This is a genomic window from Stenotrophomonas lacuserhaii (assembly GCF_039674585.1).
Lineage (GTDB): Bacteria > Pseudomonadota > Gammaproteobacteria > Xanthomonadales > Xanthomonadaceae > Stenotrophomonas > Stenotrophomonas pennii_A.
The window spans coordinates 1-54703 of record NZ_JBDJNU010000019.1; the positions used below are offsets into that span (position 1 = coordinate 1).

58 protein-coding genes and 2 tRNA genes (1 of these 60 cut by a window edge) are annotated in these 54703 nt (G+C 66.8%); 28 read left to right on the plus strand and 32 right to left on the minus strand.

Annotated features, from left to right (window positions below; all coding sequences use genetic code 11):
* Window positions 1-227: 227 nt before the first annotated feature.
* The 4 genes from ABE522_RS09235 (at window position 228) to ABE522_RS09250 (ending at window position 3342) form a co-directional block, all read left to right on the plus strand.
* The gene (locus ABE522_RS09235) at window positions 228-2114 is read left to right on the plus strand and encodes an MFS transporter (protein ID WP_346591450.1); all 1887 of its coding nucleotides are present in this window, start codon (window positions 228-230) and stop codon (window positions 2112-2114) included.
* Window positions 2115-2267: 153 nt separating this feature from the next.
* A complete protein-coding gene (locus ABE522_RS09240; RefSeq protein WP_042614298.1) occupies window positions 2268-2558 on the plus strand; it encodes a CD225/dispanin family protein in 291 nt (96 codons plus the stop codon).
* Window positions 2559-2591: 33 nt separating this feature from the next.
* Window positions 2592-2870, plus strand: coding sequence for a CD225/dispanin family protein (locus ABE522_RS09245; RefSeq protein ID WP_101099327.1), 279 nt, complete (start codon window positions 2592-2594; stop codon window positions 2868-2870).
* A gap of 46 nt (window positions 2871-2916) precedes the next feature.
* Window positions 2917-3342, plus strand: coding sequence for a DUF2752 domain-containing protein (locus tag ABE522_RS09250; protein WP_346591451.1), 426 nt, complete (start codon window positions 2917-2919; stop codon window positions 3340-3342).
* Window positions 3343-3390: 48 nt separating this feature from the next.
* Here ABE522_RS09250 and ampE read toward each other — a convergent pair whose 3' ends face one another.
* The 5 genes from ampE to ABE522_RS09275 form a co-directional block, all read right to left on the minus strand.
* A complete protein-coding gene (gene ampE / locus ABE522_RS09255; protein ID WP_346591452.1) occupies window positions 3391-4278 on the minus strand; it encodes a regulatory signaling modulator protein AmpE in 888 nt (295 codons plus the stop codon).
* On the minus strand, window positions 4278-5189 hold the full coding sequence (nudC, locus tag ABE522_RS09260; protein WP_346591453.1) for an NAD(+) diphosphatase: 912 nt from the start codon (window positions 5187-5189) through the stop codon (window positions 4278-4280). The genes ampE and nudC overlap by 1 nt, the downstream gene beginning before the upstream one ends.
* Window positions 5190-5259: 70 nt before the next feature.
* Window positions 5260-5649, minus strand: coding sequence for an iron-sulfur cluster insertion protein ErpA (gene erpA, locus ABE522_RS09265; protein ID WP_042614293.1), 390 nt, complete (start codon window positions 5647-5649; stop codon window positions 5260-5262).
* 31 nt (window positions 5650-5680) lie between these two features.
* Window positions 5681-6151 (minus strand): bactofilin family protein, encoded by a 471-nt coding sequence (locus tag ABE522_RS09270; protein ID WP_346591454.1) that lies wholly within the window; start codon window positions 6149-6151, stop codon window positions 5681-5683.
* Window positions 6152-6155: 4 nt separating this feature from the next.
* Window positions 6156-6899 (minus strand): DUF6776 family protein, encoded by a 744-nt coding sequence (locus ABE522_RS09275; RefSeq protein ID WP_346591455.1) that lies wholly within the window; start codon window positions 6897-6899, stop codon window positions 6156-6158.
* 219 nt (window positions 6900-7118) lie between these two features.
* Here ABE522_RS09275 and ABE522_RS09280 point away from each other — a divergent pair, with 219 nt between their 5' ends.
* From ABE522_RS09280 to ABE522_RS09290, 3 genes are read left to right on the plus strand one after another with little or no spacing between them, the layout of a single operon-like run.
* Window positions 7119-7733 carry a DUF4126 domain-containing protein gene (locus tag ABE522_RS09280; RefSeq protein ID WP_346591456.1) on the plus strand — a complete coding sequence of 205 codons (615 nt, stop codon included), beginning with the start codon at window positions 7119-7121 and terminating at the stop codon, window positions 7731-7733.
* Window positions 7723-9624, plus strand: coding sequence for an EAL domain-containing protein (locus ABE522_RS09285; protein WP_406846331.1), 1902 nt, complete (start codon window positions 7723-7725; stop codon window positions 9622-9624). The genes ABE522_RS09280 and ABE522_RS09285 overlap by 11 nt, the downstream gene beginning before the upstream one ends.
* Before the next feature lie 58 nt (window positions 9625-9682).
* Window positions 9683-11869 carry an ATP-binding protein gene (locus tag ABE522_RS09290; RefSeq protein WP_406846332.1) on the plus strand — a complete coding sequence of 729 codons (2187 nt, stop codon included), beginning with the start codon at window positions 9683-9685 and terminating at the stop codon, window positions 11867-11869.
* Window positions 11870-11940: 71 nt separating this feature from the next.
* On the opposite strand, the gene bfr is transcribed toward ABE522_RS09290, so the two are convergent.
* The 3 genes from bfr to ABE522_RS09305 all read right to left on the minus strand — a co-directional run bounded on the left by bfr (window position 11941) and on the right by ABE522_RS09305 (window position 13458).
* Entirely contained in the window at window positions 11941-12411 is a 471-nt protein-coding gene (bfr, locus tag ABE522_RS09295; RefSeq protein ID WP_346591458.1) for a bacterioferritin, read from the minus strand.
* Window positions 12412-12518: 107 nt separating this feature from the next.
* Window positions 12519-12728, minus strand: coding sequence for a (2Fe-2S)-binding protein (locus ABE522_RS09300; RefSeq protein ID WP_346591498.1), 210 nt, complete (start codon window positions 12726-12728; stop codon window positions 12519-12521).
* 115 nt (window positions 12729-12843) lie between these two features.
* Window positions 12844-13458, minus strand: a complete 615-nt coding sequence (locus ABE522_RS09305; protein ID WP_312684978.1) for an RNA pyrophosphohydrolase — start codon at window positions 13456-13458, stop codon at window positions 12844-12846.
* A 120-nt stretch (window positions 13459-13578) separates the two neighbouring features.
* On the opposite strand from ABE522_RS09305, the gene ABE522_RS09310 reads away from it, so the two are divergent.
* Together ABE522_RS09310 and ABE522_RS09315 are read left to right on the plus strand one after the other, a co-directional pair.
* Window positions 13579-13655: transfer RNA gene (locus ABE522_RS09310), tRNA-Met, on the plus strand.
* A gap of 51 nt (window positions 13656-13706) precedes the next feature.
* Window positions 13707-13781, plus strand: a tRNA-Gln gene (locus ABE522_RS09315).
* Window positions 13782-14180: 399 nt separating this feature from the next.
* Here ABE522_RS09315 and rpsI read toward each other — a convergent pair.
* Together rpsI and rplM are read right to left on the minus strand one after the other, a co-directional pair.
* Window positions 14181-14573 (minus strand): 30S ribosomal protein S9, encoded by a 393-nt coding sequence (gene rpsI, locus ABE522_RS09320; protein ID WP_042614287.1) that lies wholly within the window; start codon window positions 14571-14573, stop codon window positions 14181-14183.
* A gap of 2 nt (window positions 14574-14575) precedes the next feature.
* Window positions 14576-15004, minus strand: coding sequence for a 50S ribosomal protein L13 (rplM, locus tag ABE522_RS09325; RefSeq protein WP_042614286.1), 429 nt, complete (start codon window positions 15002-15004; stop codon window positions 14576-14578).
* A gap of 196 nt (window positions 15005-15200) precedes the next feature.
* Between rplM and coq7 the strand changes: the two genes are divergently transcribed.
* Entirely contained in the window at window positions 15201-15845 is a 645-nt protein-coding gene (gene coq7 / locus ABE522_RS09330; protein ID WP_346591459.1) for a 2-polyprenyl-3-methyl-6-methoxy-1,4-benzoquinone monooxygenase, read from the plus strand.
* A 30-nt stretch (window positions 15846-15875) separates the two neighbouring features.
* Here the strand turns inward: coq7 and sugE are convergent, their stop codons facing one another.
* Together sugE and speD are read right to left on the minus strand one after the other, a co-directional pair.
* On the minus strand, window positions 15876-16196 hold the full coding sequence (gene sugE, locus ABE522_RS09335) for a quaternary ammonium compound efflux SMR transporter SugE (protein WP_042614284.1): 321 nt from the start codon (window positions 16194-16196) through the stop codon (window positions 15876-15878).
* A gap of 162 nt (window positions 16197-16358) precedes the next feature.
* Window positions 16359-17153 carry an adenosylmethionine decarboxylase gene (gene speD, locus ABE522_RS09340; protein ID WP_042614283.1) on the minus strand — a complete coding sequence of 265 codons (795 nt, stop codon included), beginning with the start codon at window positions 17151-17153 and terminating at the stop codon, window positions 16359-16361.
* A 149-nt stretch (window positions 17154-17302) separates the two neighbouring features.
* Here speD and crp point away from each other — a divergent pair, with 149 nt between their 5' ends.
* Window positions 17303-17992 (plus strand): cAMP-activated global transcriptional regulator CRP, encoded by a 690-nt coding sequence (crp, locus tag ABE522_RS09345; protein WP_309682825.1) that lies wholly within the window; start codon window positions 17303-17305, stop codon window positions 17990-17992.
* 165 nt (window positions 17993-18157) lie between these two features.
* Window positions 18158-18919: a sulfite exporter TauE/SafE family protein gene (locus tag ABE522_RS09350; RefSeq protein WP_346591460.1), complete on the plus strand. Its 762-nt coding sequence runs from the start codon at window positions 18158-18160 to the stop codon at window positions 18917-18919.
* Window positions 18920-19094: 175 nt separating this feature from the next.
* Here the strand turns inward: ABE522_RS09350 and ABE522_RS09355 are convergent, their stop codons facing one another.
* The 10 genes from ABE522_RS09355 to ABE522_RS09400 all read right to left on the minus strand — a co-directional run bounded on the left by ABE522_RS09355 (window position 19095) and on the right by ABE522_RS09400 (window position 27551).
* On the minus strand, window positions 19095-19811 hold the full coding sequence (locus tag ABE522_RS09355) for a haloacid dehalogenase-like hydrolase (protein WP_346591461.1): 717 nt from the start codon (window positions 19809-19811) through the stop codon (window positions 19095-19097).
* Window positions 19808-20602, minus strand: coding sequence for an indole-3-glycerol phosphate synthase TrpC (gene trpC, locus ABE522_RS09360; protein ID WP_346591462.1), 795 nt, complete (start codon window positions 20600-20602; stop codon window positions 19808-19810). Before trpC ends, ABE522_RS09355 begins: the two co-directional genes overlap by 4 nt.
* Window positions 20603-20658: 56 nt before the next feature.
* Window positions 20659-21690 carry an anthranilate phosphoribosyltransferase gene (gene trpD, locus ABE522_RS09365; RefSeq protein WP_346591463.1) on the minus strand — a complete coding sequence of 344 codons (1032 nt, stop codon included), beginning with the start codon at window positions 21688-21690 and terminating at the stop codon, window positions 20659-20661.
* 29 nt (window positions 21691-21719) lie between these two features.
* The gene (locus ABE522_RS09370) at window positions 21720-22298 is read right to left on the minus strand and encodes an anthranilate synthase component II (protein ID WP_346591464.1); all 579 of its coding nucleotides are present in this window, start codon (window positions 22296-22298) and stop codon (window positions 21720-21722) included.
* 65 nt (window positions 22299-22363) lie between these two features.
* Window positions 22364-23854, minus strand: coding sequence for an anthranilate synthase component I (trpE, locus tag ABE522_RS09375; protein ID WP_346591465.1), 1491 nt, complete (start codon window positions 23852-23854; stop codon window positions 22364-22366).
* Between the two features lie 512 nt (window positions 23855-24366).
* Window positions 24367-24687: a hypothetical protein gene (locus tag ABE522_RS09380; protein WP_346591466.1), complete on the minus strand. Its 321-nt coding sequence runs from the start codon at window positions 24685-24687 to the stop codon at window positions 24367-24369.
* Between the two features lie 195 nt (window positions 24688-24882).
* Window positions 24883-25812 carry a lipid kinase YegS gene (gene yegS, locus ABE522_RS09385; protein ID WP_346591467.1) on the minus strand — a complete coding sequence of 310 codons (930 nt, stop codon included), beginning with the start codon at window positions 25810-25812 and terminating at the stop codon, window positions 24883-24885.
* 182 nt (window positions 25813-25994) lie between these two features.
* On the minus strand, window positions 25995-26468 hold the full coding sequence (locus ABE522_RS09390; RefSeq protein ID WP_346591468.1) for a GNAT family N-acetyltransferase: 474 nt from the start codon (window positions 26466-26468) through the stop codon (window positions 25995-25997).
* Window positions 26469-26492: 24 nt separating this feature from the next.
* Window positions 26493-27182, minus strand: coding sequence for a ribulose-phosphate 3-epimerase (gene rpe / locus ABE522_RS09395; RefSeq protein WP_101099309.1), 690 nt, complete (start codon window positions 27180-27182; stop codon window positions 26493-26495).
* Between the two features lie 39 nt (window positions 27183-27221).
* Window positions 27222-27551: a J domain-containing protein gene (locus ABE522_RS09400; RefSeq protein ID WP_101099308.1), complete on the minus strand. Its 330-nt coding sequence runs from the start codon at window positions 27549-27551 to the stop codon at window positions 27222-27224.
* Window positions 27552-27693: 142 nt separating this feature from the next.
* Between ABE522_RS09400 and ABE522_RS09405 the strand changes: the two genes are divergently transcribed.
* The 8 genes from ABE522_RS09405 to ABE522_RS09440 all read left to right on the plus strand — a co-directional run bounded on the left by ABE522_RS09405 (window position 27694) and on the right by ABE522_RS09440 (window position 35452).
* Complete coding sequence (locus ABE522_RS09405) at window positions 27694-28620, plus strand: phosphoribosylaminoimidazolesuccinocarboxamide synthase (RefSeq protein WP_346591469.1); 927 nt, start codon at window positions 27694-27696, stop codon at window positions 28618-28620.
* Between the two features lie 70 nt (window positions 28621-28690).
* Complete coding sequence (locus ABE522_RS09410; RefSeq protein ID WP_346591470.1) at window positions 28691-29173, plus strand: Mpo1 family 2-hydroxy fatty acid dioxygenase; 483 nt, start codon at window positions 28691-28693, stop codon at window positions 29171-29173.
* Window positions 29174-29514: 341 nt separating this feature from the next.
* Window positions 29515-32343 (plus strand): monovalent cation/H+ antiporter subunit A, encoded by a 2829-nt coding sequence (locus ABE522_RS09415; RefSeq protein WP_346591471.1) that lies wholly within the window; start codon window positions 29515-29517, stop codon window positions 32341-32343.
* Window positions 32343-32720: a Na+/H+ antiporter subunit C gene (locus ABE522_RS09420; RefSeq protein ID WP_346591472.1), complete on the plus strand. Its 378-nt coding sequence runs from the start codon at window positions 32343-32345 to the stop codon at window positions 32718-32720. Before ABE522_RS09415 ends, ABE522_RS09420 begins: the two co-directional genes overlap by 1 nt.
* On the plus strand, window positions 32717-34252 hold the full coding sequence (locus tag ABE522_RS09425) for a monovalent cation/H+ antiporter subunit D (protein ID WP_346591473.1): 1536 nt from the start codon (window positions 32717-32719) through the stop codon (window positions 34250-34252). Before ABE522_RS09420 ends, ABE522_RS09425 begins: the two co-directional genes overlap by 4 nt.
* Window positions 34249-34755 carry a Na+/H+ antiporter subunit E gene (locus ABE522_RS09430; protein ID WP_346591474.1) on the plus strand — a complete coding sequence of 169 codons (507 nt, stop codon included), beginning with the start codon at window positions 34249-34251 and terminating at the stop codon, window positions 34753-34755. Before ABE522_RS09425 ends, ABE522_RS09430 begins: the two co-directional genes overlap by 4 nt.
* Window positions 34752-35036 carry a K+/H+ antiporter subunit F gene (locus ABE522_RS09435; RefSeq protein ID WP_042614266.1) on the plus strand — a complete coding sequence of 95 codons (285 nt, stop codon included), beginning with the start codon at window positions 34752-34754 and terminating at the stop codon, window positions 35034-35036. Before ABE522_RS09430 ends, ABE522_RS09435 begins: the two co-directional genes overlap by 4 nt.
* The gene (locus tag ABE522_RS09440; protein WP_346591475.1) at window positions 35033-35452 is read left to right on the plus strand and encodes a Na+/H+ antiporter subunit G; all 420 of its coding nucleotides are present in this window, start codon (window positions 35033-35035) and stop codon (window positions 35450-35452) included. The genes ABE522_RS09435 and ABE522_RS09440 overlap by 4 nt, the downstream gene beginning before the upstream one ends.
* Before the next feature lie 72 nt (window positions 35453-35524).
* On the opposite strand, the gene ABE522_RS09445 is transcribed toward ABE522_RS09440, so the two are convergent.
* Together ABE522_RS09445 and ABE522_RS09450 are read right to left on the minus strand one after the other, a co-directional pair.
* Window positions 35525-36481, minus strand: coding sequence for a sodium:calcium antiporter (locus ABE522_RS09445; RefSeq protein ID WP_346591476.1), 957 nt, complete (start codon window positions 36479-36481; stop codon window positions 35525-35527).
* Between the two features lie 145 nt (window positions 36482-36626).
* Window positions 36627-37250 carry a hypothetical protein gene (locus tag ABE522_RS09450; protein ID WP_346591477.1) on the minus strand — a complete coding sequence of 208 codons (624 nt, stop codon included), beginning with the start codon at window positions 37248-37250 and terminating at the stop codon, window positions 36627-36629.
* Between the two features lie 125 nt (window positions 37251-37375).
* On the opposite strand from ABE522_RS09450, the gene ABE522_RS09455 reads away from it, so the two are divergent.
* On the plus strand, window positions 37376-37957 hold the full coding sequence (locus ABE522_RS09455) for a hypothetical protein (protein WP_346591478.1): 582 nt from the start codon (window positions 37376-37378) through the stop codon (window positions 37955-37957).
* 20 nt (window positions 37958-37977) lie between these two features.
* On the opposite strand, the gene hmgA is transcribed toward ABE522_RS09455, so the two are convergent.
* Together hmgA and hppD are read right to left on the minus strand one after the other, a co-directional pair.
* On the minus strand, window positions 37978-39276 hold the full coding sequence (hmgA, locus tag ABE522_RS09460) for a homogentisate 1,2-dioxygenase (RefSeq protein WP_346591479.1): 1299 nt from the start codon (window positions 39274-39276) through the stop codon (window positions 37978-37980).
* 63 nt (window positions 39277-39339) lie between these two features.
* Entirely contained in the window at window positions 39340-40452 is a 1113-nt protein-coding gene (hppD, locus tag ABE522_RS09465; RefSeq protein WP_346591480.1) for a 4-hydroxyphenylpyruvate dioxygenase, read from the minus strand.
* A gap of 126 nt (window positions 40453-40578) precedes the next feature.
* On the opposite strand from hppD, the gene ABE522_RS09470 reads away from it, so the two are divergent.
* The gene (locus ABE522_RS09470; RefSeq protein ID WP_346591481.1) at window positions 40579-41067 is read left to right on the plus strand and encodes a MarR family winged helix-turn-helix transcriptional regulator; all 489 of its coding nucleotides are present in this window, start codon (window positions 40579-40581) and stop codon (window positions 41065-41067) included.
* Here ABE522_RS09470 and ABE522_RS09475 read toward each other — a convergent pair.
* The 4 genes from ABE522_RS09475 to ABE522_RS09490 all read right to left on the minus strand — a co-directional run bounded on the left by ABE522_RS09475 (window position 41064) and on the right by ABE522_RS09490 (window position 45394).
* Window positions 41064-42167 carry a hypothetical protein gene (locus ABE522_RS09475; protein ID WP_346591482.1) on the minus strand — a complete coding sequence of 368 codons (1104 nt, stop codon included), beginning with the start codon at window positions 42165-42167 and terminating at the stop codon, window positions 41064-41066. The genes ABE522_RS09470 and ABE522_RS09475 overlap by 4 nt on opposite strands.
* A 101-nt stretch (window positions 42168-42268) precedes the next feature.
* Window positions 42269-42862 carry a thioredoxin family protein gene (locus ABE522_RS09480; protein ID WP_346591483.1) on the minus strand — a complete coding sequence of 198 codons (594 nt, stop codon included), beginning with the start codon at window positions 42860-42862 and terminating at the stop codon, window positions 42269-42271.
* 12 nt (window positions 42863-42874) lie between these two features.
* Window positions 42875-44374 (minus strand): peptide MFS transporter, encoded by a 1500-nt coding sequence (locus ABE522_RS09485; RefSeq protein ID WP_346591484.1) that lies wholly within the window; start codon window positions 44372-44374, stop codon window positions 42875-42877.
* A gap of 165 nt (window positions 44375-44539) precedes the next feature.
* Window positions 44540-45394 (minus strand): tryptophan 2,3-dioxygenase, encoded by an 855-nt coding sequence (locus tag ABE522_RS09490; protein WP_182656250.1) that lies wholly within the window; start codon window positions 45392-45394, stop codon window positions 44540-44542.
* A 367-nt stretch (window positions 45395-45761) separates the two neighbouring features.
* On the opposite strand from ABE522_RS09490, the gene pdhA reads away from it, so the two are divergent.
* Genes pdhA through ABE522_RS09510 form a run of 4 tightly spaced genes read left to right on the plus strand, consistent with a single transcriptional unit; the run spans window position 45762 to window position 49650 of the window.
* Complete coding sequence (gene pdhA / locus ABE522_RS09495; RefSeq protein WP_042615244.1) at window positions 45762-46844, plus strand: pyruvate dehydrogenase (acetyl-transferring) E1 component subunit alpha; 1083 nt, start codon at window positions 45762-45764, stop codon at window positions 46842-46844.
* On the plus strand, window positions 46837-47904 hold the full coding sequence (locus ABE522_RS09500) for an alpha-ketoacid dehydrogenase subunit beta (RefSeq protein ID WP_101099354.1): 1068 nt from the start codon (window positions 46837-46839) through the stop codon (window positions 47902-47904). The genes pdhA and ABE522_RS09500 overlap by 8 nt, the downstream gene beginning before the upstream one ends.
* Before the next feature lies 1 nt (window position 47905).
* Window positions 47906-48259, plus strand: a complete 354-nt coding sequence (locus ABE522_RS09505) for an SH3 domain-containing protein (protein WP_042615246.1) — start codon at window positions 47906-47908, stop codon at window positions 48257-48259.
* Window positions 48256-49650 (plus strand): dihydrolipoamide acetyltransferase family protein, encoded by a 1395-nt coding sequence (locus ABE522_RS09510; protein ID WP_346591485.1) that lies wholly within the window; start codon window positions 48256-48258, stop codon window positions 49648-49650. Before ABE522_RS09505 ends, ABE522_RS09510 begins: the two co-directional genes overlap by 4 nt.
* A 90-nt stretch (window positions 49651-49740) precedes the next feature.
* Here the strand turns inward: ABE522_RS09510 and ABE522_RS09515 are convergent, their stop codons facing one another.
* Window positions 49741-50373: a Rossmann-fold NAD(P)-binding domain-containing protein gene (locus ABE522_RS09515; protein WP_346591486.1), complete on the minus strand. Its 633-nt coding sequence runs from the start codon at window positions 50371-50373 to the stop codon at window positions 49741-49743.
* Between the two features lie 112 nt (window positions 50374-50485).
* Between ABE522_RS09515 and ABE522_RS09520 the strand changes: the two genes are divergently transcribed.
* Complete coding sequence (locus tag ABE522_RS09520; protein ID WP_346591487.1) at window positions 50486-52024, plus strand: GGDEF domain-containing protein; 1539 nt, start codon at window positions 50486-50488, stop codon at window positions 52022-52024.
* Window positions 52025-52133: 109 nt separating this feature from the next.
* Here ABE522_RS09520 and ABE522_RS09525 read toward each other — a convergent pair whose 3' ends face one another.
* On the minus strand, window positions 52134-53075 hold the full coding sequence (locus ABE522_RS09525; RefSeq protein WP_346591488.1) for a DUF808 domain-containing protein: 942 nt from the start codon (window positions 53073-53075) through the stop codon (window positions 52134-52136).
* 140 nt (window positions 53076-53215) lie between these two features.
* Here ABE522_RS09525 and ABE522_RS09530 point away from each other — a divergent pair, with 140 nt between their 5' ends.
* On the plus strand, window positions 53216-54703 hold the 5' portion of the coding sequence (locus ABE522_RS09530; RefSeq protein WP_406846330.1) for an ABC1 kinase family protein. Its footprint extends 201 nt past the window's final position; the window shows 1488 of its 1689 coding nt (coding positions 1-1488); it begins with the start codon at window positions 53216-53218; the stop codon falls past the right edge of the window.

Below are 54703 nucleotides of genomic sequence, written 5' to 3' on the forward strand. Positions count from 1 at the left end.
GGGTGGCTGTGCAGGACCGTCTTTTCGCATGGATGCGAAAAGCGAGCCTACACGGACGTACTTGCGGCGTGTCCTGCACAGCCACCCCGCCCCACCAACACGCCGCCCTGCAGCTCTTGACGTTGAACTTGAACTTGAACTTGAACTTGACCTTGCCTGAAGCCTGCCGCAGGCAAACACCCTCACACGCGCGAATGCTAGGCTTCGCCGGTCCGAAGGGAGTTTCCATGTCAGGCCACAGCCAGTTCGCCCTGCTCCGCCAGCGCCGCTTCCTGCCGTTCTTCATCGTGCAGTCGCTCGGCGCGTTCAATGACAACGTGTACCGCCAGGCCATCATCGGCCTGCTGTACTACCTCAGCGTGCCCAAGGAAGAACTCACGCTGTACACCACGCTGGCGCCGGCGATCTTCATCCTGCCGTATTTCCTGTTCTCCGCACTGGCCGGGCAGATCGCCGAAAAGCTGGAGAAATCACGCCTGATCGTGATCACCACCACCATGGAGATCGTGATCATGACGCTGGCCGCGGCCGGCTTCCTCACCCAGAACATGACGCTGCTGCTGGTCGCGCTGTTCTGCACCGGACTCCAGTCCACCCTGTTCGGGCCGGTGAAGTACTCGGTACTGCCCTCGATACTGAAGCCGGAAGAACTGACCGGTGGCAACGGCCTGGTGGAGATGGGCACCTCGATGTCCATCCTCAGCGGCATGATCGTCGGTGGTCTGATCTTCACCCTGGCCGGCAGCCAGGGACCGATCGTCGCCGGGACCGCGGTCATCGCCCTGGCGGTGCTCGGCAATGTCTGCGCGCGGATGATCCCGAAGGTCGATGCCGGCGCGCCGGACCTGAAGATCAACTGGAATCCCCTGCCCGAATCCCTGGCCGTGCTGCGCATGGCGAAGAAGCAGAAAGCGGTGCGCAACGCGATTCTCGGCGTGTCGTGGTTCTGGTTCGTCGGTACCGTGCTGACCTCGCAGCTGCCGACCTACGCGATCACCAACCTGGGCGGCGAGCCCACCCTTTACATCTTCGCACTGGCGCTGTTTTCGGTCGGAACCGGGGTCGGCTCGCTGCTGTGCGAGAAACTCTCGGGCCGTACGGTGGAAATCGGCCTGGTGCCGCTGGGCGCGTTCGGCATGACCGCCTTCCTGCTCGACCTGTACTTCGCCCGCGCCGGTGAAGCCACCGCGCAGGGGTTGTCGGTGACGGCATTCGTGCAGCAGGCCGGCAGCCTGCGCATCATCATCGACCTGCTCGGGATCGGCCTGTTCACCGGCTTCTTCGTGGTGCCGCTGTTCGCGCTGATCCAGAGCCGCACGCCGAAGTCGGAGATGTCGCGCGTGTTCGCCGCGCTGAACATCCAGAACTCCGGCTTCATCGTGGCCGCCGCCGGCGTCGGGCTGGCCGCGCACGCGGCCGGGGTCACCATCCCGCAGCTGTTCCTGGGCCTGGCCATCGCCAATGCCCTCGTGGCGATCTACATCTTCACCATCGTGCCCGAATTCCTGATGCGCTTCCTCAGCTGGCTGATGGTGCGCGCGCTGTATCGGCTGCGCCCGCACGGCATCGAAGCCAACGTGCCCGACGAAGGGCCGGCGCTGATCGTCTGCAACCATGTCAGCTACCTGGACGCACTGATCCTGTCGGCCAGCATTCCGCGCCCGGTGCGCTTCGTCATGTATTACCGCATCTTCAACATTCCGGTGATGAGCTGGATCTTCCGCACCGCCAAGACCATCCCGATCGCCGGTGCCAAGGAAGACCGTGCCCTGATGCTGCGCGCCTTCGACGAGATCGACGCGGCGCTGGCCGAAGGCGAGCTGGTGTGCATCTTCCCGGAAGGTGCGCTGACCCGCGACGGGCAGATGGGTGCCTTCAAGAGCGGCGTGGAGAAGATTCTGGAACGGCGCCCGGTACCGGTGGTCCCGATGGCCCTGCGCGGCATGTGGACCAGCATGTGGAGCCGGCGCGACAGTCGCCTCGGCCGCATGCGCGTGCCGCGCCGCTTCCGCGCCACCATCGAAGTGGTGGCCGCTCCGCCGGTAGAGGGCAGCGCCACCACCGCCGAGCTGCTGGAGGCCCGCGTGCGCACGTTGCGCGGCGACCACGCCTGAGCCGGCGACTCCGTTTCGCAACGCTGTAAGCGTTTCCAGAATTCGTGCCGAAAACGCATACAGATGCCGCGTGTTGCTGTAGATTACCCAGCCACAGGGGGGCGCACCGGCACGCCACGCAATCGCCGGCCACCAAGGAATGGAGTCTCGTACTTGAATCACCCACCGCCAATCGGCACCTCGTCGGTCTACATCCCCAACCATCTGGTCTGGGCGATCCTGTCGACGTTGTTCTGCTGCCTGCCGCTGGGTGTGGTGTCGATCGTCTATGCCGCCCAGGTTGATGGCCGCCGCGCTGCCGGTGACCTGGTGGGTGCGCACGAGGCGTCGCGCAAGGCGGGGTGGTGGGCAGTGGCTTCGGCTGCTGCGCTGCCGGTCCTGTTGCTGTTGTGGTTCGGGCTGTTCGGCGGCATCGCCGCGCTGGGCGCTCTCTCCGGTAACTGAGTCACCACCACCCACCCGCAAGGAGCTTATGCAATGAATGCCACCACCCCGCAGATCCCGAACCACCTCGTGTGGGCCATCCTGAGCACGCTGTTCTGCTGCCTGCCGCTGGGCATCGTGTCGATCGTGTTCGCCGCGCAGGTCAACGGCAAGGTCGCTGCCGGCGATATCGCCGGTGCCCGCGAGGCCTCGGACAAAGCCAAGAAGTTCGCCATGTGGGCGGCAATCGCCGGCGTCGTGGTCATGGTGCTGTACGCGATCTTCGTCGTTGCCCTTGGTGGCATGGGCGCGCTGAGCAACAGCGGCTACTGAGTTGCCTGACGGGATCCGGCACCGCGCCGGGTCCCGTTTCTACCCCATGCCGCTGCCCGCCATTCCGTCTTCGCTGCAACGCTGGTTGCCCCTGGCGGGCGTGGCCACGCTCGCGGTGGGGGCCACGCTGGTCCTGCATAACGTTGATCCCTACGCGGCCGGCAATCCGTTGCCGTCGTGCCCGTTGTATGCGCTGACCGGGCTGTACTGCCCCGGCTGCGGCAGCACGCGCTGCCTTTATTCCCTCGTGCATTTCGACCTGCCCGGCGCGATGGCGATGAACCCGCTGCTGGTGCTCAGCCTGCCGTTCCTGCTGCTGATGCTGCTCAACGGCGCCGGCATCCGCCCCCGCCTGCTCGATCCGCTGATGCGGCTGTTGGCCATGCCGATGTTCTGGTTGATCGTGCTGGTGGGCTATGCGGTGCTGCGCAACCTGCCGTGGGCACCGTTCACCGGATTGGCACCGGGCTGATTCCCCCGGTGGGTGGCGACCGTTGGTCGTCACGCCCTTGCCGCGGCGCTAGGTCACCCAGCCGGCGATCACCAGCAGCGCCAGGAGCGCCAGCCACAGCAGCAGCATGCGCCAGACCAGGCTCATCGCATCGCGCAGTTCGGGCAGGCGCTGCCACACCGGCAGCAGGCCGGCATCGGTGTAGTCGTGCGCTTCTTCACGCAGTTCGGCGTTGACACTGGCCCGTGCCACCGCGCCGAGGAAGCCGATGTCCTGACGCCAGCGTTCGCCATGGGCATGCCGCCAGGCCTTCCATGCCGTATCGAAGTTGCCCACCAGTGCCATCGACAGCGCCATCAACTGCGCCACCGGCCATTCCACCCAGCCCAACGCACGCTGCGCAGCGGAAAGTGTTTCCGGCGCCACCAGCGCGCGCATCGGACTGATCGACATCAAGGCCAGCAACCGGTAGCCCAGCGCACCGGCCGGGCCCAGCAGCAGGAACCAGAACAGCACCGCGAACCAGCGCCGCAGCGCGTTGTAGACGGTGACATCGACCAGCGAGGGCAGGTCATCGCGCAGGCTGCCACCGGCCGCCTGCAGGGTATGCAGCGCGGCGTGGCGCGACGCCGGCTCGTCGGCATCGATGACCGCTTCGACATCACGGTCCAGGTCGCGTGGACCCCAGCACCACGCCAGCGCGGCAATCCCCAGCAGCAGCGAAGGCAGCCCGAACAGCGTCCCGCGCAGCAACCACGCCAGCAGGCCCAGCAGCAGCACCGGCGGCAGGACCGCCAGCACCACCCCGAGCGGCCCGCGCGCGGACGGCCCCGCACGCAGGTCCAGCCAACCCAGCCAGCGTCGGAAGCCATCGAAACGACGCAGCGTGGCGGCAGCGGTCGGCGCAACGTGGCCAAGCGCCAGGGCAACCAGCACGGCGACCAGCGTGGTGAACATCAGGCGCTCCCAGGCTGCTGCCGGTACCAGTGCTCGATCAGGCTGCGGGAGATGGAAATCGGCGGCGACAGGCGGATGCCTTCGCCATCGTCATGCAGGTCGCGTGCGATGGCCGCTCCCACCTCTTCGGCGGTGAACCAGCGCGCATCCTCCAGCTCACCGTCCACTTCCGGTTCGCCGTCGTCGGCCTGGGCGCTGAAACCCACCATCAGGGCACCGGGGAACGGCCATGGTTGGGTGCCGAGGTACTGGCAGGCGCGGACGCGTACCTTGCTCTCCTCGAACACTTCGCGCACCACGGTCTGCTCGAGCATTTCGCCGGGTTCGACAAAGCCGGCCAGCACCGAATAGCGACGCGCTGCCCAGCTGGCCTGGCGGCCCAGCAGCAGGCGCCCGCGGTTTTCCACCGCCACTATCACCGCCGGATCCACTCGCGGATAATGTTCCACCGCGCACTGCTGGCAACGACCGACGAAGCCGCCGCGTTCGAAACGCACCTCACCACCACATACGCCGCAGAAGCGGTTGCGCGAGTGCCAGTACGACATGCCGCGGGCATAGCTGAAGGCGCTGGCATCGGCCACCGACCACGACAGCGCGGCCTGGCGCAGGTCCATGCGGCCGGGGGCGGTGACGTCCAGTGCGCCGGATTCAACGGAAAACCAGGCTTGTTGGCCGCGCAGGCCGAGGAACACGGCCGTGCCGGGTCCCCCGCCAACGTCGGCGCCGGTCAACGGCAGCGGTTGCTCATCCGGGCCGGTGAAGGCAGTGCCGTCACGGTCCAGCACCAGCAGGCGGGCATCCGGCCACAGACGCGCAAGGGCATCGGCGTCGGCACGCAGGGCATCGGCGCGCTCGAGCGGCTCGCCAACGAAAGAAAAGCCGGACAGCGGCGAAAGAGGGGTAGGCATGCGGCAAGCCTGCCCGCAAGGGCGGTTGCTGGCAAGCCTCGGCAGCACGCGAAGTGCTGCCGCAAGCCGTTTACATGCTGAAACTGCTGCCGCAGCCGCAGGTGGTCTTGGCGTTCGGATTGCGGATCACGAACTGCGCGCCGGTCAGGCTTTCGGTGTAATCCACCTCAGCGCCCATCAGGTACTGCAGGCTGAGCGGGTCCACCAGCAGGGTGACCCCGCTGGTCTGCACGGCCAGATCGTCCTCGGCGCGGTTCTCGTCGAATTCGAAGCCGTACTGGAAGCCGGAACAGCCGCCGCCCTCGATGTAGACGCGCAGCGCCAGTTCGGCGTTGCCTTCATCCTGGATCAGCTCGCGCACCTTCGCCGCAGCGGACTCGGTGAAGTTCAACGGGCGGTCAAGGGACTGGTAGCCCGGCGCCGCTTCGGCGGTACCGGGTAGTGAAATCAGCGTGCTCATGCGGTCAGCATGGGGCCGCCCGCGCCGGCTTTCAAGCCATCGCCTCGGCCAGCTTGCGCCGCGCGGCGGTATCACCCTTGCCGGTGCTGGCCTCATCGGCGGCGCCTTCCGGCGGCGGAAGCGCGGCCATCGGGGCACTGGCGTGGATCAGCCGGCCATTCAGCTGCGCGCCGGCGGCCATTTCAACCACCTGGTAATGGATGTTGCCGTTCACGCGGGCGCTGGGGGTCAGTTCAACCCGCTCGCTGGCGTGTACGTCGCCATCCATCCGACCGCTGATGACCACCACCTGGGCGCGGATTTCGCCTTCCACCACGCCATTGTCGGCCAGGGTGATGTTCGCGGTGCTGGCACCTTCCTGGGCAATCACCTTGCCATGGACGCGGCCTTCGACGTAAAGACCACCACTGAATTCGACGTCGCCGCGGATCACCACCTGGCTGCCGATCAACGCATCGACCACCAGCTGTCCGTCACGGCTGGACTTGCTGCTTCCAAACATCTGCCTACTCCCCGTTCGCGGCCGGTGCGCCGGCCTGTTTCCAGTCAAATACCTGTGTGGAACCCCCCGTTCCACTGCCCAGTGTGACCTTAACCCGTTGCGGGGTGAAGTCCGCCGGCAGGATGATGCTGCCGCCCAGCTGCTGGAAGTATCGGAAGGAGTACTCCTGGCCGGGAACGTTGCTGCGCTGGTGCAGTTCGTCCCAGCTGACCGTGGCCAGCCGTCCGTTCTTCACGCCTTCCACGGTAAAGCGCATCTGCCCCTGGCTGATGGCACCCCGGTTGAGGTTCTGGGTCAGCACTACGGCGTACTGCCAGGTCCCGGCGGCTTCGGGGCGGAACTCGATGGAATGGGTGTTCAGGCCCTTGCGCTGGCTGGTGGCACCGACCAGTCGCTCATAGAACGCGACATCGGCGCGCAGGCCGGCGATTTCCTCGTCCCGTTCGGCCAGCGAGGCCTGCACCTCATTGTTGGCTGCACGGCTGATGCGGTCGGAGGCCTCCAGCGTGGCCTGCTTCTGGCGCAGTTCGACCAGCTGCTTCTGCAGGCTTTCGGCACGCTGCTGCGCGCCTTCCAGGGTGTCGCCCAGGTCGCCACCCGGACGGCCCAGCCAGAAGCCCAGCAGGCCGGCCAGCAGGAGCGCGATGAGGGCGCCGGCCGCCAGCATCCAGAGACGACGACGGTCGGTAGGCCCGGCGGCCTGGCCGGGCATGCGGATCTGGACGCGCGAAGGCGGACGGTTGTTCATGGCGGGTCTCCGGAGCATCGATCAGTGCGATGCAGGCTCGGCCTCGGCGGATCAGTCGGCGCCATTGTAGTTCAGGACGCAGGCGACGCTGGCCGCCGCCCTCGATGCCGCCTGTGGCATTCAGCGTCACCATCGCCGATAGTGCAGCCTTCGAACGTGCCGTTCGTGCTGCCCGCTACCGGGGCAGGCACGTCCACGTCGCTGACCGGAGCCTTCGCCATGACCGACGCCCACCTGTTCGTGATCGGCATCCTGCTGGCCTGGCTGGCCGGCATCCGCGTCTACCTGACCGTCTTCGGCGTCGGGCTGGCCGGACTGCTCGGCTGGGTCGACCTGCCGCCCGCGCTGCAGGCCACCGAATCGTGGTGGGTACTGGGCACCTCGGCGGTGCTGGCGATAGCCGAGTTCTTCGCCGACAAGATCCCCGGCGTGGATTCGGCGTGGGACCTGCTGCAGACCCTGGCGCGCGTGCCTGCCGGCGCCTTCCTGGCCGCTGCCACGCTGTCACCCGATGGCGACCTGGGCACCGGCACGCTGCTGGCCGGCGCGGGCGTCGCGCTGGCCAGCCACGGGCTCAAATCCGGTACCCGCGCACTGCTCAACACCTCGCCCGAACCGGCCAGCAACTGGGTCGCCTCGGCCGCCGAGGACACCGTGGTGGTCGGTGGCCTGGCGCTGGCGCTGGCCCATCCGTGGCTCGCCCTGGTCGTGGTGCTGGCGTGCAGCCTGGCCGGCGCGGTGGCCGTCTGGCTGGTCTGGCGTGCCCTGTGGAAAGGCGTGCGCTGGTTGACCGGCACGGATCGCGACACGCCGCGCACCGGGCCTGCCGCATAATCCCCCTACCCCCCTTGCCGGCGACTCCGTGAACGATACCCACCCGCCACGCAACGTGCGTGCTGAAACCCCACCCGCCGATCATTGGCAGCGTTGGGCCGGCACGGCCTCCGGAACGCCTTCCAGCGCAGTGCCGCAGGCAGTGGATGACAACGTCGTCGCCCTGCCCGGCGCGACGCCTCCGCCGCTGGATACCGCTGCGGGAACGCAGGACGAGCCGCCGACCGGTTTCATCCCCAGTGATGCGCCGTATCGCATCTTGGTCGTGGAAGACGACCGGGCCCAGGCGCTGTTCGCGCAGAGCGTGCTGCACGGTGCCGGCATGGAGGCGGTCGTGGTGGGCGATGCGGAAAGCGTGCAGCCGGCCCTGAAGGAACATGCGCCGGACCTGATCCTGATGGACCTGCACCTGCCGGGACTGGACGGCATGCGGCTGACTGCGATGATCCGCCAGCTGCCCGGCCTGCAGATGCTGCCGATCGTCTTCCTCAGCGGCGATCCGGATCCGGAACGCCAGTTCGAAGTCCTCGACAGTGGGGCCGATGACTACCTGAGCAAGCCGATCCGCCCACGCCACCTGATCGCCGCGGTGTCCAACCGCATCCGCCGCGCGCGCGCCCAGGCGGCTGCGCAGACCGGTGAACGCGGCGGCCCGCTGCTCAACAATCCGGAAACCGGGCTGCCTACCCGCCACCACCTGCTGCAGCAGCTGTCTGCCGCGCTCGGCCACCGCGACCACGGCGGCCTGTTCTTCATCGAAATCGCCAGCGCGCTGGGACTGCGCGAGCGCTACGGCTATGCCGCCTTCGAGCGCCTGATGGTGCAGGCCGGCCAACGCCTCGCCGAGGCCGCACAGCCGCACCTGCTGGCACGCCTCAACGACAACAGTTTCCTCGCCCTCGCCCGCGGTGCCGACGAAGAACAGCTCGATGCCACCGCGCAGTCGCTGCGCGAGCAGTTGTCCGCCCGCGCCTTCGTGATCCGCGATGACGAGTCGGTGCACCTGCGCGGGGTGATTGGTTTCGCGGCGCTTTCGCCGGGCTTCCCGGATGTCGGCAGCGCGCTGGAGGCGATCGAGCGCACCACGCTGCAGGCACGCCTGCTGACTGCCGGCGTGGCCGGGTTCGTCCCGCACGAAGCAACCAGCAGCGATGAACACCTGGCGATGCTGGACGGCCAACTGGAACTGGCCTACCAGCCGATCGTCGCGGTGGCCGGTGGTGGTAACGCGCAATACCAGGTGCTGCTGCGGCTGCGCCAGGCCGATGGCAGCGTGCTGACCGCCGGCCAGGTGATCCCCGCCGCCGAAGCGGCAGGCCGCATCGCCGACCTCGACCAGCAGGTGATCGACCACGCACTGGGCCTGCTCGACCATTACCGGCACGCCACGCCGCCACTGCACCTGTTCGTATCGCAGTCGTTGCGCACGCTGGCGCGTGATGCGTTCGCCGACTGGTTGATCGAATCGCTGCAGCAGCGGCGGCTGGACGGCAGTGCGCTGGTGATCGACGTGCGCCTGCCCGATGCACTGATCCACACTGTCACCCTGCAGCAGTTCTGCACGCGGGTGAGCGCGCTGGGCGTGCGCTTCTGCCTGAGCCAGTTCGAGCCCGGTCCGGAAGCCAATGCCCTGCTGACCCAACTGCCGTTGTCGTTCGTGCGCATGGCGGGTCGCTTCTCCAGCAGCCACGCCAACCCGCAGACGCGCGATGAAATGCGCGCGGCAATCGACGTGGCGCACCGCGCCAACCTGCTGATCATCGGCCAGCAGATCGAGGACCCGCAGGCGGCCGCGGCGATGTGGGTAGGCGGCGTGGATTTCATCCAGGGCAACATGGTGCAGTCGGCCGGCAGCGACCTGGATTTCGATTTCCTCAACGCGGTGCTGTGATCCAGTGACCCACGGAGGGGGCCGATGGATCTACCCGGCCGGGCTGGCAGCCACGGCCATCAGCGTGGGCTGCGTGCTGGCCGTGGCGCTGCACTGGAACGGGCCCTGGCCCTGGCTGGGTCTGGCAGCGGCCTGCGTGGCGCTGCTGCTGTGGCCGCTGCGGGCACGGCAGCAGGGCTCGCACCGCGCAGCCCAGGCCGAGGGCGAGCAGCGCCTGCGCCACCTGCAGGAGGAACTGGACCGCCTGCAACGGCTGCACGACCAGCAGGGACAACTGGAACAGCAGTTGCTGCTGGCCAAGCAGTCCGCGGAAGCAGCGGTGCTGGCCAAGGGCGAATTCCTGGCCACCATGAGCCACGAGATCCGCACCCCCCTCAACGGCATCATCCCGATGCTGGACCTGATCGGGCGTGGCAGCCTGGAACCGGACCAGCGGCAGATGCTGGGTACCGCAGTCACCAGTTCGCAGCAGCTGCTGCGCATCGTCGATGACATCCTCGACCACTCGCGGCTGGAAGCCAATGCGCTGGTGCTGGAGGCCACCACCTTCAACCTGCGCGAACTGCTGGACGGCGTGGTGCAGCTGATGCAGCGTGCGGCCGAAGCCAAGGGCCTGCGCATCGTGCTGGAGCTGGATCCTGCCGTGCGGCTGTCGGTGCGCGGTGATCCGGTGCGGCTGCGCCAGGTACTCGGCAACCTGCTGGCCAATGCGATCAAATTCACCGCGCGTGGCCAGGTGACGTTGAAAGTCCGCCGGCTGGGTGAAACGCCGTTCCGGCACGAACTCCGTTTCGAGGTGCTGGACACCGGCATCGGCATCGACCAGGAACAGCAGTCACGCCTGTTCCAGTCCTTCAGCCAGGCCGACGCCTCGACCACGCGCGTATACGGCGGCACTGGCCTGGGGCTGGCGATCTGCCGCCGCATCATCGAGCTCATGCAGGGCCGGATCGGCGTGCAGTCCACGCCCGGCCAGGGCGCCATGTTCTGGTTCGAGATTCCCCTGTTGAAGGCACTGGGCGACGCCCGCGGCGGGCCCGGCCCGGAACTCGGCAACCTGCTGCTGCTTAGCGCCGATGCGCTGCTGCAGCAGCGCGTGCAGCGCGTCGGTGCGCAGCATGGGCTGCAGGTACAGGCGGTGCAGACGCTGGCCGTGGCGCTGGAAGCCGTCCGCGCGACGACCCGTGCACTGGCGTGGCTGGTAGTGGATGGCCGCCTGCTGCGCAACGGCGATGCGTCCGTGCAGCGGGCGCTCGCCGAACGCGGTACCGAAGCACCCCAGGTGCTGTGGCTGCACCTGGGCAACGCACCCGCACGCAACGGCCAGCACTGGGTGGACGAACTGCAGGCCGACGCGGTGCTGCACGCGGTGCTGGTGCCGGCTGCAACGCGCTCGGCGCGGCCTGCGGCCCTGCTTGGCGATGCAACGCTGCCTCCCCCCACTGCGGGTAAGCCGGACCGCCTCGACCTGCGGGTGCTGCTGGTGGAAGACAACATGGTCAACCTGATGGTGGCCGAGCGCGTGCTGGAAGTGATGGGCTGCACGGTGCGCACCGCGCACGATGGCGAACAGGCGCTGGGCGAACTGCACGCAGGGGGCATCGACGTGGTGCTGATGGACTGCCAGATGCCGGTGCTGGATGGCTACGCCGCCACCCGCCGATGGCGCGCGCAGGAAGCCACGTCCATGCGTGCGCGGGTGCCGATCATCGCCATGACCGCCAACGCCATGGCCGGTGACCGTGAGCGCTGCCTGCAGGCCGGCATGGATGACTACCTGTCCAAGCCGGTTGAACTTTCGGCGTTGCGAAGCATGCTGAAACGCTGGACGCTCGGCGCGCAGGACATCGGCACTGTCGAACCGCGGCACCAGGCAGCGGCAGCGGATGAAGAGGCCGACGCGCCGCAGGCCGCGCTGGATGCCAGCGTGCTGGATGAGTTGCATGACGTGATTGGCGCCAGTACCCAGGCGATCATCGACGCGTTCCTGCATGACACGCCGGGGGTGGTGCAGCAGTTGCAGGAAGCGGCGCAGGAAGACGATCAGGACAAGCTGCGCGCGCTGGCGCACAGCCTGAAGTCATCCAGTGCGAATGTCGGCGCGATGGCCTTGTCCTCTGCTGCGCGGCGCATCGAACTGGAAGCGCGCAACGGCACGCTGCAGATGCCGGTCGTCGCCGCCGCGCGCGTGGTCGCCGAGTTCGCGCGTGCACGCATGGCACTGGCCGGCTGGCAGCCCCGGTAGGGCTGGCCCGTAGGGCTGGCCCGTAGTGCCGCCCCGTAGTGCCGACCTTGGTCGGCACCCCTGCCCCCCGCTCAGTCTTCCAGCTTGCTGAGCAGGTATTTCGGCTCGCCGAGGCGACCGATCAGCTCCAGCTGGGTTTCCAGCCAGTCGATATGTTCTTCTTCGGAATCGAGGATCTTCGTGAACAGCTGGCGGCTGACGTAGTCGCCAACCGAATCGGCATGCGCCACGGCCTCGCGCAGGACCACGACCGCTTCGCTTTCCAGCGCCAGGTCGCACTGCAGGATCTCAGAAGGGTTCTCGCCGATGCGCAGCTTGCCCAGCGCCTGGAAGTTCGGCAGTCCTTCGAGGAACAGGATGCGATCGGACAGCATGTCGGCATGCTTCATCTCTTCGATCGATTCCTTGTACTCGTGCTCGGCGAGTTCCTTGATGCCCCAGTTCTTCAGCATCTTTGCGTGCAGGAAGTACTGGTTGATCGCAGTCAGTTCGTTGTACAGCACCTTGTTGAGGTACTGGATGACTTTGGCGTCGCCTTTCATGGGGGTGCTCCTGCACGCTGAAAACGCAGGCACTGTAGCGGCTTTGCGCCGGCGATGAAGGAACGCGAATCGTGCTCAGTTGCGCGTTGCCGCGCAGGCGCACGTCGTCAGGCGGCCTGCAGGCCGCCGAGAACCGGCAGGGGCAGATCGTGGGTGTTGCGTGCCTTGGCGAGCAGGTCGGCGGCCATGTCCAGGCAGGAGCCGCAGGTGGCACCACAGCCGGTCCGCATGGTCAGCTCGGCCACGCTCGCGCAACCCGCCACGGCGGCTTCGCGGATCTGGTGGTCGGTGACTCCGTTGCAGATGCAGACGTACACGATGGCGGCCGGGGCTGGCAGGCCGATGCTGGCCTGCCGGTATTCCACTTCAAACGCGAATGGTTGTCAATTGACAAGCTGAATCATTCTCGATGGAGTTCAGCCTGGACGATCATCAGGTGGGATCGCCCTGCACCTTCTTGGGCCAGTAACCGCGCTTGGTCGGACGCTTGCGCGGCCGATCGTGACCCGCCGCATGCCCCGGCATCCAGGCTTCCTGCGCACCCGTCGGCATCTGCGTCACCCCTGCGCCGGCAACACCGCGCGCCATCGGCGCGAGGTGGCGCAATGCACGCGCATACACGCCACGCTTGAACATCACCACGTGTTCGACCGGATACCAGAAATCCACCCAGCGCCAGTTGTCGAACTCCGGCGTGTCGGTCAGGTCCAGCTGCACATGCGACTCATCACCGGTCAGGCGCAGCAGGAACCAGACCTGCTTCTGGCCGATGCACACCTGTCGCTCATTGCGGCGGATCGCGCGCGCAGGGAGCTTGTAACGCAGCCAACCGGGGGTCGCACCGAGCACTTCAACGTGTTCGGGCAGCAGGCCGGTCTCTTCCTGCAGTTCACGATACATGGCCTCGACGGGCGTCTCATCGGTGTTCATGCCGCCCTGTGGGAACTGCCAGCCATCCCGGCGCACTCGACGTGCCCAGAACACCTGACCGTCCTGGCGCATCAACACGATGCCGACGTTCGGTCGATAGCCGTCCGGATCGATCACGATGCGGACTCCTAGAAATCTACTGACAGGGACTATCCCATGCCGCCTGTCGGCCCACAAGCAGCACACAAAACTATTGACATGTTTCGTACACATGCCCAGAATAGCCGGCTCACACAAGGCTATGTAGCTCAGCCGGTTAGAGCACAGCACTCATAATGCTGGGGTCGGTGGTTCGAGTCCACCCATAGCCACCATGTCGAGGTTGGTTTTCGACTTGGAAAGTGAGACAATTGCTTCACCTATTTTGCCCCGTCGCCAAGCGGTAAGGCACCTGACTCTGACTCAGGCATTCGGTGGTTCGAATCCATCCGGGGCAGCCAAACAAAAAGAAAAAGGCCTGATCGAAAGATCAGGCCTTTTTCTTTTTGTTTGGTCACGCATTCCACCTTAGCCCCGCGCCGTTGGCGCGCCCCCTTGAACATTTTCGCCGCGCCTGCGGCGCCGCGGAAATGTCCGCGCATTCCACCTTATCCCCGCGCCGTTGGCGCGCCCCCTTGAACAACAAGGGGGCTCCACTCCGGGAAAGATTCCGCGCGCCTGGCGACCTGGGCCACACCGCCCTGCAGCCACCATTGCCCGTCTGGAGAAAAGCCCCCTTCTTGTTGAAGGGGGCGCGCCAACAGGCGCGGGGTTAAGGAAAAATGCGCGCCCACGGAGCCAGCGGAACAAAAAAAAGCCCGGCGAAAGCCGGGCTTTTTTTGTTCTGCTGGCGCAGTGGATCAGCGCTTGGAGAACTGGGTGGCGCGACGTGCCTTGTGCAGGCCGACCTTCTTACGCTCGACTTCACGGGCGTCACGGGTCATGAAGCCAGCCTTGCGCAGCTCGGACTTCAGGGTTTCGTCGTACTCGACCAGCGCGCGGGCGATGCCCAGACGGATCGCACCGGCCTGGCCGGTGGTGCCGCCGCCAGCGGCGGTGACCAGGATGTCGAAGCTTTCGGTGTTCTTGGTCAGCTCGAGCGGCTGGCGCACGATCATGCGCGCAGTCTCACGACCGAAGAACTCGTCCAGCGGACGGCCATTGACGGTGATCTTGCCAGAGCCCTTGCGCAGGAACACGCGGGCGGTGGAGGACTTGCGGCGGCCAGTGCCGTAGTTTTGAGTGATAGCCATGATTAGATATCCAGAACCTGCGGCTGCTGTGCGGCGTGCGGATGCTCAGTGCCTGCGTAGACCTTGAGCTTGCGGTACATCTGGCGACCCAGCGGACCCTTCGGCAGCATGCCCTTCACGGCGATCTCGATCACGCGCTCCGGGTGGCGCTCAAGCGCCTGGGCCAGGGATTCGGTCTTCAGGTTGCCGATGTAACCGGTGAAACGGTGATACATCTTGTCCTGCAGCTTCTTGCCGGTGACGACAATCTTTTCTGCATTGATGACGACCAGGTAGTCGCCGGTATCAACGTGCGGGGTGTAGACCGGCTTGTGCTTGCCACGCAAACGGCGGGCCAGCTCGGTGCAGAGACGGCCCAGGGTCTTGCCCTCGGCGTCAACGAGGTACCAGTCGCGCTGGACGGTCTCGTTCTTAGCGGTGAAAGTGCTCATGAAGAACTCTATGTAGGTCGTCGGGCTCATTGCGGCCAGGAGGGCCGGAACTCTGCCACGCGTTGTGAAGGTGAAACGCAAGAGGCGGGATTTTACCCAGCTTCGCCCGGCAGCGCAAGTCGACCCCCGCCCATGGGTTGGCACGGGCGCGGCAGGCGGCGAGAATCAGGTTCCCCCGACGTTACCGGCCCCCACCATGAGCGCGCTCCGCCAGACCACCCCGCTGGATCACCTGTTGACCGAGGCACAGCGTGCGTTGGACACGGTGTTCGGCAATCCGCCGGCAGAACGCCCCTACCCCGCCACCGACGCAGCCGAACCCGGCATGAGCCCGGGCGAGCGACGGCATGCGGCCGGCCTGATGCGGATCAACCATGTCGGCGAGGTCTGTGCGCAGGGACTGTACTTCGGCCAGGCCGCCGTGGCCCGCGATCCGGCCACCCGCGCGCATCTGCTGGAGGCCGCGCAGGAAGAAACCGACCACCTGGCGTGGTGTGCGCTCCGGCTGGGTGAGCTGGACAGCCGTCCCAGCCGGTTCAATCCGGTCTGGTACGCCGGCAGCTATGCGATCGGCACGCTGGCCGGGCTGCGGGGTGACGGCTGGAATCTCGGCTTCGTGGTGGAGACCGAACGCCAGGTGGAAGCCCATCTTGACGAGCACCTTGAGACGCTGCCGCCGGCCGACCTGCGCAGCCGCGAAGTGATCAAGGTGATGAAGGAGGACGAGGCCCGCCATGCCGAGCACGCTGAGCAGGCCGGTGCGCGCCGGCTGCCGTTCCCGATCCCCGGCGCGATGGCGCTGGCGTCGAAGGTGATGAAGACGATCGCGTACCGGTTCTGAAGAGCTGCCGGGCGCGGCTCGGGACCGGGGTCAGGGCGTGGACACCAGTTTCAGGCCGATCACACCCGCGACGATCAATGCCACGCAGCCCAACCGGGCCGGCGACGCGCTGTCGTTGAACAGGAAGATGCCCAGCACCGCCACGCCCAGCGCGCCGATGCCGGTCCAGATCGCGTAGGCCGTGCCAACCGGGATGGTCTTCATCGCCTGGCTCATCAGGAACAGGCTGATCAACGCAGCCACCACGGTGGCAACGGTCGGCAGCGGCTTGCTGAAGCCGTCGGAATATTTCATGCCGATGGCGAAGCCGATTTCAAAGATGCCGGCCAACAGCAGATAGATCCAGGGCATGGGGTACTCCTCAACTTTTTAAACGAAAACAAAACGGCCCGGTGTCTTCACACCGGGCCGTGGGTCGGTCAACTGCCGTGAAACGCTGATCTGCGCAGATCGGGGTTCCACGGGGCGGGACGTCCCGCCTTCATAAGCACGGCCCCGGAGGACCCTGCCGTATCACTCGGACAGATTGCGCCCGTGGAACAGCTCTTCGATTTCGCGACGCAGCAGCGCCTCGATCTTCATGCGTTCCTTGAACGACAGGTTCTTGGCCTTCTCTTCGAACAGGTACTGGTCCAGGTCGAAATCCTTCAGGTGCATCTTCGTGTGGAAGATGTTTTCCTGGTACACGTTGACGTCGAACATCTCGTAACGTGACTTGATGTTCTTGGCCAGGAAGTTCTGGATCGAGTTGATCTTGTGATCGATGTAGTGCTTCTTGCCCTTCACGTCACGGGTGAAACCGCGCACGCGGTAATCCATGATCACGATGTCCGATTCCAGACTCTCGATCAGGTAGTTCAGCGCCTTCAGCGGCGAAATGACGCCACACGTGGCCACGTCGATATCGGCGCGGAAGGTCGCGATGCCTTCCTGCGGGTGCGTTTCCGGATAGGTGTGCACGGTGATGTGCGACTTGTCCATGTGCGCGACCACGGCATCGGAAATCAGTTCCTTGCCGGCCTGCTTCTTGTCGATCACCGGTTCTTCGGAAATCAGGATCGTCACCGACGCACCCTGCGGATCGTAATCCTGGCGCGCGATGTTGAGGATGTTCGCACCGATGATCTCGGCGACGTCCGTGAGAATCTGAGTCAGCCTGTCGGCGTTGTACTCTTCATCGATGTAGTCGATGTAGCGCTGACGCTCCTCTTCGGTGCGGGCGTAACAGACGTCATAGATGTTGAAGCTCAGCGCCTTGGTGAGGTTGTTGAAACCTTGCAACCTCAGGCGAGGCAACGGCTTGACCACGGGCGGCGATCCTGTAAGAGCGGGGAAAGGATCAATTATGAGGCAATTGTTCCCCGAGGGGGGACCTGAACGAGCTGCCGTGAACAGCTAATTGTTTGCTCTTAACATTTGCGCTCCGCTAAGCTGCTCTCCACCCCGTGAATCCGTTCATGCGCAGAGGGAGCGCCACCATCGTGTCAACCGTGCGCCTTGCTACCAGTCCTTTGGCTTTGGACATCGCTACCATCGACCGCTTCCTGGCCCACAGCCACCGGCGTCGCTACCCTGCCCGAACCGATGTGTTCCGCCCCGGTGACCCGGCCGGGACCCTGTACTACGTGATCAGTGGGTCGGTTTCAATAATTGCTGAAGAGGATGAGGAGCGCGAGCTGGTGCTCGGCTACTTCGGCACCGGTGAGTTCGTCGGCGAGATGGGCCTGTTCGTGGAGTCGGACCGCCGCGAGGTCATCCTGCGCACCCGTACCGCCTGCGAACTGGCCGAAATCAGCTACGAACGGCTGCACCAGCTGTTCCTGGGTCCGCTGTCCAGCGACGCCCCGCGCCTGCTGTACGCGCTGGGCCAGCAGATATCCAAGCGGCTGCTGGACACCAGCCGCAAGGCCAGCCGCCTGGCCTTCCTGGACGTGACCGATCGGATCGTGCGCACGCTGCACGACCTGGCCGAGGAACCCGAAGCGATGACCCATCCGCAGGGCAGCCAGCTGCGCGTGTCGCGGCAGGAGCTGGCCCGGCTGGTCGGCTGTTCGCGCGAAATGGCCGGACGGGTGCTGAAGAAGCTGCAGGTGGACGGCCTGCTGCATGCCCGCGGCAAGACCGTGGTGCTGTACGGCACCCGTTGAAGGTCCCCCGGCGGGCGACGCTGCGCTCCTGGGTGGTGACGCTGTCCCCGTGGTGACGAGGCCCCTGGTGGGTGATGCTGCCCCCGGTGGGTGACGACCGTTGGTCGTCACTGCGTCATGCCCGCCCTCACCTGCCGGTGCACGGCAGTCCTTCAGGATGATGTGATGGAGCTGAGCAGCGAATTCTGGTGGTTCATCCTGATCGGCCTGGGCGCGCAGCTGGTCGACGGCGCGCTGGGCATGGCGTTCGGGCTGGTGTCGTCGTCGGTGATGCTCAGCATGGGCCTGCCACCTGCGCAGGTGAGCGCCAGCGTGCACACCGCCGAGGTATTCACCACCGGCGCCTCCGGCGTCTCCCATCTGGCGGCCGGCAACGTCGATCGCCGGTTGTTCGTGCGCTTGGCCGTACCCGGTGCGATCGGTGGGGCGATTGGCGCTTATGGACTCACCCAGCTGCCGGGGGACGTCATCCGGCCACTGATCTATCTGTACCTTCTGGTGCTTGCCATCATCATCCTGTTGCGCGCGGCCGGCCGACTGGTGCCCAGGGGTGAGATCAAGCGCGTGCCCCTGCTGGGTGCGGTGGCCGGCTTCCTGGATGCCAGCGGCGGTGGCGGCTGGGGCCCGGTGGCCACCTCCACGCTGCTGGCGCGCGGCGGTGAGGCGCGGACCACCATCGGCACCGTCAACGCAGCAGAGTTCGTGGTGACGTTGACGGTCTCCGCGACCTTCCTGCTGTCGATGGGGCTGCAGCACCTGCAGATCGTCGCCGGCCTGCTGATCGGCGGCATGATGGCCGCCCCACTGGCGGCGGTGCTGGTGAAGCGGGTCAAGGAACGCTGGGTGCTGGTCGGGGTGGGCGTGCTGGTGCTGGCGATCAGCCTCTACCAGATCAGCCATACGGTGTTCGGCCTGCTGGAGCGGTAACGCCGAAGGCAGCGGCATGACGACCAGCGGTCGTCACTACCGGATGCAGCGGCCTCCCTCGGTAGCGCCGAGCCGTGCTCGGCGAGCGCAGCGGCAGGGCCCGTGACGACCAACGGTCGTCACCCACCACAACAGAGACTGACGACCAGCGGTCGCCACTACCGGGCCCGTGGCCTCAGGCTTTTTCTCCACCACGGTCTTCGCAGCCCCAGTTGAGGATCCGCGTGCCTTCCGGCAATACCCGACGGAACACGTCGATGCTGCCACGCTTGGGATTGACCACCACCGGTGCCTTGGCCGCGACCAGCAGCGGCAGGTCGGCGGTGCTGTCGGAGTAGGCCACATCGATGCTGCCGTAGCCGCGCTCGCGCAGCATGCGCATCTTCTCTTCATTGTGGCAGTGGCGGGTGGCGCCGACGGCACCGAAGCGCGGCCCGACTTCACTGCCGATCACCGGCACGTCCACGTGCGCGACGAAGGCCAGGATCGCCCGCGCCAGCTCCGGCGGCGCACCGGTGGCCACCACCACGCGGTCGCCCTTGGCACGGTGCGCGGCGAACACCTCCAGCGCCTGCGGCAGCAGTTTCGCGCGTAATGTCGGTTCGTGCTTCAGCACATAAGCATCGATGACCCGGTTGAACTCGCGTGCGCGGTGCATGCCGAAGGTGGCGATCCATACATAGATCGAGATGCCGGTGCGGCGCGTGGGCAGCATCGCCACCAACGGGCCGGCGATCGGCGTCACCAGCAGCGCAGCCAGCAACCGCAGGGGATTGCGCTTGATAAGGGTGGCAAACAGATGGCTGCCGGAATCGCCGTCATACAGGGTGTGGTCGAAATCGAACACCACCAGCGGCGCATTGTCCTGCGGAGTCGGATAGATCGTGCTCATGCAGCGAAGAATAGCTGACGCAGGCCCTCGCCCGGTTCCTCCACCCGCATGAATGCCTCGCCTACCAGGAACGCGTTGATCCCGGCATCACGCATCAGGCCGACGTCCTGCGGCCCCAGGATGCCGCTTTCGGTCACCAGCAGACGGTCCTTCGGCACCGCGCTGCGCATGTCCAGCGTGGTCTGCAGCGACACCTCGAAGGTGCGCAGGTTGCGGTTGTTGATGCCGATCATCGGCGCCGGTACCTGCAGCGCGCGCTCAAGTTCATCGATGTCGTGCACTTCCACCAGCACGTCCATGCCCAGGCTGATCGCCAGTTCGGACAGCTCCGCCAGCTGGGTGTCTTCCAGTGCGGCGACGATCAACAGGATGCAGTCCGCGCCCAGCACGCGCGCTTCGACCACCTGGTACGGGTCGACCACGAAGTCCTTGCGCAGCACCGGCAGCGTGCAGGCTTCGCGTGCCTGCTGCAGGTAGGCATCGCTGCCCTGGAAGAAGTCCACGTCGGTCAGTACGGACAAGCAGCTGGCTCCGCCGAACTCATAACTGACCGCGATGTCGGCCGGATGGAAATCCGGACGGATCACGCCCTTGGAGGGACTGGCCTTCTTGACCTCGGCGATGACCGCCGGATCGCCGTTGGCGATCGCTGCCTGCAACGCACGCACGAACCCGCGCACCGGTGGCGCATCGCCCAGCCGGGCCTGCAACTGTTGCAGCGGCACGGCGGCGCGGCGCTGGGCCACTTCTTCGGCCTTGCGGGCCAGGATCGTCTGCAGGATGTCGCTCATGGTGTTCACACGAAAAAAGGGGGCGGAGGGAGTCGATTCGTTTCCGGCATTACAGCCTAGCCTGCCAGCACGCGGGTGATGTCGACGTACTGTTGCAGGCGCGCGCGGGCGCTGCCATCGGCGATCGCGGCGCGGGCACGCGCCAGGCCATCGGCGATGTCGCTGGCCACGTCGGCCACGTACAGGGCCGCACCCGCGTTCAGCGCGACGATGTCCAGCGCCGGGCCGGGCTCGTTGTCCAGCACCGCGCGCAGCATCGCGATGGACTGTTCCGGCCCGTCCACGCGCAGGTTGCGGCTGGCCGACATGGCAATGCCGAAGTCTTCCGGATGGATCTCGTACTCGCGGACCTTGCCGTCGCGCAGCTCACCCACCAGGGTGCCGGCACCGAGCGAGATCTCGTCCATGTTGTCGCGGCCCCACACCACCATCGCGCGCTCGGTATCCAGCTCGCGCAGCACGCGCGCCTGGATGCCCACAAGGTCCGGATGGAACACGCCCATCAGTACCGACGGTGCGCTGGCCGGGTTGGTCAGCGGCCCCAGGATGTTGAAGATGGTGCGCACGCCCATCTCGCGCCGCACCGGTGCCACGACCTTCATCGCCGGGTGGTGGATCGGGGCGAACATGAAGCCCACGCCGGTCTGTTCGATGGCCTGCGCCACCTGCGCCGGCTGCAGTTCGATCACCGCGCCCAGCGCCTCCACTGCATCGGCACTGCCGGACTTGGACGACACGCTGCGGTTGCCGTGCTTGGCCACGCGCGCGCCCGCAGCAGCGGCCACGAACATCGAACAGGTGGAGATGTTGAAGGTGTGCGAGCCATCGCCGCCGGTGCCCACGATATCGACCATGTGGCGGGTATCGGTGACCGGCACCGGCAGCGCGAACTCGCGCATCACGGTCGCGGCCGCAGCGATCTCGTCCACCGTTTCCTTCTTGACCCGCAGCCCGGTCAGGATCGCGGCGGTCATCATCGGCGATACATCGCCGCGCATGATCTGCCGCATCAGGTCGACCATCTCTTCGAAGAAGATCTCTCGGTGTTCGATGGTGCGTTGCAGGGCTTCCTGGGGGGAGAAGCGCATCGTTGGACTCCTGGGGGTGGGCGTGCAGTTCAGCGCTGCAGGAAGTTGCGCAGCAGCGCGTGGCCGTGCTCGGTAAGGATGGATTCGGGATGGAACTGCACGCCTTCCACCGGATGTTCACGATGGCGCAGGCCCATGATCTCCTCCACGGTACCGTCTTCGTTCTCGGTCCAGGCGGTGACTTCCAGGCAGGCTGGCAACCGCGTCTTGTCCACCACCAGCGAGTGGTAGCGGGTGGCCTGGTAGCGATCCGGCAGGCCGGCGAACACGCCCTTGCCTTCGTGGCGGATCGGCGAGGTCTTGCCGTGCATGATGTTGCCCGCACGGATCACCCTGCCGCCGTACACCTGGCCGATCCCCTGGTGGCCCAGGCACACGCCGAGGATCGGCGTGGTCGCGCCCAGCCGCTGGATCAGTTCCAGCGAAATGCCGGCCTCGTTGGGCGTGCATGGGCCGGGCGAAATCACGATGCGTTCGGGCTTGTGCGCGGCGATCTCATCGACCGTCATCGCATCGTTGCGCACCACCTTGACCTCGGCACCCAGCGTCTGCAGGTACTGCACGAGGTTGTAGGTGAAGCTGTCGTAGTTGTCGATCATCCACAACATGGATCAGGTTCCAGACTTCGTAGGGAGACGGGCGCGCAGCACGCGCGCCAGGAGAATGATGCGCGTTACAGGCCCTTGGCCGCCTGGGCGACCGCGCGGAACAGCGCGCGACCCTTGTTCATCGTCTCGTCCCATTCCTTCTGCGGGTCCGAGTCGTAGACGATGCCTGCGCCGGCCTGTACGTGCAGGCGGCCGTCCTTGATCACCGCGGTGCGGATCGCAATGGCGGTGTCCGCATCGCCGTGCCAGCCGATGTAGCCGATGCTGCCGGCATACACGTTGCGCTTGATCGGCTCGAGTTCGCGGATCACTTCCAGCGCGCGGATCTTCGGCGCGCCACTGACCGTGCCGGCGGGGAACGTGGCGCGCAGCACGTCGGCATAGCTCAGGCCCGGCTGCAGCTGCCCGGTCACCTCACTGACGATATGCATGACATGGCTGTAGCGCTCGATCACGAACTGCTCGCCGACCTCCACCGTGCCGGCGCTGGAAACGCGCCCGGCATCGTTGCGGCCCAGGTCGATCAGCATCAGGTGTTCGGCGCGCTCCTTCGGGTCGGCCAGCAGCTCGGCTTCCAGCGCGTGGTCCTCTTCCACCGTGGCACCACGCGGCCGGGTACCGGCGATCGGCCGCACGGTGACATGCCCCACGCCGTCGGCATCATGCTGCAGGCGCACCAGGATCTCCGGCGAGGAGCCCACCACCTGCATGTCACCGACGTCCAGGAAATACATGTACGGCGACGGATTGAGCGCCCGCAGCGCGCGGTAGACATCCACCGGCCGTGCCTTGAACGGTACGCTCAGGCGCTGGCTCAGCACCACCTGGAAGATGTCGCCGGAGCGGATGTAGTCCTTGCTGCGCTCCACCGCGTCGATGAAGCCCTCGCGGGTGAAGCCGGAGATGAAGTCGCCCTCGTCCAGCACGTCGCGGTGCAGCGGCGCGGGATAGCCGGCGCCGGGTGCACGCAGCGTTCCAGCCAGTGCATCCAGCCGCGCCTGCGCCTCGTCCCAGGCACCGGGCTGGCGCGGGTCGGCATGCACGATCAGGTACAGCCGGCCCTTCAGATTGTCGAACACCGCCAGCTCTTCGGAATGCATCAGCAGGATGTCCGGCGTGCCCAGCTCGTCGCGCCCGGCCGGCGGCGCCAGGCGCGGTTCGATGTAGCCGATGCATTCGAAGCCGAACCAGCCGACCAGGCCGCCGGTGAAGCCGGGCAGTCCGTCCAGCTTGGGTACCGAATGCGCGCTGCGCAGCGCCTCGACTTCGGCGAAGGGGTCGGCCACTTCCCGGGTTTCCACGACCTGGCCGTGTTCGGCGATGGTCAGGGTGTTCCCGCGGAAGGTGTACACGCGGCGCGCCGGCAGGCCGATGATGGAATAGCGCCCGAAGCGCTCGCCGCCTTCGACCGATTCGAACAGATAGGTATGCGGGCCGTCGGCCAGCTTCAGGTAGACCGAGAGCGGCGTGTCCAGGTCGGACAGCACTTCACGGACGACGGGGATGCGGGTGTGGCCTTCAGCGGCCTGCTGCTGGAACTGGGCGGGGGTGTTCAACACGACTTTCCTTCCGGGATACGGCGTTTTCTGGGCGGACGACGGCTACGGGCCACCATCGCCAGTTACGGCGTGCGGAAGAAACGGATCGCGGGGTCGTCAGGATGGACACCCGGGCACTGTACCGCATGGGCCGCCCCGGGCGGAAGCCGTCCACCGCGCGCGGCTGTGCCCCTCCCCCTGGGCCAGGCCATGCGCAGGGCGGCTCGCTGGTAGTGACGGCCGCTGGCCGTCAGCCTCTGCCCTGGTGGGTGACGGCCGCTGGCCGTCAGCCTCTGCCCTGGTGAGTGACGGCCGCTGGCCGTCAGCCTTTGCCCTGGTGGGTGACGGCCGCTGGCCGTCAGCCTCTGCTCTGGTGGGTGACGACCGCTGGCCGTCAGCCTCTGCTCCGGTGGGTGACGGCCGCTGGCCGTCAGCCTCTGCCCTGGTGGGTGACGGCCGCTGGTCGTCACGCCTTTGCCGTTGCACTGGCCGAGCACGGCCCGGCCGCTGCTGCAGCCCCTGCCCCCTGATCAGCGCTGGAACGGCTGCGCGTTGACCGGCTCGCCCTTCTTGCTGCACATCGGTGGATTGGTCATCCCCATGCTCAGCAGGTTGCCGCCATTGATGACGCAGGTGTATTCCCTGCCCCCGGCAGCCTTCAGGTTCGCGTAGGTATTGGTGCCGTCCACGCGCTTGCTGACCAGGGTCAACTGCGATGGCTCCAGGCCCAGCACGCCGGCCGAAGACGAGATGATCTTCGTATCGCTCAGCACGTTGGTCTTTGCGGCGATGGCGGAACAACCCGCAAGGCCCAGCGCACATGAAACTGCGATTGCGGCGGCGATTTTCATTGAGGTATCTCCTGGTGGGCGGAACAGCTCCCTGACGCACGACGGCGTCGGGCCAAGGATGCTGGGCCGCCGGCAGGCAGGACGCCATCGCCGTCGCGCGATACTGCGCTGGCCGTCTCACTTTGTGACTCGCTACGCGCTCTGAACGTCACCCAAGGCGGCGCCACGCGGGCCGTTAACGACACGCGCGCAGGCTCAGTGGGACAGCAGCGGGCAATCCACAGGCAGATGCATGCGCACGCGGCGCGGCACGCATTCGATTCGGAAATGCCGTGCTTCCACCGGCTCACCGTCCAGGTTCAGGGTCAGCGGCTTTTCGGCGCGGATCTCCACCCGGGTCAAACGGGTACGGGTGGCAACGCGCTCAAGCGCGGCTTCCTTGCCGCCGGTGACCAGTTGGCCCAGCATCGCGCCGACCTCACCGGTCAGTTCCGGGATGATGGTGACGTCCAGCTGGCCATCATCGATGACCGCCTGCGGGCACAGCGCCTGGCCACCACCGGCCTGGCGACCGTTGCCGATGCCCAGTGCGATGAAGCCGCCTTCCCAGTCGAAGCCGGGGCCGTGCACGCGCGCGAGGATCGGCTCGATGCGGCCCAGCTTGGAGATGCCGGTCAGCACGTAGGCCAGGCCACCCAGCACCTTCTTCAGGCCTTCATCGGTTTCCACGGTCACCTGCGTGCCGAAGCCACCGCTGGCGACATTGGCGCACCACCAGACCTTGCCATCGGCGTCGATACGCAGCAGGTCGATGGCGCGGGGGGCCTGTGCGGTGATCAACGCCAGCACCTCGGCGGGGCTCTCCGGGAAGCCCGCGGCAGTGGCGAAATCATTGGCGGTACCGAGCGGCAACAATGCGAGCGAGGGCAGCGCATCGGCGGGTTCATCGCGATGCGCCAGCGTTTCCGCCACCGCGCTCAGGGTGCCATCCCCGCCCCCGGCGATGATCACCTCCACCCCGTGGTCGATGGCTTCGGCCACGTAGCGCTCGGCATCGCCCGCCTCCCAGGTAACCCGCACTTCAAGGTCGATCCCGCGTTCGCGCCAGGCCTTGACCGCGTCGCGCACATCGACGTCCCCGGCGGATTTTCCGTTCAGGATCAAGCGCCAGCGGGAAAGGCTCATGGGGGGTTCCGGGGGTGGGGGCGGCACAGGCTAGCAGTCGTGCGTTCTTTGCCGGTGAATGTCATCGGCCTGTCACCGATGGCCCGGAACATGGGAGGCCATAGCAGGGAAGACGGATGGAGGCAGGATCAGCCTCCCACTATTTCAGCAGGGCCACGCCGGCAGCGGCGTGGTCTTTTTTTTCAGGCGGCGGCGAAGGCGCGCAATGCATCGCCTTGCAGCCGGTACACCGTCCATTCGTCCTGTGGCCGCGCGCCGGCGGCGACGTAGAAATCGATCGCCGGCTGGTTCCAGTCCAGCACCGACCATTCGAAACGCCCGCAACCCTCGGCCACCGCCTGCCGCGCGATGTGCTTCAGCAACGCCTTGCCGGCACCGGATCCGCGCTTGCCCGGGCTGATGTACAGGTCTTCCAGGTAGATGCCCTTGCGGCCAAGCCACGTGGAATAGTTATGGAAATACACCGCATAGCCGATCGCTTCACCGTCGGCTTCGCAGACCAGCGCGTGGGCACTGGCATCGGGCCCGAACAGGCTGGCGGCGATCCCCGCTTCGTCGGTCTGCACCGACGATTCGGCCTTCTCGTAGATCGCCAGTTCGCGGATGAAGCGCAGGATCAGGCCTGCATCGGCGACGGTGGCCGGACGGATGTTCATGGGCAGAAAAGGGGACGGAGGGAATTAAACGAGTTTAATTCCCTCCGTCCCCTTTTTGACGTTGGCGCGCATCGCGCTGATCACCTGCTGGTAATCCGGGGCGTTGAAGATTGCCGAGCCGGCCACGAAGGCGTCGGCGCCGGCCGCGGCGATCGCCCCGATGTTCTCGGCCTTCACTCCGCCGTCGATTTCCAGCCGGATGTCCTTGCCACTGGCATCGATCTTCTGCCGCACCACCTTCAGCTTGTCCAGCGCGGACGGGATGAAGGCCTGGCCGCCGAAGCCCGGGTTCACCGACATCAGCAGCACCAGGTCCAGGTCGTCCAGCACCCAGTCCAGGATGTCCACCGGGGTGCCGGGGTTGAGCACCAGGCCCGGCTTGCAGCCCAGCGAACGGATCAGCTGGATGGTGCGGTGCGGGTGGCGGCTGGCTTCGGGATGGAAGCTGATGTAGGTGGCACCGGCTTCGGCGAAATCCGGGATGATCCGGTCCACCGGTTCCACCATCAGGTGCACGTCGATCGGCGCGGTCACGCCGTGCTTGCGCAGCGCCTGGCAGACCAGCGGGCCGATGGTCAGGTTGGGCACGTAATGGTTGTCCATCACATCGAAGTGGACCCAGTCGGCACCGGCGGCGAGGACGTTGTCGACTTCTTCGCCGAGACGGGCGAAGTCGGCCGACAGGATGGACGGGGCAATGATGCAGTTGGACATGGCCGGGGCCTTCGGAACAGGAAGAAAAAGGGTCAGGACTCAGCGCTTGCGCAGGGTCTTGATGCGGTCGTAGGCGGCATTCACGCGGCGGCTCTTGGCCTCGGCCTGCCTGAGCAGCTCCGGTGCTGCGCCAACCAGCTTGTCGGGGTGGTACTGCGACATCAGGCGGCGGTAGGCCAGGTCGATTTCCGACTCGGTCGCCGATGAGGTGAGGCCCAGTTCGCGGTACGGGTTTTCCTTGTTCAGGCGGAACCAGTCGGCGTCGAACGCATGGCCGATCAGCAGGCCCAGCACCGCGCCAAACAAGGGGTTGGGCCGGAACAGCAGCGCCCCGGCGATGAAACCCAGCAGTTTTCCGTACCAGCGCATGGCGCTCCGGGCAGATTTGGCCAATTGGCTTTCCATTTTACGTCACAGTCGCCCCGGACGGCTTTACACTAGGCCGCCCGCTGGCCGGCGGGCCCTCCGGGTCCCTGGGCAGCTCGTATCGACGAAGCCCCCAGGAGTGCCCGTGCCGACCACGTTGTTGCAATCCGATCTTCCCGGCCTGCCCTTGCGCCATCGCGGCAAGGTGCGTGACGTTTTCGATATTCCGCGCGAGCGCCTGCCCGAAGGCACGCCGCCGGGGGACTACCTGCTGATGGTAGCCACCGATCGCCTGTCGGCCTTCGACGTGGTGCTGCCCGACCCGATCCCGGGCAAGGGCGAAATGCTCTGCCAGGTGTCCAACTTCTGGTTCGCCAAGACCGCGCACCTGATGCCCAACCACCTGACCGGCATCGACGTGGCCAGCGTGCTGCCCGAAGGCGTGGACGCCGCGCTGTACGCCAGGCGCGCGGTGGTCACGAAGAAGCTGAAGCCGGTGCCGGTGGAAGCGATCGCCCGTGGCTACCTGATCGGCAGCGGCTGGAAGGATTACCAGCGCACCGGCAAGGTCAGCGGCATTGAACTGCCCGACGGCCTGCGCCAGGCCGAAAAGCTGCCCGAACCGATCTTCACCCCGTCCACCAAGGCCGCCGTCGGCGACCACGACGAGAACATCGATTTCGATGCGATGGTCAAGGCGGTCGGCGTGGACCTGGCCGAGCGCGTGCGCGACGCCACCCTGCGCATCTATGCCTTCGCCGCCGATTACGCGCGTGAACGCGGCATCATCCTGGCCGACACCAAGTTCGAGTTCGGCACCGATGAAGACGGCCGCCTGTACATCATGGACGAGATGCTGACCCCGGATTCTTCGCGCTACTGGCCGGCAGACGAGTACGAAGTGGGCACCAGCCCGCCGAGCTACGACAAGCAGTTCGTGCGCGATTACCTGGAGACGCTGGACTGGGGCAAGACCGCGCCGGGCCCGTCGATTCCGGCTGAAGTGATCGAGCGCACGCGCGCCAAGTACGCCGAAGCCCTGCAGCGACTGGCCGGCATCAGCGTCGATTGAGCGGGCGGCGGGCGCTGCCCGCCCTCCTTGGAAAGCTCGCCGGCCGCGCGCCGGCACGATCGGAGGCACCATGTCCAGCACCTCGCTCGCCCGCCCCGTAGACCGCTACTTCGCCAGCTATTCCGACGACCATCGCAACCTGGCCAACCAGCGCATCCACGTGGTCGCGGTGCCGGCCATCCTGTGGTCGGTGGTGGCCCTGCTGTGGTGCCTGCCCCCCCTCATCACCTGGTTCCAGAACGGCATCTGGGCGGGCCTGGCGATGTTCGGCGCGTGGTGCTTCTACAACCGCCTGTCGCGCCCGTTGGGACTGGGCATGCTGGCCGTGCTGTTCGTGATCGGCTGCACCTGCCGCCTGCTGGAGGCGGAGATCGGCCTGGGCAACCTGGCCCGCCTGGCCGGCGTGGTGTTCGTGCTGGCGTGGATCGCACAGTTCCTTGGCCACAAGCTCGAAGGGCGCAAGCCCAGCTTCCTCACCGACCTCACCTACCTGCTGATCGGCCCCGCGTGGGTGCTGGCCAAGGTGTATCGCCGTCTCGATTGGCGCTATTGACCTCTTTTCCCTGAACGAGCCGGCCTGTCGACCGCCCTCCATGCCGTGCCGCCGGGGGCACGCGGCGCGGGCGTCGAAGGCTCCGCCGAGAACCGGCCGCGGGTCGGACCATTCCTTTGCAGCCCCTGCCGTACGGGCACTTCGGGGCTGCACACGCCATTCGCGACAGATGCGGCAAAGTGGCGGGGCCGGTCCAGCACAGCCGCCCGCGCCCAACCGTCAACGGGGGAAAAAATGAATCAGCACACGTTCCCTGCAATTGATGGCGTATTCGTGGGTATCGGCAGCAAATGCCGGCCTGTTAGACTGCATGACCTGCTCGTGAATCGCGTATTCCCTGCATGATCCCTAGTCTGATCCTGCTGCTCGCCCTGCCCTTCATCCTGGCCATGGCGGTTGCCGCATTCCCCCGAAGTTCCCGCCGCACCGCCGCCTGGTTGGCCGCCGCCGCGCCGTTGGCGGGGCTGGTCATCCTGGCCACGCTGACGCCCGCCGTGCTGGAGGGCGAGGTGCTGCGCAGCAGTGGCCAATGGCTGCCGCAGATCGGCCTGGACTTCACCCTGCGCCTGGACGGGCTGGCGTGGATGTTCGCCGGCATGGTGCTGGGCATCGGCTCATTGGTGGTGCTGTACGCCCACTACTACCTGAGCCCGCAGGACAACGCGCACCGTTTCTTCTGCTACCTGCTGCTGTTCATGGGCGCGATGCTGGGCATGGTGCTGTCCGGCAACCTGCTGCTGCTGATGATCTTCTGGGAGCTGACCAGCATCAGTTCGTTCCTGCTGATCGGTTTCTGGTCGCACCGCCAGGACGCCCGCGAGGGCGCCCGCATGGCCCTGGTCATCACCGGGGGCGGCGGCCTGGCCCTGCTCGGTGGCGTGCTGCTGATCGGCCGCATCGTGGGCAGCTTCGACCTCGACGTGGTGCTGGCCGCCGGCGACCAGATCCGCGCCAGCGCGCTGTACCCGTACGCGCTGTTCCTGGTGCTGGCCGGCATCTTCACCAAGAGCGCGCAGTTCCCGTTCCACTTCTGGTTGCCACAGGCCATGGCCGCGCCCACCCCGGTGTCGGCCTACCTGCATTCGGCCACCATGGTGAAGGCCGGTGTGTTCCTGCTGGCGCGCCTGCACCCGGCGCTGGCCGGCACCGATCTGTTCTTCTATACGGTCAGCGGCATCGGCGCGGTGACCCTGCTGGTGGGCGCCTGGAACGCGATCTTCCAGCACGACCTGAAGGGCCTGCTGGCCTATTCCACGATCTCCCACCTGGGCCTGATCACCATGCTGTTCGGGCTGTCCAAGCCGATGGCGGTGGTCGCCGGTGTGTTCCACATCCTCAACCACGCCACGTTCAAGGCCTCGTTGTTCATGGCGGCGGGCATCATCGACCATGAGACCGGCACGCGTGACATGCGCAAGCTGGGCGGCCTGCGCCGGCTGATGCCGTTCACCAGCGCGCTGGCGATCATCGCTTCGCTGGCGATGGCCGGCATTCCGCTGCTCAACGGCTTCCTGTCCAAGGAAATGCTGTTCGCCGAGGCGCTGGATGCGGGCGGCCCGGCGCTGATGCAGATGGCGATGTCGATCGCCGCGTTGCTGGCGGGTGTCTTCGGCGTGGCCTACAGCCTGCGCTTCGTGCACGACACCTTCTTCGGCAAGGGCCCGCATGACCTGGACCGCGTGCCGCATGAACCGCCGCGCTGGATGAAGGTGCCGGTGGAGATCCTGGTGGTGATCTGCGTGGCCGTGGGCATCGCCCCGGCGCTGACCATCGCCCCGGTACTGCATGCGGGTGCGGGGTCCATCCTCGGCGCGCAGATGCCCGAATACAGCCTGTCCATCTGGCACGGTTTCAACCTGCCGCTGGCGATGAGCGCGGCCGGCGTGCTGGGCGGCGTGGTGCTGTATTTCGGCCTGCGCCGGCTGATCGACCTGTATGCGGTGCGCAACACCACGCCGGGCCGGGACGCCTTCCATCTGCAGCTGGACCTGCTTTCCGCGCTGGCGCAGAAGCTGACCGGTGCCATCGCCAACGGCAGCCTGCAGCGCATGCTGCTCGGCCTGGTGGTGGTGGCGGTGGTGGCTGCCGCAGCGCCCTGGCTGGCCGCCCCGGCGTGGCCGAACTGGCCTTCTCCGCAGCCGATGCCGCTGCTGGGCTGGGCGCTGTGGGCAGTGATGATGGCCTGTGCCATGGCCACCCTGCGCATGTACAAGCAGCGCCTGCTGGCGGTGCTGCTGGTCGGCGGGGTGGGCCTGATGGTGGCGATGACCTTCGTGTTCCTGTCCGCACCGGACCTGGCGCTGACCCAGCTGCTGGTGGAAATGGTCACCCTGGTGCTGATGCTGCTGGGCATGAATTACCTGCCCGCGCAGTCAGTGACCGAACGCTCCAAACTGCGCAGATACCGCGATGCCGCGATCGCAGTGGTTGCCGGCGTCGGGCTGGCCGCGCTGGCCTACACCGCGATGACCCTGCCCCCGAACACGATGGCCGGCGAGATGCTTGCGCGTTCCCTGCCCGAGGCCTACGGCAGCAACGTGGTCAACGTCATCCTGGTCGACTTCCGCGGCTTCGATACCTTCGGCGAGATCACCGTGTTCGGCATTGCCGCGCTGGTGGTGCATGCCATGCTGCGGCGTTCGCGGATGGCGCCGGAGCAGATCATGCCCGGCCCGCCGATCAAACTGCCGGTGCCGGCCGACCTGGCGCAGATCATGTTCCCGCTGACCCTGACCGTGTCGATCTTCATGTTCCTGCGCGGCCACAACTCGCCGGGCGGCGGCTTCATCGCCGGCCTCATCCTGGCCGTACCGCTGTTGATCCAGTACGTCATCCAGGGCACCGCCTCGGTCGAGTCGCGCTTCGGCTTCGATTACGTCCGCTGCATCGGCATCGGCCTGCTGATCGCGGTGGCCAGTGGCTCGGCTTCGATGCTGTTCGGCGTGCCGTTCCTGACCAGTGGCCACCTGGACCTGCACATCCCGATCATCGGCGAGGTGCCGCTGGCCAGTGCGATCGGTTTCGATACCGGCGTCTACCTGGTGGTGTTTGGCGGGGCGATGTTGATGCTGTCGATGATGGGCACGATCAAGCCGTCGCGGACCCGGACCGCGCGTCGCGGCGAGATCGATCCGCAGAAGCGTTCGGCACTGACCGGGGAGATGCACTGATGGAACTGGCCGTTGCAAGCGCCATCGGCGTGCTGACCATGCTCGGCGTGTACCTGCTGCTGCGCGCGCGCAGCTTCGATGTGATCCTGGGCATGACCTTCCTGTCCTATGCCACCAACCTGCTGATCTTCGCCGGTGGACGCCTGGTCGCCGGCAGGCCACCGGTGCTGAAGGAAGGCCTGGACGCGAACCTGGGCAACTACACCGATCCGCTGCCGCAGGCGCTGGTGCTTACCGCCATCGTGATCGCCTTCGCGATGACCGCGGTCACCATCGTGCTGGCCATCCGCAGCCGCAGTGACAACCACAGCGACCACGTCGACGCGCACGAGCCCGACGACGATGCGCCGCCGCGCCGTGACGAGGATCACGCATGAACCATCTGGTGATCCTGCCGATCCTGGTTCCGCTGCTCGGCGCTTCGCTGTCGCTGTTCGTGGAACATCGCCGGTATGGTCCGCGTGTGCAGCGTGCGGTGGCCTGGGGCTCGCTGTCGGCATTGCTGGCCGCCGTCCTGTTGCTGTTCGCACGCACTGCCGATGGCACGGCGCTGGTCTACCTGCTGGGCGACTGGCCGGCGCGGCTGGGCATCGCGCTGGTGGCCGACCGGCTGTCGGCCTGGATGCTGCTGACCACCGCACTGCTGGCCATCGGCTGCCTGCTGCACGCCTGTTCCGGCTGGGATCGGCGCGCGCCGCATTTCCATGCCTTGTTCCAGTTCCAGCTGGTCGGGTTGAACGGCGCTTTCCTGACCGGCGACATCTTCAACCTGTTCGTGTTCTTCGAAGTGATGCTGATCGCTTCGTACGGCCTGCTGCTGAGCGGCGGGCGCGGGCTGCGCATGCGCATCGGCCTGCATTACGTCGTGTTCAACGTGACCGCCTCCACCTTGTTCCTGATCGCGCTGGGCCTGCTGTACGCCTCGCTGGGATCGTTGAACATGGCCGAACTGTCCCAGCGCATCGCTGAAGTACCGCCCTCGCACCTGGTGCTGGTCAAGGCGACCATGGGCCTGCTGCTGCTGGTCTTCTGCGCGAAGGCGGCGCTGATGCCGTTGTACCTGTGGCTGCCCGAATCCTACGCGCGTGCACCGGCGGCGGTGGCTGCGCTGTTCGCGATCATGACCAAGGTCGGCCTGTACGCCGTGCTGCGCATCCAGAGCCTGTGGTTCGGTGACGAGGCCGGTGCGATGGCCGGGTATGGCCGCGACTGGCTGCTGTGGGCCGGTATCGCCACGCTGGTGCTGGGCGGGCTGGGCGCGCTCGCCGCCGTGCGCCTGCGGGTGCTTGTCTCGTACCTGGTGGTGGTGTCGGCCGCCACCTTGTTCATCGCCTTCTCGGTCGGCAACCAGCAGGTGCTGGCAGCCGGCCTGTACTACCTGCCGCACAGCACCTTCGTGGCGGCCGCCCTGTTCCTGATCGCCGACCTGATCCGCCGTCGTCGCGGCGGTGCCGGCGACCGCAAGGAAATCATCGCGCCGATGCCGGGCAAGCAGACACCGGCGGTGCTGTTCCTCATCGCCGCCATTTCGATCGCCGGCCTGCCGCCGCTGTCCGGGTTCCTGGCCAAGGCCGCGCTGCTGCAGGGCATGCCGCCGCAGCTGACCGCACCGGTGTGGACGGCGGTGCTGGGCAGCAGCCTGCTGGTCATCATGGGGCTGGCGCGGGGCGGCATCCGGCTGTTCTGGCGCGTGCCGCATGCCGAACCCGATGGTCCCCGGCCGCGCAAGGCGCCCACGCGCCGGGTGGAACTGCTGGCCGCCTGCCTGCTCCTTCTGTACGGGATCGGCATGACCGTCTTCGCGGCCCCGCTGATGCGCCACGCCGATGCCATCGCCAGTGACCTGCTGCAGCCTTCCGGTTATGTCGACCAGGTCCGTGGCGAACAGCCGGAGATCCGTCACCCATGAACCAGAAACGCCCCTTGCTGCGCCGGATCTTTCCCTCGCTGCCGCTCACCGTCATGGTCATCGTGTTCTGGCTGCTGATGTCGGACAGCTTCAGTGTCGGGCTGCTCGCACTGGGCCTGCTGCTGGGCCTGGTGGTGCCGCTGTTCGCCGCGCGCCTGGACCGTGAGTTCGCCCGCATCGGTACGCTGCGGCCCGTGCCGAAACTGCTGATGACCACCCTGTGGGACATCCTGGTATCCAACATCGAAGTGGCCGGCCAGGTGCTGGGCAAGGAAAGCAGGATCCGCCCGGGCTTCGTCTGGATTCCGCTGGACATCGCCAACGTGCATGGCATCGCCGCGCTGACCAGCATGATCACGCTGACCCCGGGCACCGTGTCGGCTGCACTGAGCGATGACCGCAGGTACCTGCTGGTCCACGTTCTGAACCTGGACGATGAGCAGCACCTGATCACCGAGATCAAACGCCGTTACGAGGCCCCGCTGATGGAGATCTTCCCATGACCGGATTCGATGTCATCCAGAACACCCTGGTGGTGTGCATGCACGTGGTCGGGCTGGCCATGCTGCTGTCGACCTGGCGGCTGCTGCGCGGCCCCACCGTGCCCGATCGCATCCTCGCGCTGGACACCCTGTCGGTGACCGCCATCGCGCAGCTGATGCTGTTCGGCATGTACCTCAATTCGGCGATCTACTTCGAGGCCGCGCTGATCATCGCCATGCTCGGCTTCGGCAGCACCGTGGTGCTGAGCAAGTTCGTGCTGCGCCGGGATATCGTCGAATGATCACCGCCATCCAGATCGTGCTTTCGGTGGTGCTGCTGTTCGGCTGCTTCTTCATCCTGGTGGGTGCGCTGGGCCTGGTGAAGCTGTCCACCTTCTTCAAGCGCCTGCACGCGCCGACCAAGGCCAGCACGCTGGGCGTCGGCTGCGTGCTGGTGTCCTCGGTGGCCTACCACATCTTTCTCGGCCAGGACCCGCAGCCGCGCGAACTGCTGATCACCATCTTCCTGTTCATCACCGCACCGATCAGTGCGCACCTCATGGCCAAGGCGGCGCTGTCGCTGCTGATGGAAACGCGCCCCACGCTGCCGGGCAACGAGCGCGCCGAAGACGAACAGTTGCCGCCGCCGGAGCCGGTGCGCGAGAAGGTCGTGGAAGCGACCGACGATGTGTATACCTCCAACGAGAGCAAGCGATAACAGGCCCGTAGCGTCGAGCTTGCTCGACGAGCCGAGCGGGATGAGTGTCGAGCAAGCTCGACACTACGTGGCTCAGGCCACCAGCAGGCCCAGCTCCAGCCCCACCCACGCCACGAATGCGCCCAGCAGCACGCCGCCTTCGGCGCGGCTGATGCGCAGGTCACCGCGCAGCATCGGGTACAGCACCAGCGCGAAGGCCAGCACCGCCGGCAGTTCAAGCCGCACGAACGAAGCCGGCAGTGCCAGCGGCTGCACCAGCGCCATCACGCCGATCACCAGCAGCAGGTTGACCACGCTGGAACCCAGCACGTGGCCCACCACCATGTCGCCCTGCCCGCGTCGCGCGGCCATCACCGCAGCGGCGATTTCAGGCAGCGTGGTGCCGATCGCCACCGGCAACAGGCCGACCAGCAATGGCGTCCAGCCGAGCGCAGCGCCGAAGTCCGCAGCGGCCCCCACCACCAGCCGGGCGCCCCAGTACAACGTCAGCGCGGCGATCGCCATGCGCACCAGGTTCAAGGCCAATCCCGGGCGTGACACGGCGGCGTCGGCGATCAGCGTCTTTACGTCCGGTGCCTCGTGGCGGCCACGGCGCAGCAGCAGGGCGAAGAACAGCACGAAGGCCGCCAGCAGCACGCCGCCTTCCCAGCGCTGCAGCTGCCCATCCAGGCCGAACGCGATCAGCAGCAGGGCCGCTGCGAGGACGCCACACCAGCTCACCACCATCATCCGCGCGCGCAGCAGCAGGGGCACGGCGAGTGCGGCCAGAGCAAGCGTCAAGCCAAGGTTGGCCAAGGTGCTGCCCACCACGTTGCCGAGCGCCAGCTCGGGTTGGCCGACCCCCAGCGCGCGCGCGTTGACCGCCAGTTCCGGCAGCGACGTCGCCACGCCCAGCAGCAACAGGCCGGCGGTGAAGGGCGATGCACCGAAGCGCTGGGCCAGCCCGGAAGCGGCCTTGACGACGGTGTCGCCGCCAAGACCCAGCAGGATGATGCCGAGCACGAACCAGGCGATGGCGAGGGCGATCATCAGGCAGTCCTTGAGCGGGAGTCACGGCGATTCTACGGTGGATCCCCGTGTCCCGGTGGCTGACGACCCGCCCCTGGTAGGTGACGACCCGTCTCCGGTGGGTGACGACCGTTGGTCGTCACAGGGTCACCCCACCACTCCCCCCTCAACCACACCCTTCCACATAATCCACCTGCGGCGGCAGGCCCACCCGCCACGCGCTGACCTTGCCATCGGCGCCGAGCGCGAAATCGATGATGCCCTGCCCTTCCTGCGCCGGACGCACGCGCAGGTGCTGGGCCTGTGGATCGTACTTGTCCGGACCGACATCGGCGCGTTCGGGATACAACTGCTGCAGCTCGCCCAGGCTCATGCCCACGCGACCGCCACCGGGGGCGACGATGCCCGGGCCGCGCACGTCGTAACGCACCAGCCGGTTGCCTTCGATCATCAACCACGGCCCTTCGGCCGACTCCTTCTGCGGACGCAGGTAATGGCACTCATCATTCGGTACTTCGCCCTGCAGCGGCGCACCGAATCGACCGCGGACATCATCCAGGCTTGCGCCCAGGTCCACCGCACCGAAGCCATCCAGGCGCGCCGGGCTGTCACGGCGCGGATCGATCGGCGAAGCGTTGTTCAGGTCGGGATCGGCGGAGAGGTCGGCATCCTTGGCTGGATTGGCGGCCGCTTCGGTCATCGGCGAGGTCGCCTCGGGGCTTGCTTCCGGCCCCTGGCTGCAGGCGGCGAGGGACAGGGCCAGCAGGCCGGCTACGGGGAAGGCTTTCATCGGGGACATCTCCTGGGAGGCGGTGCGCGAACGCTACCCCGGCCGGTGTGCACGCGCCGCATTGTCATCATCGCTTAACCGTGGACATTCAGGCTCGGCCTGCACCGCCTTCTCTGCAGCCGCCCATGCTCCCGCGCAAGACCGACCAAGCCCGAACCGCGCTGCAGGCCCACCGCGCCCCGCTGGACATGCGCCAGCGTCGCCTGTTGATCCTCTGCGATGGCCAGCGCGATCTCAGCGCACTGACCACCATGATCGGTGCGGATGCCCCGGCGATGGTGATCCAGCTGGTCCAGGCGGGCTACCTGGTGACCACGCCGGCAGCGCCGGAAGCGCCGACCGCTGCGCCGCTGCCGGCCACCCCGATCGCGCCCGCCGCCGCGCGGTCCGCGCTCCCGTCGCCCCCGCCCAACGAGCGCCGGCGTTCGATGGCCGCCGCGCGCATCTACCTGCTCGGCATCCTGGAAATGCAGCGCCACCCGCAGGCCGCCGCGCTGTTCCGCGAACTGCAGCAGGCGCGCCAGGAAGGCGACGTGGTGGACGCCATGCAGGGCGCCCTCGACGCCCTCACCGGCCTGACCTCGGCCGGCTACGCAGAACGCGTCCACGGCCGGCTGCTGGAAGTCATCCCGCATGAACACCTCAACACGTTCAAAAAGGGGACGGAGGGAGTTAAGTCACTTTCGGCGGTGCCGGAAACGACTTAACTCCCTCCGTCCCCTTTTTATCAGCGGAAGTTGTTGCGCAGGCCGTTCCAGCATTGCTGGTAGTCGCCCTGGCGGTGGGCGGCGGACAGGGCCTGTGCGGTCGGGCGGATCACGCCGCGCGTTTCGAACATGAACGCCATCGTGTCCTTGATCACGTCCGGGCGGGACAGGTCGGCCGCCGATGCCTTGTCGAAGGTCGGCGCATCCGGGCCGTGGCCGCTCATGCAGTTGTGCAGCGACGCACCGCCAGGCACGAAGCCCTCCGCTTTCGCGTCGTAGGCCCCGTGCACCAGGCCCATGAACTCGCTGGCGATGTTGCGGTGGAACCACGGCGGGCGGAACGTGTGCTGGGCCACCAGCCAACGCGGCGGGAAGATCGCGAAATCCATGTTGCTGGTGCCGGGGGTATCGCTCGGCGAATGCAGCACCAGGAAGATCGACGGATCCGGGTGGTCGAAGCTGATCGAACCGATCGTGTTGAAACGGCGCAGGTCGTAGCGGTACGGCGCGTAGTTGCCGTGCCAGGCCACCACGTCCAGCGGCGAATGGTCGATGGGTGCACGCCACAGCTGGCCGTCGAATTTCGCCACCAGCTCGAACTCGCCATCCAGGTCTTCGAACGCCGCCTGCGGGGTTTCGAAATCGCGCGGGTTGGCCAGTCCATTGGAGCCGATCGGCCCCAGGTCGGGCAGCTTCAGCAGCGCCCCGAAGTTTTCGCAGACATAGCCGCGCGCCTGCCCGTCCGGCAGTTCAACGCGGAAACGCACGCCGCGCGGGATCACCGCGATCTGCTGCGGCTCGACCTCGACCACGCCCATTTCGGTGAGCAGGCGCAGGCGTCCCAGCTGCGGGACGATCAACAGCTCGCCGTCGGCGTTGTAGAAATAACGGCCCTGCATGTCACGGTTGGCGGCGTACAGGTGGATGGCCACGCCCGCATGCGCATCCGGGCCGCCGTTGCCGCCCATCGTGTACAGGCCTTCGACGAAATCAGTCGGTGCCTCGGGCAGCGGCAGCGGGCTCCAGCGCAGCTGGTTCGGCGCCGCCGGCAACCCGTGGAAGCTGCCCTGCAGGCGATCCTGCGCGAACGCGGTGAACTCGCCATGGGTCACTGCCGGGCGGATCCGGTACAGCCAGCTGCGGCGGTTGCTGCCGCGCGGGGCGGTGAACGCGGTCCCGGACAACTGTTCGGCATACAGCCCGTGGGCCACGGTCTGCGGCGCGTTCTGCCCGATCGGCAGCGCTCCGGCCCGCGCTTCGCTGGCGAACTCGTTGCCGAACCCGGTCTGGTAGCCGCGTGCTTCGATGGTGCTGGTCATGTCTGGCATCCCGTCATGTGCCGGCGCGTGGCCGGCACCTACCTTACCCGAGCGATCTACCGCTTACAGTACGCCGCGGCGCATCTGGTCGCGCTCGATGCTTTCGAACAACGCAGTGAAGTTGCCCTCGCCGAAGCCCTCGTTGCCCTTGCGCTGGATGATCTCGAAGAAGATCGGGCCGATGCAGTTCAGGGTGAAGATCTGCAGCAGCTTGCGCTGGTGGGTTTCCGGATCGGCATCGATCAGGATCTTGTTGCGGGCCAGCCGTGCCACGTCCTCGCCATGCCCCGGAACACGCTGGTCGATCACGTCGAAGTAGGTTTCCGGCGTGTCCAGGAACTGCACGCCCTGCTCGCGCATGGCTTCCACGGTCTCGTAGATGTTCTCGGTGAAGCAGGCGATGTGCTGGATGCCTTCGCCCTTGTAGGCGTCCAGGTATTCATTGATCTGGCTCTTCGGATCGGACGATTCGTTGAGCGGGATGCGCACGATGCCGTCCGGGGCGGTCATCGCCTTGGACACCAGGCCGGTCTTCAGGCCCTTGATGTCGAAGTAGCGGATCTCGCGGAAGTTGAACAGCCGCTCGTAGTAGTCCGACCACTGCTGCATGTTGCCGAAGTACAGGTTGTGGGTCAGGTGGTCGATGAAGGTCAGGCCGAAGCCCTTCGGTGACTGGTCGGCGCCCTCGATGGCTTCGTAGGCGTCACCGTAGATGCTGCCGGCGTCGCCGTAGCGGTCCACCAGGTACAGCATGCAGTCGCCGATGCCCTTGATCACCGGCGCATCCACCGCCCTGGATTCCGGCTTGAAGTCGACCGGCTCGGCGCCATTGCCCAGCGCGGTCTGGTAGACCTCGCTGCCGGGCTTCTGGAAGCGGATGGCGAAGCCACAGGCGCACGGCCCGTGCTTCTCGGCGAAGTCGGCGGCGAACGAATCCGGATCTTCGTTGACCAGGAAATTCACCCCGCCCTGCCGGTATACGGTGATCGGGCGGGTGGCGTGCTTCAGCACGGCGGTGAATCCCATGCTGCGGAAGTAGGCGTGCAGTTCCTGGCCGCGTCCGGCAGGGGCGGCGAATTCGACGAACTCGAAGCCGTCGATGCCCATCGGATTTTCAAAAGTCGTCACCTGCATGCCCGGATTCGGGTGCGAGGCGGTCTGGACGGTGGTATTCATGGCATAAGGCTCCGGATCGTTTCCGCATCAAACCAGGTGCGGGCAGCAGAGGGACCCGCGACAATGCAGGGCTAGTACATCCCCTTTATAGTTACACCTGAAACCACCAGCAAGGTGCACCGCAGCATGAGCCCACCCGATCCCGTATCCACCAGCGTACGCGCCTCGCACGTCCTGCTCGACCTGGAACAGTTCCTGCCTTACCGGCTGAGCGTGCTCTCCAACCGGGTCAGCGGCAACATCGCCAAACTGTATGGCGATCGCTACGGCCTGGCGATTCCGGAATGGCGGGTGATCACCATCCTGGCGCTGTACCCGGGCTCGTCGGCCAGCGAAGTGTCCGAACGCACGGCGATGGACAAGGTCGCGGTCAGCCGCGCGGTGGCGCGCCTGCTGGAACGCGGCTTCATCAAGCGCGAAACCCACGGCGACGACCGTCGTCGTTCGGTACTGGCGCTGTCGGCAGCCGGCTTCGAAGTGTATGAGACCATCGCCCCGCTGGTCATCGAAACCACCCGCAAGCTGATGTCCGTGCTCAGCGAAGAGGAAGAGCAGCTGCTGGAAAAGCTGATCCTGCGCCTGGCCGGCGAAGGCCTGCAGCGGATGGGCGCCTAGCTCAGGTGCCTGCGCCGGGCGTACACCCAGGGGGCGGCCAGCGCGCCGATGGCACCGGCGGCGAAGCCCAGCGAGGCCGCCACCGTGGCCGCTTCGATGGCACCGGGCAGGGCCAGTGCAGCGGTGACCAGCAGCAGTGATGGCAGGCCCACGAAGATGGCCAGGAAGAACGGCCAGCGCGGCACCCAGGTCCCCAGCTGCAGCAGGCTGACCGGCTGCCAGATGTCCCCGCTGGCGTCCTCGGCGATCTTGCGCACCACCACCGGCAAGCTGATTTCCGGCAGCGCGCGGCCTTGCCGTGCGGTGGCCAGTTCCCGCGCCACCGCCTCGATGGCCGGATAGCTGGACGGCCACGGCTGCGGCGGCTTCACTCCATGGGCGACCAGCAGCGGCACGCTCAGCCAGGGCGCCGGCAGCGGTCGCAGGCGGCGGCGTCCGTGCACGCACCAGACCTCGCGCTGGCCATGCGCGGTGACCTCGTACAGGGCCAGTTCTTCGGGTGGCGGATAGCCGAGCATGGTGGTCCGCGCGGCCAGCGTGTCCACGCCCATCGCGCGCAGGAAGCCCGGACGGCTGCGTCCTTCCTGCATCCAGGCCAGCCCCAGCGCGCCCACCAGGAACGCATCGGCGTGGTCGCGGCTGCCGACGGTCGCGCGATCATCGCTGGCCAGCAACCAGGCCAGCGACTGCGGCTCGGCGACATCGGCCACCGACCAGCGTCCGCTGTCGCCCAGCACATGCCGCAGCGGCAGGCGCATCGGCGCGGTTTCGCCCCGTTCGGCCACCTGCAGGAACGGCAGCACGCCCTGCACGAACGCCGCCACGTCCACCGCCCGTCCGCCCTGCCCCAGCCATTCCGGCGGCAGCAGGCCGGCCAGCTTCGGGTCACGCGCCAGCAGGTCCAGCCGTTCTTTCTGTTCGACCAGCTTCTGCACCGTAGCGGCCAGCGCAGGGTTGTCCGGCAGCGCCACCACGGGCAGCTTGTGCGTGCCGGGCGGTATCGCCGCCGCAGCCAGCGCAGCGCCATCGTCCATCAGCACCTCCACCGCAGGCAGCGCCACGGTGTCGGCAGGGGGATGGTCGATCAGCTCGCTGTGCATCGGACGCTCCAGGTCGTGCGCCACGGTCAGCGTGGCGTCGGTACCTTGGCGTTAGCGGCCGCAGCGCGGCGGAATTGAGCGCTGCGGCCTGGCATCGCGCCTCAGCGCGGCGCCCATTCCTTCATGAAGGCCAGGAACTTCGCGCGGTCGTAGCTCTTGCCCTGTTCCAGCTCACCGGTGAACTGCGAATGCAGCAGGCCTCCCTCGGCGTCCAGCACGAACAGGTGCGGGTAGCCCTTCACTTCCGGGAACTGCGACAGGAACGCCTTGTTCTCGTTGTCTTCGCTGTAGTTGACCTTCATCCACACGTAGTTCGCATCGCGCAGGCGGCGCACTTCGGCATCGCCTTCGACGAACCTGTCCAGGATGTGGCACCACGGGCACCACTCACCGCCCACGTCCAGGATGATGCGCTTGTTGCCACGCTGCGCCTCCACCTTGGCCGTTTCCAGGTCGGCGGCCGGGTCGCGGGCCGGATCGAACGAGGCGTTGAGTGCGGCGATGGCCGCGATGTCCGCGGCCGCCGGGGTATTGCCGGAGGCCACCGGCACGCTGGGGTCAGCGGCCGGTGCCTCGGTGGGACGTGTATCCAGCGGCTGCGCAGGCGCCTTGGCGGACTCGGGACCGGGTTGCGAGCACGCTGCCAGTGCAGCGGCCAGAACCCCCATGGACATCCAACCTGCGGTCTTGCGCATTCGCTCTTCCTCTTACTTGACGCCGTGCATCAGCTTGTTGATCAGCGGCGCCAGCAGGAACAGGATCACACCCGAACCGATCAACGCCCAGAAGCCGAAGGTATACCCTTTCAGCGCCGATTCCACGGTCATGCCGCCTTCACCGCTGACCACGCCGGCGAAGATGCCGGACAGGTTGTTGCCGATGCCGGTGGACAGGAACCAGCCGCCCATGCCGAAGCCGACCAGGCGCACCGGGGCCAGCTTGGTGACCATCGACAGGCCGATCGGCGACAGGCACAGCTCACCGATGGACTGGATCACGTAGACCATGAACAGCGTCCAGAACGGGATCTTGCCGTCCACGACCAGCTGCGACAACGCGAACATCAGCAGGGCGAAGGCCGCGCCGTTGAACAGCAGGCCCAGGCCGAACTTGCGCGGGATGGACGGGTTGGCACGGCCCATCGCCACCCAGATCCACGCGATGATCGGGGCCAGGGTGATGATGGCCACCGAGTTCACCGACTGGAACCAGGCGGTCGGGAATTCCCAGCCGCCGAGATTGCGGTTGACGATGTTGTCGGCGAGGAAGGTGAACGAGCTGCCGGCCTGTTCGAAGAACATCCAGAACATCACGTTGAAGGCGAAGATGATCAGCATGGCGATCACGCGGTCGCGCGCGACCTTGCCGTTGCGGATGCCTTCCACCAGCAGCAGGACGGCCAGCGCGATGAACAGCACCAGCAGGATCCAGGCCAACGCGGTGGCGCCGGTGGACAGCAGGAAGAACGCCACCGGAATGGCCACCAGCGAACCCACCGCGACCATCACGATGCGGCCATAGCCTTCGGCGCCGGCCGGCGGTGCACCGATGCCGTTCAGGCCCTTGCGGCCGATGTAGAACCACACCAGGCTGATCAGCATGCCGACGCCGGAGGCGATGAACACCACCTTGTAGGACGGCATGGCGCTGGTGCCGAACACCTTGCGTGCGAGGTATTCGGTCAGCACCGGGGCGATCATCGCGCCGATGTTGATGCCCATGTAGAAGATGGTGAAACCGGAGTCGCGGCGCGGATCGTTCAGGCCGTACAGCTTGCCGACCATGGTCGAGATGTTCGGCTTGAACAGGCCGTTGCCCACGATGATCGTGGCCAAGCCCAGTTCGAACACCTGGTGGTTCGGCAGGGAGATCATGAACAGGCCCGCCGCCATGATCACCGCGCCGGTGAGGATCGAGCGCTGGTAGCCCAGCACGCGGTCGGCGATGTAGCCGCCGAAGATGGCCGCTGCGTAGACCAGCGCCAGGTAGGCGCCGTAGGTGCGGCTGGCCGCGGCTTCACCGCCCGCATCGCCGTTGAAGAACTGCGACACGATGTACAGCACCAGTGCCCAGCGGATGCCGTAGAACGCAAAACGTTCCCAGAACTCGGTCATGAACAACATCCACAGCGGGCGCGGATGGCCCAGTGTGGTCTTGAATTCCGGCACGGCCGGTTCGGGGGTAGTCGCAGTGGCGTTCAGGCTCATGCGGGATTCCTGGTTCGGTGGATGACAGGCACGTCCGCTGTGCCGGGCTAACGCGCGAGGATCACCGACTTCTGGCGTTCACGTCAAATACACACCGATCGAAGCAGGTGGCCGCCCGGTCGCGGAACTTGCATCTGCAACAATCTGAATGGGGATGCCGACCGCTCAACCTTCCAGCGTGGTCCGCACCTGGAACAGTTCGGGGAAGAAGGTCAGCTCCAGCGCCTTGGCCAGGAAGCCCACCCCGGACGAGCCGCCGGTGCCGCGCTTGAAGCCGATCACCCGCATCACGGTGCGCATGTGGCGGAACCGCCACAGCTGGAAGGCCGTCTCCAGGTCGACCAGATCCTCGCACAGCGCGTACTCGCGCCAGTAGCGGTCGGTGTTCTGGTAGATGCGTTCGAACACCGGGTGCAGGGCATCGTCGGCCACGTGCGGCTGCGACCAGTCGCGGTCCAGGTACTGCGCCGGGATGTCGTGGCCGAAGCGCGACAGGTACTGAAGGAATTCCTCGTACAGGCTCGGCGCCTCGAGTGCCTGGCGCAGCCGCTGCTGGCCCGCTTCGTCGTGCTCGAACACCTTGAGCATCTGCGCGTTCTTGTTGCCCAGCAGGAACTCGATGTAGCGGTACTGCAGCGACTGGAAGCCCGAGGAAGGGCCCAGCACATCGCGGAAACCCATGTACTCGGACGGGGTCAACGTTTCCAGCACCGACCATTGCTCGGTCAGCTGGCGCAGCACCAGCTTGCTGCGCGCCAGCACCTTCTGGCACTGCCATACCTGGTCACGCTGCAGGAAGCCGATCGCCGCGCCCAGCTCGTGCGCCAGCAGCTTCAGCCACAGCTCGGAGGTCTGGTGCTGGATGATGAACAGCATCTCGTCGTGGTGCGGCGGGCTGGAAAGCGGCTGCTGCGCGGCGAGCAGCTGGTCCAGCCGCAGGTAGCCGCCATAGGTCAGCCGGTCCTGCAGGTCGGTCAGGATGCCGGCTTCGAGATCGCGTTGGTTGTTGTCGACGGACATGGGGCGGGACCGGCTGAAAAGAGAAAGCGTAGCAGGCCGACCGCGGATCGCCGCCCTCGTGCTGGGCACCGTCGGGCCGCCGGCTTCGGTGGGTGACGACCGTTGGTCGTCACAGGACCTCGTGGAACGCACAAACCCGCCTCCCGGCGCGTGGAACCGCTTCCGGAGGGTCCCATCCCCGCCCTCGCGGGCGTATTCTGGTGCTCTGCAGCAATGCCTGAATACGTTGCTGTCACGGGCCGCCTACCCGCCGGCAGGGGGCCCCGCCGGGAAACCCTTGCTGCGCCGCAGGACAGCTTTTTCATACGCCGTCCTTAACATGGCGATTCATATCATTTGTAACTTCCTGTCGAAGGTGCAGTCCGCAATGACAGTTGCCGCTGAGTTCAAGATCGAATACCTCCAGTACCTCAACGCAGACGGCAAGCTCGTCCGCGATGACCTGCCCGCTTCGCTGCGGGATCCCAAGGTGCTGGTCCCGTTGTTCAAGCAGATGCTCTACGTGCGCGTCTTCGACAGCAAGTCCATCGCCCTGCAGCGCACCGGCAAGCTCGGCACCTATGCCGCCTGCCTGGGCCACGAAGCCGCGCATGTCGGCATCGGTGCCGCCATGCATCCCGGCGATGTGTTCGCGCCGAGCTACCGTGAATACGGCGCCATGTTCATGCGCGGCGTGCGCCCGTACGACGTGCTGATGTACTGGGGCGGCGACGAGCGCGGCAACGACTACGGCGGCAATGCGGCCAAGGACTTCCCGTTCTGCGTGCCGATTTCCACCCAGTGCCTGCACGCGGCCGGTGCGGCGCTGAAGTTCAAGCTCAACGAGGAGAAGCAGATCGCCGTGGCGGTGTGCGGTGACGGTGGCAGTTCCAAGACCGACTTCTACGCGGCACTGAATTCGGCCGGCGCCTACAAGCTGCCGCTGATCCTGTGCATCGTCAACAACGGCTGGGCCATTTCCGTGCCCCGTTCGGCCCAGACCGGTGCCGAAACGCTGGCACAGAAGGGCCTGGCCGGTGGCCTGCATTGCCTGCAGGTGGACGGCAACGACCTGATCGCAGTGCTGGCGGCGATGGAACAGGCGCGCGAGCGCGGCCTGTCCGGCAACGGCGGCACGGTGCTCGAACTGATGACCTACCGCCTGTCCGACCACACCACCGCCGACGACGCGCGCCGCTACCGCGACGACGCCGAAGTGAAGGATGCCTGGCTGCTGGAGCCGATGCTGCGCCTGCGCAAGTACCTGACCGACCAGGGCGTGTGGAGCGAAGCCGAAGAAAAGGCCTGGATCGAGCAGTGCGGCGCGCGCGTGGACGAGGACGTGAACCAGTACCTCAACACCCCGGTGCAGCCGGTCGAAGCGATGTTTGATTTCCTGTATGCCGATCCGCCACCGGACCTGCTGGCCCAGCGCGCTGCCGCCATTGCCCTGGAGCAGCGTCATGGATGACATCAAGCACGGCGTTCCTGCTTCCCGCACCAATGCCGCCGACAGCGCCGCTGTCGCCGGTGGAGACACGGTCATGACCAGCACCCCCATCACCCTGATCGAAGCCATCACCCAGGCGCTGGCCTGGGAACTTGAGCACGACAAATCGGTGCTGGTGCTGGGCGAGGACGTGGGCGTCAACGGTGGCGTATTCCGCGCCACCGCCGGCCTGCAGCAGCGCTTCGGCGCCAACCGCATCCTCGATACTCCGCTGGATGAAACCACCATCGCCGGCCTGACCATCGGCCTGGCCGCGCAGGGCATGAAGCCGATCGCAGAAGCCCAGTTCGACGGCTTCATGTATCCGATGGTCGACCACATCATCTGCCATGCCGCGCGCCTGCGTACCCGTACCCGTGGCCGCCTGCACTGCCCGATGGTGCTGCGCGTGCCGTGGGGCGGTGGCATCCGGGCCCCGGAACACCACAGCGAAGCCAACGAATCGATCTTCACCAACGTGCCCGGCCTGCGCGTGGTGCTGCCGTCCTCGCCGCAGCGCGCCTACGGCCTGCTGCTGGCGGCGATCCGCGAACCGGATCCGGTCATCTACATGGAGCCCAAGCGCATCTACCGCCAGTACAAGGAAGTGGTGGCCAACGATGGCGAAGCGCTGCCACTGGACGTCTGCTTCGTGCTGCGCGACGGCACCGACGTGACCCTGGTGACCTGGGGCGCACAGGTGAAGGAAGCACTGGAAGCAGCCGACAAGCTGGCCGGCGAAGGCATCAGCGCCGAAGTCATCGACGTGGCCACGCTGCGCCCGCTGGACTTCGCCACCATCGCCGAATCGGTGGCCAAGACCGGCCGCTGCGTGATCGTGCAGGAGGCCCCGAAGACCGCGGGCTTCGGCGCGGAAATCGCCGCGCGGCTGGCCGAGGAATCGCTGTACGACCTGCTGGCACCAGTCGAGCGGGTCACCGGCTATGACACCCACATTCCGTTGTTCCGCCTGGAAATGAAGTACCTGCCCAGCGTGGAGCGGATCGTGGCGGCGGCCAAGCGCGCCGTTGCGGCAGGCTGACATGCGGGCCCGTCTACTCGGCCCGTACCGCAGCCAGTACCCCAACCCGCTCCGGTTGCGCACCGGCCAGATCGTCGAGGTCGGTGTGCGCGACGAGGAATGGCCGGCATTCGCCTGGGTACGCACCCGCGAAGGCGGCGCAGGCTGGGCGCCGGTCGCCTGGCTGCAGCTGCTGGACGATGGCCACGCAGAAGCCCTGCGTGACTACGACGCCCGCGAGCTGGACGTGGAAAACGGCGAGATGGTACGGCTGCATCATGAACATGGGGGCTGGTGGTGGTCCGAGCGCGCGAACGGCGCGACGGGCTGGCTGCCGGCCCACGAACTGGAACTGCTGGAAGAGAACTGCACATGAGCCAGACCAAGAATTTCAACCTGCCCGACCTGGGCGAAGGCCTGCCGGACGCCACCATCGTGGAATGGTTCGTCAAGGAAGGCGACACCATCCGCCTGGATGAGCCGCTGGTGTCGATGGAGACCGCCAAGGCGGTGGTGGAAGTGCCTTCGCCGGTGTCCGGCAGGATACTGAAGCTGTCCGGCGCGGCCGGCGACATCATCCCGACCGGCGCGGTGCTGGCCAGTTTCGAACTGGACCCGAACCTGCCGCAGCGCGCGGACGGCCAGGACACCGGCCACAGCCACGGCCACGCCGCACCGGCGGCGACGCCGAGCACCGGCCAGCCGGCGCCGGCGCAGGCCGATGCCGTGGTGGCCTCCGATGAAGGTGGCGAGATCAAGGACGCCGGCGAGCGCGATGACGCTGGCACCGTGGTCGGCGCGATGCAGAGCTCCAACGCCGTGCACGCCGAACAGGCGGTCGCCGTGGGCGGCGTCAAGGCCGTGCCGGCGGTGCGTGCGATGGCGCGCAAGCTGGGCGTGGACCTGTCGCGCGTGCGCGCCAGCGGAACCGATGGCGCGGTGACCATGGCCGACGTCAAACAGGCTGCTGCCGATGGCACTGCCAAGGTCGGCGCTACGCCGACTGCAGCGGCGGCACCGCAGGCCGCGCAGGTGTCCGCACCGACGCCGGCACGCGTGGAAAGCCCGCGCGCGCCGATGTCGGCCGCCGGCAAGCCGATGCGCACCCAGCCGCCGGGCGTGTCCGCCAAGGGCCAGCCGGAGCAGCTGAAGGGCGTGCGTCGCAACATGGCGCGGGTGATGGCCGATGCGCACAGCAAGGTCGTGCCGACCACGCTGAACGACGATGCCGATCTGCATGCCTGGCTGCCGGGCAACGATGTCACCGCCCGCCTGGTGCGCGCGATCGTGGTGGCCTGCCAGAAGGTCCCGGCGATGAACGCCTGGTTCGACGGCGAAGCGCTGACCCGCACCCTGCACGCGCACGTGGACGTGGGCATCGCGGTGGACACCGAGGAAGGCCTGTTCGTGCCGGCCCTGCGCAACGCCGACATGCTTGATGCACGCGGTATCCGCGAAGGCGTCAACCGCCTGCGTGAGCAGGTGGAAGCCCGTTCGATCGCCGCCTCGGAACTGAGCGGCTACACGATCTCGCTGTCCAACTTCGGCATGTTCGCCGGCCGTTACGCCACCCCCGTGGTGGTGCCGCCGTGCGTGGCCATCGTCGGTGCCGGCCGTGCCCGCTACCAGATGACCCCGGTAATGGGCGGCGTGGAATCGCACAAGGTGATCCCGCTGTCGGTCACCTTCGACCACCGCGTGGCCACCGGCGGCGAAGCCGCCCGCTTCCTGCGCGCGATGATGGACGACCTGGCCCTGGCCAACTGAGGCGGTAGTGACGGCCGTTGTGGGTGACGACCGTTGGTCGTCACAACCCGGCCGACACGGTGACGACCAACGGTCGTCACCCACGCGTGCTCAGGCCAGCTCAGCCGCGCTGACCACGTGTTCCCCGGGCCGCGGTGCCAAGGCGGCATCCACCAGCGCAGCCGCGATGTTCTCCGCCGGATTGATCCGCCAGCCGCGCGGCAGCAGCGGACCCAGCACGCCCAGCACCTGCAGCGCCAGGTGTTCACCGGTACGTTTGTGCACACGCTGGCCGCCGATCAGGCCCGGCCGTACCAGCGTCAATGAATCGAATCCCAGCCCGCGCAACTCCTGTTCCAGCGCGCCCTTGACCCGGTTGTAGAAGATCCGCGATCCCGCATCCGCACCCGCCGCGGAGTTCAGCACGAAGGTGCCGGCACCATGCGCAAGGGCCTGCCCGGCGAAGGTCAACGGGTAGTCATGGTCGATGCGCTTGAAGGCCTCGCGGCTGCCGGCCTGGGCCATCGTGCTGCCCAGCGCGCAGATCACCGCATCCACTGCCCACCACGGCGCGGTGCCGGGCAGGTGCTCGAAATCCAGCACCGGGTTGTCCAGCTTGGACGCGGTCGCCTGCAGCGGCCGCCGGCTCGGCGCAACCAGCGCCGTGCAGCGCGGATCGTCCAGCAACAACGCCAGTGCCTGGCTCCCCACGAGTCCGGTCGCGCCCAGCAGCATTACCCGCATCGCCTTCTCCCCTGGCTGATTTTCCCCATCGTGAACGCTGGACGGGTATAAAGCCAACGACGGCCGCGCCGATATGCTGTCACCAGCCTTTGCCTCCCCCGGACACTCCTGCATGACGGACCGCCGTGACTCCCGCCCCGCCCCCGGCGCCCAGCCTGGACCGCTGGCGCTGGTCCGTGCGGCCAGCGCGGGCGGCGACGGTCCGCGCGCGGTGACCCGCGGTGGCAACGGACTCAGCCTGCAGCAGCTTTTCGCGCACGCCGCACACCCGGAATCCCTGCTGGCGGCCTTCGCCGATGGCATGGCGACCCTGCCCGGCGAGCTCGGCGACATGGGCGACCGCCTGCAGTCGGCGCAGGCCGATGCGGACTGGCCGCGCTACGGCCGCGCGATGCGCCAGCTGATCGACAAATACATCCGCACCATCGAACTGCATGCCCCGGATGCGCCGCCCGACGGCGATCGCCTGCGCCAACAGCTGCACCAGGTGCTGGGCACCACCGTGGCCGGCCTGCTGCAGCACGATCCGCAGCTTCGCGAGCAGGCCGTGGCGCAGGCCGCCGCCTGGAAGCAATGGCGGCCCGGCCAGCCGCTGGACGCGCTGGAACAGGGCCAGCGCGAACTGGGCCACCAGATCGGCGTGCGCAGCGAGGCCTGGCAGGAGCGCGACGCGCTGCTGCTGGGCCTGTTCGACCTGCTGCTGGAAAACATCAGCGAACTGCTTGATGACGGTGCCTGGCTGCACGGCCAGATCGATGCGGTGCGCCAGCTGTTGTCCGGTCCGCTGGACACCGCGGCGGTGGAACGTACCCGCAGTGAACTGCGCCAGGTGATCTACAAGCAGGGCCTGCTCAAGCAGGGCATCAGCGAATCCAAGGCCGCCATGCGCGGGCTGATGGGCGACTTCGTGCAGCAGCTGGACGGCATGGCCAACAGCACCGGCGAGTACCACGACCGCATCAGCAGCTACGCCCTGGCGCTGCGCGAAGCACGCAGCATCGCCGACCTCAACCAGCTGCTGCAGGGCGTGCTGCAGGACACTGGCCGGGTGCAGCAGCAGGCTGCGCAGGCACGCGACCACCTGGCCAACGCACGGCTGGAAGTGGAAGTGGCCGAACAGCGTATCGCCCAGCTGGAACGGGACCTGCGCGAGGTGACCGACCTGGTCCGTACCGACCCGCTGACCGGCGCGCTCAACCGCCGCGGACTGGACGAGCTGCTGCAGTCCGAACTGGCACGTTCCGGCCGGGCCGGCCGTGCGCTGGCGGTCGCGGTGATCGATCTGGACGAGTTCAGCCAGACCAACTCGCAGTTCGGCCACGCCGGCGGCGACGCCGTGCTCAAGCATTTCGTCAGCGTCTCCCAGCTGCTGCTGCGTGCCAGCGACAGCGTGGCGCGGCTCGGTGGCGACGAGTTCGTGCTGGTCATGCCGGATACCCCCGGTGCGGACAGCATGTCGACCCTGCAGCGCCTGCAGCGTTCATTCGCCCAGCGCGTGTTGAACGTGCAGGACCAGCGGGTTCCGGTGCATTTCAGTGCCGGTTTGGCGCAGTGGGGCGCCGGCGATACCGCGGAGTCGCTACTGCGGCGGGCCGACGAAGCGTTGTACGCGGCCAAGCGGCTGGGCCGCAACCGGGTGCAGGCCGGCTGAAGGGAACTGAAGCCGCTTTCGGTGGGTGACGACCGTTGTGGGTGACGACCGTTGGTCGTCACAGCCTTTGATTTTCAGAAGCGTGACGGCCAGCGGCCGTCACTACCCGTCAGTGCGCCGGCTTGCCGCGCAGCTTCTGCCCCAGCATCACCGCGCCCAGCACCAGCGCACCGATCACCACGCCCACGCCCACGTTCGCCAGCGCGTTGACCAGCCACGCCCACTGCCCTTCACCACCATGCTCCAGCACCCAGTGGTGCAGCGCCGGCACGTTGTGCACCAGGATGCCGCCACCGACCAGGAACATCGCGGCAGTGCCGGCGATCGACAGGAACTTCATCAGCCATGGCGCACTGGCGACCATGCCGCGCCCGAAGGCCGCTACCGCGCCGCCCTTCCTGGCCAGGTACAGCCCGGCGTCGTCGATCTTGACGATGCCGGCCACCAGCCCGTAGACGAACACGGTCATCGCCACGGCCACCACGCTCAGGGTCAGCAGCTGCTGGGTGAACGCCGCGCCGGAGGTGACCACCACGCCCAAGGTCAGCACGATCACCTCGGCCGACAGGATGAAATCGGTGCGGATCGCGCCTTTGATCTTGTCCTTCTCGAAGGCGACCATGTCCACCTGCTCATCGGCCAGCGCCTGGCGCCGCTCCGCCTGCTTGGCCTCATCTTCTTCGGCCGGATGCAGGAAGCGATGGGCCAGCTTCTCCACGCCTTCGTAGCAAAGGAAGGCACCCCCCAGCATCATCAGCGGCACGATCAGCGGCACGTTGTAGCCGCGCGACTTCAGCCAGGCCTCCAGCGCACTGATCGCCAGCGCGGCCGGCACCAGGATGACCTTGTTGACCAGCGACCCCTTGGCCACCGCCCAGATCACCGGCAGTTCGCGGTTGGCGCTCATGCCGGTGACCTGCTGCGCGTTGAGCGCCAGGTCATCGCCCAGCACGCCGGCGGTCTTCTTTGCCGCGACCTTGGTCAGGACCGCCACATCGTCCAGCAGGGTGGCGATGTCATCGAGCAGGGTGAACAGGCTGGCGCCGGCCATGAAGGATCCATGTTGAGAGGGAGGGTCGAGGCTGGATTCTGACCGAAAAGGCGTGAATCCCGAAAGACGGCCTCCGGATTCACCACTCCACCACCTGGACGCAGCCACACTGGGCCTCCCGTACCGTCGCGGAGTCCTGCTTGAACAACCCGTCTGCCGCGCCCGCCAACCCGCCCCTGATCACCGGCATGAACCGTCGCAGCCAGATCCTCCGCTTGCTGATGCGCTATCGCAATTCGGGCGTTTTCTCCGGAATGAACCTGGAAGCCGCCGGTGCGGTGGACGTTCCGCCGGACGGCAATCCGGAGCAGTTCGTCACCGACCTGGAGGCGCTTGGCCCGACCTTCGTCAAGCTGGGCCAGATGCTGTCCACCCGCCCGGACATGGTCCCGGTGGAGTTCGCCACGGCACTGGAACGCATGCAGGAAAGCGTCGCGCCGATTCCGGTCGAACGCATCCACGACATCATTGAAAAGGAACTGGGCGCATCGGTATCCACGCTGTTCGCCAGCTTCGATCCGGTACCGCTGGGCTGTGCATCGATCGCCCAGGTCCACCGCGCCACCCTGCGCGACGGCCGCGAAGTGGCGGTGAAAGTGCAGAAGCCGGAGGTTGCCGCGCAGCTGCGTTCGGACCTGGAAGCGCTGCGCAGCTTCGCGCTGGCCGCCGACCACCTGACCCAGGTCGGTCGCCGGGTGCGCCTGCGCGACTGGCTCAACGAGTTTGCCAAGACCCTGATGCAGGAGCTGGACTACCAGGCCGAAGCGGAGAACCTGCAGCGCTTCGGCCGGCACCTGCGTCCGTTCAAGCCCTTGTGGGTGCCGCAGCCGGTGTGGGATTACTGCAGCCACCGCGTGCTGACCATGCAGCTGGCCGACGGCGTGCGCGTGGACATGATCCCGGACGTCCGCCGTACCGAACAATCGATGGATCCGCTCGCTGCCGCGTTGATCCGCGGTTACCTGGACCAGATCTTCGTGCACGGAGAAATCCATGCCGATCCGCATCCGGGCAACCTGCGGGTGACCGATGACGGCCGCCTGGCGATCTTCGACCTCGGCATGGTCGCGCACATGCCACCGCGGCTGCGCGAGCGCCTGCTGAAGGTGTTGTTCGCTGCCGTCGATGGACGCGGTGAAGAGGTGGCCGATGAGATCATCGCCATCAGCACGCGGCTGGAATCGTTCGAAGAAGAGCGTTACCTGCGCGAGACCGGCCAGATGATCGCGCGCTACGCCGCCAGCAACCATTATTCCGAAGGCCGCGTGGTGCTGGACATGGTGCGCATCGCCACCGCCAGTGGCCTGCGCACGCCGCCGGAGCTGAGCCTGATCGGCAAGGCGCTGTTGAACCTGGAAACCGTGTGTCGGCTGTTGTCGCCGACGCTGGATACGCGGCGCATCGTGGAAAAGCAGCTGCAGCATGTGATGCGCGCGCGGTTGAAGAAGTCGCTGTCGGCGGCCAACCTGGCCAGCGAAGCGATGGAAGTGCAGGAACTGCTGCGCGTGGGTCCGCGCAAGGTGACCGACATCCTCGCGTTGCTGGCCGAGAATCGCCTGCAGATGAAGGTGACCGGGCTGGAAGAATCGCGGCTGATGGAGAACCTGCAGAAGATCGCCAACCGCGTG

Bases quoted from the DNA above. Each gene is read 5' to 3' on its own strand.
- ABE522_RS09455 (WP_346591478.1), top strand. From the start codon at position 37,376: ATGCTCCCGCGCAAGACCGACCAAGCCCGAACCGCGCTGCAGGCCCAC.
- ABE522_RS09505 (WP_042615246.1), top strand. From the start codon at position 47,906: ATGCGGGCCCGTCTACTCGGCCCGTACCGCAGCCAGTACCCCAACCCG.
- sugE (WP_042614284.1), bottom strand. From the start codon at position 16,196: ATGCCCTGGATCTATCTGCTGTTGGCCGGCATCTTTGAAATCGGCTTC.
- ABE522_RS09280 (WP_346591456.1), top strand. From the start codon at position 7,119: ATGACCGACGCCCACCTGTTCGTGATCGGCATCCTGCTGGCCTGGCTG.
- ABE522_RS09400 (WP_101099308.1), bottom strand. From the start codon at position 27,551: ATGCGCTGGTACGGAAAACTGCTGGGTTTCATCGCCGGGGCGCTGCTG.
- pdhA (WP_042615244.1), top strand. From the start codon at position 45,762: ATGACAGTTGCCGCTGAGTTCAAGATCGAATACCTCCAGTACCTCAAC.
- trpD (WP_346591463.1), bottom strand. From the start codon at position 21,690: ATGCGCTTCTCCCCCCAGGAAGCCCTGCAACGCACCATCGAACACCGA.
- rpsI (WP_042614287.1), bottom strand. From the start codon at position 14,573: ATGGCTATCACTCAAAACTACGGCACTGGCCGCCGCAAGTCCTCCACC.
- ABE522_RS09525 (WP_346591488.1), bottom strand. From the start codon at position 53,075: ATGGCCGGCGCCAGCCTGTTCACCCTGCTCGATGACATCGCCACCCTG.
- ABE522_RS09500 (WP_101099354.1), top strand. From the start codon at position 46,837: ATGGATGACATCAAGCACGGCGTTCCTGCTTCCCGCACCAATGCCGCC.
- ABE522_RS09435 (WP_042614266.1), top strand. From the start codon at position 34,752: ATGACCGGATTCGATGTCATCCAGAACACCCTGGTGGTGTGCATGCAC.
- ABE522_RS09485 (WP_346591484.1), bottom strand. From the start codon at position 44,374: ATGAGCCTGAACGCCACTGCGACTACCCCCGAACCGGCCGTGCCGGAA.
- erpA (WP_042614293.1), bottom strand. From the start codon at position 5,649: ATGAGCACGCTGATTTCACTACCCGGTACCGCCGAAGCGGCGCCGGGC.
- rplM (WP_042614286.1), bottom strand. From the start codon at position 15,004: ATGAGCACTTTCACCGCTAAGAACGAGACCGTCCAGCGCGACTGGTAC.
- ABE522_RS09430 (WP_346591474.1), top strand. From the start codon at position 34,249: ATGAACCAGAAACGCCCCTTGCTGCGCCGGATCTTTCCCTCGCTGCCG.
- rpe (WP_101099309.1), bottom strand. From the start codon at position 27,182: ATGTCCAACTGCATCATTGCCCCGTCCATCCTGTCGGCCGACTTCGCC.
- yegS (WP_346591467.1), bottom strand. From the start codon at position 25,812: ATGAGCCTTTCCCGCTGGCGCTTGATCCTGAACGGAAAATCCGCCGGG.
- hppD (WP_346591480.1), bottom strand. From the start codon at position 40,452: ATGAATACCACCGTCCAGACCGCCTCGCACCCGAATCCGGGCATGCAG.
- crp (WP_309682825.1), top strand. From the start codon at position 17,303: ATGCGCAGAGGGAGCGCCACCATCGTGTCAACCGTGCGCCTTGCTACC.
- ABE522_RS09520 (WP_346591487.1), top strand. From the start codon at position 50,486: ATGACGGACCGCCGTGACTCCCGCCCCGCCCCCGGCGCCCAGCCTGGA.
- ABE522_RS09380 (WP_346591466.1), bottom strand. From the start codon at position 24,687: ATGAAAATCGCCGCCGCAATCGCAGTTTCATGTGCGCTGGGCCTTGCG.
- ABE522_RS09415 (WP_346591471.1), top strand. From the start codon at position 29,515: ATGATCCCTAGTCTGATCCTGCTGCTCGCCCTGCCCTTCATCCTGGCC.
- ABE522_RS09480 (WP_346591483.1), bottom strand. From the start codon at position 42,862: ATGCGCAAGACCGCAGGTTGGATGTCCATGGGGGTTCTGGCCGCTGCA.
- ABE522_RS09475 (WP_346591482.1), bottom strand. From the start codon at position 42,167: ATGCACAGCGAGCTGATCGACCATCCCCCTGCCGACACCGTGGCGCTG.
- ABE522_RS09450 (WP_346591477.1), bottom strand. From the start codon at position 37,250: ATGAAAGCCTTCCCCGTAGCCGGCCTGCTGGCCCTGTCCCTCGCCGCC.
- nudC (WP_346591453.1), bottom strand. From the start codon at position 5,189: ATGCCTACCCCTCTTTCGCCGCTGTCCGGCTTTTCTTTCGTTGGCGAG.
- coq7 (WP_346591459.1), top strand. From the start codon at position 15,201: ATGAGCGCGCTCCGCCAGACCACCCCGCTGGATCACCTGTTGACCGAG.
- ABE522_RS09275 (WP_346591455.1), bottom strand. From the start codon at position 6,899: ATGAACAACCGTCCGCCTTCGCGCGTCCAGATCCGCATGCCCGGCCAG.
- ABE522_RS09420 (WP_346591472.1), top strand. From the start codon at position 32,343: ATGGAACTGGCCGTTGCAAGCGCCATCGGCGTGCTGACCATGCTCGGC.
- hmgA (WP_346591479.1), bottom strand. From the start codon at position 39,276: ATGACCAGCACCATCGAAGCACGCGGCTACCAGACCGGGTTCGGCAAC.
- ABE522_RS09440 (WP_346591475.1), top strand. From the start codon at position 35,033: ATGATCACCGCCATCCAGATCGTGCTTTCGGTGGTGCTGCTGTTCGGC.
- ABE522_RS09250 (WP_346591451.1), top strand. From the start codon at position 2,917: ATGCCGCTGCCCGCCATTCCGTCTTCGCTGCAACGCTGGTTGCCCCTG.
- ABE522_RS09515 (WP_346591486.1), bottom strand. From the start codon at position 50,373: ATGCGGGTAATGCTGCTGGGCGCGACCGGACTCGTGGGGAGCCAGGCA.
- ABE522_RS09425 (WP_346591473.1), top strand. From the start codon at position 32,717: ATGAACCATCTGGTGATCCTGCCGATCCTGGTTCCGCTGCTCGGCGCT.
- ABE522_RS09490 (WP_182656250.1), bottom strand. From the start codon at position 45,394: ATGTCCGTCGACAACAACCAACGCGATCTCGAAGCCGGCATCCTGACC.
- ABE522_RS09350 (WP_346591460.1), top strand. From the start codon at position 18,158: ATGGAGCTGAGCAGCGAATTCTGGTGGTTCATCCTGATCGGCCTGGGC.
- ABE522_RS09510 (WP_346591485.1), top strand. From the start codon at position 48,256: ATGAGCCAGACCAAGAATTTCAACCTGCCCGACCTGGGCGAAGGCCTG.
- ABE522_RS09410 (WP_346591470.1), top strand. From the start codon at position 28,691: ATGTCCAGCACCTCGCTCGCCCGCCCCGTAGACCGCTACTTCGCCAGC.
- ampE (WP_346591452.1), bottom strand. From the start codon at position 4,278: ATGTTCACCACGCTGGTCGCCGTGCTGGTTGCCCTGGCGCTTGGCCAC.
- ABE522_RS09445 (WP_346591476.1), bottom strand. From the start codon at position 36,481: ATGATCGCCCTCGCCATCGCCTGGTTCGTGCTCGGCATCATCCTGCTG.
- trpC (WP_346591462.1), bottom strand. From the start codon at position 20,602: ATGAGCGACATCCTGCAGACGATCCTGGCCCGCAAGGCCGAAGAAGTG.
- bfr (WP_346591458.1), bottom strand. From the start codon at position 12,411: ATGAAAGGCGACGCCAAAGTCATCCAGTACCTCAACAAGGTGCTGTAC.
- ABE522_RS09470 (WP_346591481.1), top strand. From the start codon at position 40,579: ATGAGCCCACCCGATCCCGTATCCACCAGCGTACGCGCCTCGCACGTC.
- ABE522_RS09370 (WP_346591464.1), bottom strand. From the start codon at position 22,298: ATGTTGTGGATGATCGACAACTACGACAGCTTCACCTACAACCTCGTG.
- ABE522_RS09390 (WP_346591468.1), bottom strand. From the start codon at position 26,468: ATGAACATCCGTCCGGCCACCGTCGCCGATGCAGGCCTGATCCTGCGC.
- ABE522_RS09270 (WP_346591454.1), bottom strand. From the start codon at position 6,151: ATGTTTGGAAGCAGCAAGTCCAGCCGTGACGGACAGCTGGTGGTCGAT.
- ABE522_RS09355 (WP_346591461.1), bottom strand. From the start codon at position 19,811: ATGAGCACGATCTATCCGACTCCGCAGGACAATGCGCCGCTGGTGGTG.
- ABE522_RS09245 (WP_101099327.1), top strand. From the start codon at position 2,592: ATGAATGCCACCACCCCGCAGATCCCGAACCACCTCGTGTGGGCCATC.
- ABE522_RS09235 (WP_346591450.1), top strand. From the start codon at position 228: ATGTCAGGCCACAGCCAGTTCGCCCTGCTCCGCCAGCGCCGCTTCCTG.